Source organism: Companilactobacillus kedongensis (assembly GCF_003946625.1).
Taxonomy (GTDB): domain Bacteria; phylum Bacillota; class Bacilli; order Lactobacillales; family Lactobacillaceae; genus Companilactobacillus; species Companilactobacillus kedongensis.
In genome coordinates, this window is sequence record NZ_RHOR01000018.1 from 1 (window position 1) to 42,077 (window position 42,077).

Consider the following 42,077-nt stretch of genomic DNA (forward strand, 5'->3'; position numbering starts at 1 on the left):
CTTCAGATTCCACCTCGCGGTGAACACCCTTTCCCTCAACTAGTGATTCCGACTACTACGGCTCACAGTGGACTTTCACCACCAAGTTAACACCCATGCCGGGCGCACTGCGAACGTTCCAAGCCTTGGTCTTGGAACTCGATTTTGAGCTTTGCTTTCGCAAATCTCAGAATCGTCGGTGGAGTATGAACGGTTCCACCGTTCGACTCCACTTGCACAACTGGTTCCATTATTCAAACTCTTCAGCTACTATCGTGGACTATAGGAATATATATTCAGCAATATATAATTATATCCAGAAAATATTTCAAATTAAAAGTTTCTAAAGGTATCAGCATGTAAAATCGAGCCGGAGAGCGAGAGTGGGTTGGCCAGTAGTGAAAATTCTGTTAGGGCGACGCAGTCGTTCTTACAGAATGGACGTATTTTGAGATTTGCGAACCTGCAAAGCTCAAAATCGAGACTTCGGACCAAGGCCGAAGTCGTTCCCACTACAGGCCAATCCCCTCTCGCTCGTAGGCGGCAAAAAAAAATACCACTTCCATTTTTCAAAATTTGAGTTACACTAATAATCACTAACGTTTAATTAGAAAAAGATTAAATTTCTAATTAAGCTCAAAGAAAGAGGGATTTTTATGAAGATATATGTATTTGGTCTCCGTGAAGACGAAATTGAACCTTTAAACCAATGGAAAGCTGCTAACCCAGATGTTGACGTCGATTATACAGCCAACATTTTGACTGAGGAAACAGCTAACTTAGCTAAAGGTGCAGATGGTGTTGTGGCGGTACAAACGCAACCCTATAGTCGTCACGCCTTGGAGATCATTCATGACCTCGGTATCAGCAAATTCTCAGTTAGAAACGTGGGATTGGATGGATTCGATTTTAAAGATCTGAACGACTTTGGTTTTACTTTAACTTATGTCCCTGTCTATTCTCCAAACGCTATTGCTGAACACGCCTCTTTCTTAGTTGGACGCTTGCTCCGCCGTGTCCCAGAATTTGATAAGAAATTTCAGAGTGGTAATTTCAAATGGTTCCCTACTATCGGTACTGAAATCAGCGGCAAAACTGTTGGTGTCATTGGTACTGGCCATATCGGCAGTGTCTTTGCCCGTATTATGCAATTTGGCTATGGCGCTAACGTTATTGCTTACGACATTGATCCTAATCCTGCTCTAGAAAACTTAGGTATCTATGTTGATACTCTCGACGAATTACTAGAGAAGTCAGACATTATTTCGATCCATACTCCCCTAGCACCAAAAGATCATCACATGTTAGATGCTGACGCCATCGCTAAAATGAAAGATGGCGTCTATCTGATCAATTGTGCACGTGGTGGCTTATTGGACAATAATGCCTTGATCGATGGTCTGGATAGCGGCAAAATTGCCGGTGCTGGATTGGATGTACTTGAGAATGAAAATGGTATTTTCCAAAACGAATTTGACAGTGTTGAAGCGGTTAACGATCCAGTATTCCAAAACTTAGCCCATCGTGACAATGTTATCATCACGCCACATACAGCCTTCTATACTGAACGTGCTGTTCACAATATGATTTTTGATTCCATGAACGATAACAAGGCTATGATTTCTGGCAAAGAACCAAAAAATGCTGTTGATACTCACAAATAATGTTGACAAGTATTTTATCAAGGTGTAACTTATTCACCAATCAATTAAAACTTATTTAATTTTATTAGACGTTGAAGAGAAGAGTAGATTGAATTAGTAATTTGAATAGTGACCGCTAGATAGTGAAAAGGCGGAACGAACGTCAGTCGAATATGAGCTCAGAGTCTTACTTAGGTGAAAGCCAAAAGTACGCAAGGATGCGATATCATCCCGGACATGTTAGTGTCGTTGAGGTATTTTGTATAAGCAAAATATGAATTAGGGTGGTATCACGGGTGATCGTCCCTACATTACAGAGAAAATCTGTAAATGTAGGGACGATTTTTTTATTGAATAAATTTTAAAAATTATTTTTGGAGGATTTTAAATATGACTATTACAAAACAAAAAATTGGATTTCAACATGTAGGAAGTTTCTTAAGACCAGATGAATTAAAGCAAGCTAGAAAAGAATATCAAGCAGGTAAAATTGATCACGAAGCATTACGAGATGTTGAAGATGCCGCCATTTATCACTTAGTAGAACAACAAAAAGAGGCCGGATTAGATTACGCCACTGATGGTGAGTACCGACGTTCATATTGGCACTTAGATTTCTTCTGGGGCTTTGAAGGTGTCGACCATACACATAACGGCGAAGGTTACGACTTTTCAAAAGGTAGATCACGTGATGATACAGCTGTTCTAACCGATAGGATCAGTTTTGATAAGAACACTCACCCATTCATCGAAGATTTCAAATATCTAAAATCAGTAACTGATGAAGTTGGTGGCATATTACCAAAGCAAACTATCCCAGCTCCTGCTCAACTCTACCGTGAATTGACTCGTGATAAGAACCAAGAAGCCTTAGATCGTATTTATCCTGATAAAGAGCAACTATATGCTGATGTTGAAAAAGCTTATCACGATGCTCTGCTTGCCTTCTATGAAGCTGGTGCACGTGTCATTCAACTTGATGATTGCTCTTGGGGACGTCTACTGGATAGTAAATTTGTTGCCACTCCTGAAGGACAAAAACTTGTCAAAGAACGCGTTCAAGATATCTACTTAAAATTAAATAATGGCGCCGTTGAAGATCTGCCAGACGATTTAGTTATCAACACTCATGTCTGCCGTGGTAACTTCCATTCAGACTTTCTCTTCTCTGGTGGTTACGCCCCTGTTGCCGATAATCTATTCGGTCAAGAAAATGTCGATACATACTTCTTGGAATACGATTCCGATCGTGCCGGCGGCTTTGAACCACTAGCCAAAGTATCTGGTGACAAACGTGTCGTACTCGGTTTGATCACTTCTAAAAAAGGTGAATTAGAAGACCGCCAAGTCATCATCGATCGTATCAAAGAAGCTAGTCAATATTTACCATTAGACAGACTTTGGTTATCAACTCAATGTGGTTTTGCTTCAACTGAAGAAGGAAACCTCATTACACCGGAGCAACAATGGGAAAAGTTAGCACTCGTAAAATCAATTATCGAAGAAGTTTGGGGCTAGGAGGAAAAGTTATGACTATCACAAAACAAAAAATTGGATTTCAACATGTAGGGAGTTTCTTGAGGCCAGATGTTTTAAAGCAAGCTAGAAAGGATTTCTCTGACAAAAAAATCGATCAAACTGCTTTAACAACTGTTGAAAATGAAGCTATTCGTGATTTAGTAAATAAGGAGATCAACGCTGGATTAGACTATGTGACTGACGGGGAATTTCGTCGTTCATACTGGCATCTCGACTTTTTCTGGGGCTTTGAAGGTATCGAACACATCCATTATGGTGAAGGTTATGAATTTGCTCATGAAGAGACACGTGACGATACGGCCATCTTATCTGGAAAAATTAAATTTGATCCGGAAACTCATCCCTTCTTGCAACATTTCAAGTTTCTAAAATTATTAACTGATGAAACTTCTGCTGAAGCTAAACAAACTATTCCTGCCCCTGCTCAACTTTATATTGAGTTGATCCGCGGTACTAACGCTGACAAGATCAAAGAGTTCTATGATACTGATGAAGAATTATTCGCTGACATCGAAGCAGCCTATCACGACGCTATCCTTGCTTTCTATAACGAAGGAGCCCGTGTGATCCAACTGGATGACTGTTCTTGGGGATTATTCCTAGATGATAAGTTCTTAAATACTCCCGATGGCAAGGCCTATGCTGAATCAGGTATCCAAGATATTCTCTTGCAACTAAATAATGGCGCTATCAAAGATTTACCTGACGATTTAACGATTAATACCCATGTCTGTCGTGGTAATTACCATTCAGATTTTGCTTTTGCTGGAGGATATGGACCAGTTGCTGATACACTATTCGCTAACGAAAATGTTTCGACTTATTTTTTGGAATATGACTCTTCACGTGCAGGGAACTTTGAACCTTTAGCAAAAGTATCTGGTGACAAAAATGTTGTCTTAGGTTTGATCACTTCAAAAGACGGTAAATTAGAGGATCGCCAAGTTATCATCGCTCGTATCAAAGAAGCTAGTCAATTTTTACCATTAGATAGACTTTGGCTATCAACCCAATGTGGCTTTGCATCAACTGAAGAAGGCAATACCCTTTCAGAAAATCAAGAATGGGACAAGTTAAAGCTAGTTAAGTCAATTATTGGTGAAGTATGGGGCTAAGATGATTGAAACCGCTTTCAAAAAGTGTTATAAAGGAGTTGTAGAGAGTTTATAAATGTTGGAGGTGTTATTATGTGGAACTTTATTGCACATATATTCAACGGAATTGTAGACTATACCATCAACTTCGACTGGTGGGGACTAAAATAGGGGCTTACAAATCCGTAAGAGTATTGTAAGTAGAACAAATGTCTAAATAATCACAAAAGCTTTAGTATGTTCTCAGGAGGTAAGACAAATGAGAAATCTACTAAAGTTTTTATTTATATCAGTTATTGTCGCTGGAGGTATGTATTTAGCCGTCTGTATCCACGCCAAGGACAGCACCGATCAATTCTCTCAAGCGGTTAATCAATACAATTTTCTAGTTAAACGCGAACCACGTTACATCAAGATCGACAACACCAATGCTAAAGATAAGGATGGTTACGGTAATTACTACTATAACCTCACGAGTTACGACGACAATGGAAACCCGCACGAAGTAGAGTTTATGGGGATGGGAAAGTTGAAACAAAACCATTACTTACAATTAGACACTAAAGGCAGCTATGTATATTCTTATAAAGAAGTTTTCAAAAAAGACATGCCCAGTGACGTTTACACTAAACTTAATACTCAATAAAAAGCTGATAAATCAGCTTTTTTTAATGAATAAAATTAAGTAGACCAATAAATCGATTTTTCCATCAAAATTTTGTTTAATGTAGACAAACTCCTTTGATACTCGCAAAATAAATGTAGAAAGGTCGATCAATTTGGAAAATAATATCTACTTAGACAGATTAGAGGAATTACACATTCCTTATAAAACAATCAAACATCAGGCAGTATTCCATATGGCAGATCTACCTGAAATTCAGAATCAGTGCACTTTAGTAAAAAATCTATTTGTTTTCGATAAGAATAATGAAAAATACTATTTAATTTTACAGACGGCAACTGATAAATTGGATTTTAAAAAATTAGCGCAGCAATTACATACTAGCCGTAGTAGCTTGAAATTCGGTGATCCTAAAGTTTTAGAAACCGTATCAGGGATGGTAAGCCCACTGATATTAGAAGCCGATCTACCCCTTCGCATATTGGCAGATCCTAAGTTAATGAATGCAACAGATCTGGGATTTCATGCTGGAACTAATACGGAAACCATCGTTATCTCTTATCATTGTTTGTTGAATTTGATGAATTCATTGAATTATATGATTGAAGTTTTGGAGTAAAAAAGACTGATCGTTTGATCAGTCTTTTTGATTACTTATATTCTTGAACTTCACTATCTTTTACGAAACCTTCTGTCGATACACGATGATATTTTTCACCATTGATAGTCGTATAACGATCAGTCTTCCATTCGGTTGAAGATTCAAGTGCTCGATCAGTTAATTTACCAGTTGGATTAATTATTCTAGTATCCTTATCTGCATTTACACGAATCTTAGAGTCATTGTAAACATAGACATAAATATCACTAGCTTTGACCCAAGTATCAGTTGATACTCGATAATACGTTACACCATTGAGTACCATCTTCTTGTCGTTTTTCCAATCAGAGCTCGATGCTAGTTGAATATCTGGAATTAACTCACCGTCACTATTGTAGAGATTTACTGATTTATCATTGAACGTGGCCACTGTTTGATTTATATCAGTGACTTTTTTATCCGTTATAACTGTTCCACCATCGCTACCAGTGTCTGTATCTGTTGCCACATATTTACCATAGTGAACTTCAAAACCATCAAGTACCTTACCAGATAGCTCCTCTGATGGATATTGCAAACTTTTCTCGTTAATATAATTCAACAGATCATTAAAGATATTTTTCAAACTATGTGTATCGTAATTATCAACGTGAAAATATCTATTTGGCATAACGGCAAATGGCATTGGACCATCATTATTAACAAGAAAATATTTAGAAAAGTTGTCCATATGGGCAATTGATTTGCTTGGATCTAATGTAGTATTATTCTCAAATTTATCTAGATCCTTTTGACTTATCTCATTAGCAGCATCACTGAGTCCATATGGCACTTTGATCTCCAATATTTCATCTGGATGACCATCACCATATTTAACAATGACTTTAATGATATAAGGATTCAATTTCTTAACCTTAATATCCATTTCTTCCCCATCTTGGTCATCAACTTTATAAACTCGATCGACTGGATCAAGATTCAAATATCCCAAAAGGCTGATGGAACTATTAGGTATTTCATATCCAATATAACCAGAACCCTTTTTTGTAGCTACTGTATTACCCTCATCGTCTTTATAGTTAAGAGTATAGGTATTTTCTGCCAAGTTCCAAGTTGTTACAGGTAAATCAGAATTTTCATTATAATATTCAATTAATTTTGAAACTGGTTTATCGGATAAGTCACTACTCCATGATTTAAAAGAATTGCTGTCCTTACCATCAATCCCTGTTCCGCTTAAGTCTGCATTTGCCGGTAAAGTTATAGATTTTAATTTTGAAAGTTTGACATCGTTATTTCCAGAAAGGTTTAACATTGAAGCCTTATCAGTAGTTTTATTTAATGGAATTGACGAAATATCTAAACTAGAAAGATTAATAGCATTATCGAACATACCATAAGTTTTATTTAGAACGCCTTCTTTAAATTCAGCACCATTAAGCTGAGCATCTTTCAAATTAATGCAATCACTAAACATAAAGCCAATATTGCTTAACCTGTCTGCCTTTACTCCATCCATAGAGACAGATTCCAAACCTGATCTCGCAAACATAGAAGAACTGCTCTCGACATTTTTCCAATTAAACATTTTCATATCAAAACTCTTAAGAGAATCTGCGTTAGAAAACATTCTACTAAAGTCTGTAGTATCTGAAGTATCAAAACTGCCACCTAAGTTTTTGTTCATAGAAATTGATTCTAAGCCTGAAAAACTGGCAAATAATCCTGACAAACTAGGTCCAGCTTTTACTGGACCTTCAAAAACTACTGACGATACCTGGTATCTTAATTGATTATCCCTTCCCAATTGGCTGTCATAGAATACTATATCTCCAAATTTATCTACTGGAGTATTGTCCCAATCACCAGCCTCAATATGAAGAACATTTTCGGTATCTATTCTCCACTCACTACCTGTGTTTTTTTCTCTTGCTCCACCAATCCTGCCCCATTCTTGACTAGTGGCAATATTATCTTGTGCGAGTGCAACATCATTATTGGATATATCCTGAATATCATCAGCCTTTACTATATTGGGACTACTCGCTAGTACTCCAGCAACAAGTACAGCCGGTGTAATTAACAATATTTTATTATTTATGTTAGTGATTACTTTAAACTTAAACCCAGTTTTTTTCATAATTATTTCTCCCCTAATTACAAAATGTGGATATATCATGATTATAACTGGTAATACAAAAAAAGACCACCAAGCATAGGCTTGGTGATCTATTAATTATTTAGCGTCTTTTTCAGCACGGCTCTTCAAAAATTCTTTAACTTCTTGTGTTTTGTTTACGCGTTCAGCACCATTCTTAGCGTTAACGGGACGGCGGTGACCAGTATAACCTTTATGTGTATTTTGTGACATCTAGAATCCCTCCTCCCTTTTTGTATATTTCTAATTCAACCATACCATTATAATGGACGTGGCCTGTAATTTCAAGACTTACTTCATACTAGTATATCATATTCCATGGATGATATTCTCAAATGAAAAACTATCATTTATTATTTTCGCAGTTTGCATAAAATCCCGCGGATTTGATCTCTCAACAAACTGAATATCTCTATCAGAAGAAATAAAATCAATTGTCCTAAATTGTATAGCATTTATTTGCCCTGATATTTTTCTAGCATGTATATCTACATACATTAAAGAATCTCTTATCGTACTAGTTATAGGGCATATAGCAATATATCCGGTTTTACTATTATATTGATCAGAAGACATAACGATAGCCGGCCTTCTTTTCTTAATTTCTCTACCTACTGAAGGATCAAAATTTAAAAAAATTAAGTCGCCTTGATGTGGGGTATATCCATGATATGCATAACTAGACATCACAGACTCTCCCTTCCATAAGAACTATTTCCTAACAGATCTCGTGAAGGTCTTAAGTCCTCACTATCAGAACCTGTAAATATATTTTCAGCCTTAGGGGTAAATATCAAATTACCTTCTGAATCCGCCATTGCCATATATTCACGTCCTGCTGGTATTTTAAATTCAGATGGAATGCTGATAACAATTGAATTACCTTGTTTTCTTGTTTTCATTATTCACTCCTCCATTCTATGTATTCACATAGTAACATCCAGTAATTACACAATCAAATAATAGACCATCAAAAAAAACCAACTAAATTATCTTTAGCTGGTTTCTTTAATATTTAAATTTAATTTTTAGAATGGACTCTGAAAGCCAATAAGAAACCAAGGATAGCTAATACTAAAGTAAAGGCAAATCCATAGTGTGCACCTTGAGTGAAGGCCAAAGCAGTTGAATGTCCGCCATTAGCGAAGAAATTGCTTTGTCCAGTACTCAATAAGATCGTAGCGATACCAGTTGCGACAGCACCGATAACTTGTTGGAACGTATTGATAATAGCAGATCCGTCAGCAGATTGATATTCATCAAGTGAGTTCAATCCATAAGTTTGTGATGGTGACATTGCTAGTGGAACACCGATCATTAAGACGATATGTGCCACAATAATGTAACCTAATGAACTATTTGAGTTACTTAATAGGAACATAACCGCTCCAATTGCTGAAACCAAGAATCCTAAACGTGACATCCATTTAGCACCAATACTATCGTATGCACGTCCAGCCAAGAATGAGACCAAGGCATTGACGATACCACCTGGCAACATAACCATACCTGTTAAGGCAACGGCCACTCCCAGTCCATTTTGTAAGTACATTGGCAAAATATACATAGCTGATAATGTAATACCGAAGTTTAACATAACTAAAATAGAACCAGTAACGAATTCAGGCTTGCTCAAAACAGCGAAGTCTAAAGTTGGTGTTTCTGCGTGTAATTGTTGTCTGATATAAATAACTAAGAAAATAAGGCCAATAACCAACGCAATCAAGGCCACTGGAATACTCTTTGTTAGGAAGCTAACTCCAAAAACAATCAAACCAAAACTGATTGTTGAAAGAAGAATGGCCAACCAGTCGACTTTTGGCTTAGTGACATCAAAGACATTAACCAGATTCTTTTCCATGAAGATCAAACCGATCACTAAGAAAATAATGAATGACCAGAAAATGAATCTCCATGACGATACACCCAAGATGATACCGGAAATTGTAGGTCCAATAGCAGGTGCAAACATGATAACCAATGCAGCTACACCAAGAGCAGCCCCCAATTTATTAGGTGGGAAAATTCTCATAGCGATTGAGAACATCAATGGCAAAATAATCCCAGTTGCGATACCTTGAATCATTCTACCGACCAATAATATAGGAAAGTTCATTGCGACAGCCGCAATAATTGATCCTACGATAAAGTCGATCAAACCGAATCTAACCAATCCCCTAGTTGAAAAATGCTTTGTTAATAAACTTGATAATGGTAAGACGATGGCAATGACCAACATGTAACCCGTGACCAACCATTGAGCCGTACCAGTTTCGATTGAAAAAGCTTTCATGATAGATGGCAAAGCAATGTTTAGTGAAGTTTCGCTGAACATCCCCACGAATCCACCAATTAAGACACCCATTAAAGCAAGATATGGGTGTTCTACTTGTTCACCCATAGTTTGAGTTTTACTCATAAAATACCTCCAAATTTGTTGCAACAGTTGATTAATATACCAGAAAAAAAATGTTTTCGTAAGTTTTTTCTGAAAATAGTTTTGTTTTGGTATGAAACTGATGATATTTAAAGGTATAAATAGGTGATGAAGCCTTAAATTATATAATTAATGTATCCCACATGGTACAATAACAAGTACAAGAAGACGTACAAGGAGGAATGACTATGACTTTTGCAGTAACACAAAGTGATTTTAGAGAACATCTAAAAGAGTATTTGGATAGTGTAAATGATGACGATGAGATTGTTTATATCGCTAGGTCAAAGAGCCGTACAGCAGCCGTTATCTCTCAGGAAAAATTAAATTGGTACGAAAGTATCGCACGGTCCAAAGAAGATTCTCTAGAATATGCAATTGCTAGAGATAAACTCATTCGTCATAATGACATGCAAGATGACAAAGTAGTGGAATCTGATGATAAATATTGGGGACAATTCACTAAATGAAAAAATTAAAATTCAAACCACGTGATACATTTAATATTGATTTAAAAAAATTAGCTAGTTTGGATAGAACAATTATTTCTGAAATAAGATCTGCAATTGATATTCTATTAGAAGACCAGGAATTACCAGAAGAATTTAAAGATCATGAATTGAAAAGACGTATGACAGGTTATCGCGAATTCCATGTACGAGATGCCCCATCTGGAAAAGCCCCCACTGACGTTAACGATATATTGGTTATTTACACGATTGATAAGGATGAATTGATCCTAATTGCAATACGTGCGGGATCACATTCAAGATTGTTTCCAGGATCAAATAGCTCTGAAAAATTTCATAAAAAAATATAAAAACACCGCCAATAGAAGTTTATGATGACTTCTAAGACGGTGTTTTTTTAAAATTATCACGAAAACTGTAAATCAATTAATCAATTCTCAAAAAAGTCTTCATCAATTTCAAACAATTCAAAACTATTTTTAACTTGAACACCTACGTGATATTGAAGCATCAACTCCGTCAACTGAATACCATCAATCAATACAATTGAGAATCCTTTAGCTGTCTCAATAGCATTTCTAGAGAAGCTTGAAGTAGTTATAAAGACACCACGATCAGCATGAATACGTGATAATGATCCGAAAAATGCATCAATCATAGGACGTTGAACGATATTATCTGAATTATATCTTTTAGCTTGAATATAAATTGTATTCGTGCCTAATGCATCTTGATTGATAACACCATCAATTCCACCGTCGTTAGTACTTTGAGTTACTTTAGAATTACCATTTGGACCACGATATCCCATAGCCACTAATAGTTTGACTACTAAATTTTCAAAGAATCTAGGATCTGATGCTTGTATTCTGCTTAATAGATCTGATGCTACTTGATTGTTGTAACTTGTGACGGTATCCGCAACATTTTCCGAGATATTTTCAAAAGTTTCAGAACCACTTTGTTTAACATTAATATTACTTCTCGCATTTCGTTCTTTTAGCTCTTTAACATGTTCTACATATTTAAACTGACTATGAATAACTTCACGATCAACATTGGCTCCTTCATTAAATAACTTTTTACCTAGAGATGTGATTTTATAAACACCTCGTTTAGGTCTATCAAAAAGTCCCGCCGTATATGATTCGCTAAGTCCCCAACCAACTCTATCTTCAATCATATTATCCATATTTGAAATATTATAAGTGACATTACGAAGTTCATCTGGCAAGCCTATTGCATCTGATGCCATTTTCTTCAAATCTCTACCTATATGCTCTTTACCATCCAAAGTTAAATATAGAAGAACTGGAACCATGGCATCCCACGTAGGCATACCATTTTTACCCATTTTCATATTCCTATAATCAAAGTCCATAATAACTTGCCCACTTTATTTTTAACCATAGTATATAAAAGTTACTGTAATTGGATTTTTCTTTAAAAATATATTGATAGTATTTAAATTCACTCTTTAAATCAATAAGTTTTATGAATCAATAACGGTTACGTTTGAAATTAGTAATGTTACTTTGACAACCTCAACCAACCAAACAATTTTAAAAAATAATACCAACAGATAATAAACTGTTCATAAGTGAGTAATTAACAAATATGGCAGAGCTTTTAGTCAAAATATTAAATAAAATTTACTTAAAATTGGGAACAGCATTCGTTAGGCAACATAGTAAAACGCATTACAAGAAAGAATACAAATTTGGATTCAACATTGCCACTTACAATTTCTGCACAAAAAGGATTAATAGATCAAGAAAGCTTTTTTGATAAAAAAATTGCTAGTAAAGATGTCAGTGGATATTATCTGATAAAGAAAGGAGAATTTGCCTACAATAAATCGTATTCAAATGGATATCCATGGGGAACAATTAAACGACTAGACAGATATGATATGGGCGTCCTTTCTACTCTTTATATTGTTTTTGTACCAACAAAAGTAAATAGTAACTTTCTAACAAAGTATTATGACACCACTTACTGGTATCGCGAATTATCCATGAACGCATCTGAAGGAGCTAGGAACCATGGGCTACTTAATATATCACCGTCGGACTTTTTTAACACAAAGCTGACAATCTCTCAAACTCATGAAGAACAAAAAAAATAGGTAATTTCATTTCACGTTTAGATTTGTTAATTGATCTTCAACAACGGGAACTCGACTTATATAAAAAATTAAGAAAAGGTCTTTTACAAAAACTATTCCCTTCAGATGGGGAAAATGTACCAATTGTGAGATTTGCTGATTTTGATGAAAATTGGAAGCAGTATAAGCTACACCAGATATTTCAATATGAACAGCCAAGTAAATACATAGTTACTTCAACTGACTATAATACAAATTATGAAATACCAGTTCTTACAGCTGGAAAAAGTTTCATTTTAGGTTATTCTAATGAACATTATGGTATTAAAAGCGCAAATAAGAATAATCCAATTATTATTTTTGATGATTTTACTGTTGGAATGCACTATGTTGACTTTCCGTTCAAAGTGAAAAGTTCAGCAATGAAACTTATTAGCTTAAAATCTAATGATAATAATTCTATTTTTATGTATTACATCCTAAAGAAAATACATTATGTTCCACAAGGACATGAACGACAATGGATTTCAAAGTTTTCTCAATTTGATACTTTAATTCCTTTTACCTCTGAACAAAATAAAATAGGTGATATACTGAATAATATTGATAAACTTTTAAAGTCACGAAAATACAAACTGAATGAAATTTCTATGTTAAAAAAATACTATCTCCAAAAACTGTTCATCTAAATAAAGCTCACATGACATTCCTTGTCATGTGAGCTTTATTACATTAACTTAGACATTTGAAACATTATCTTTTCACTATCTTGTGTTTCTAATTCCTGAATAATATGAAGGTATGTATTTTGTGTAGTTGTCATATTGGCATGTCCTAATCGACGTGCAACACTTGCAATAGATACTCCAGCAAACAGAAGTAATGATGCATGTGTATGTCTAAGTCCATGTACTGTGATCACTGGAATATTAGCATTTATACAAAGAACTGCCAATCTATTATTAATAGTTGAATTGAATATTCGTTGTTTTACAAAAATAGGCTGATCCTGCGGTAATTCTTTTATCATTTGAGAGAATTGCATCGCCATTTGCCAATCTATTTGCACTTTTCTAACTGATGATGGATTCTTAGTTGGTTGAAACCCACCATTAGTAGCACGATAATTCCAAGTTTTACTTACATTTAAAAGTTGTTTTGTAAAATCAAAATCATTTGGTGTTAATGCCAGGGCTTCTGCAAATCGTAGACCAGTTTTGGCAACTAATAGGATGTACCAATCCCAATTGATTGTATAACCTAAATCCAGTTGTCTAATTAACTGTTGTAATTCGTATTGATTTAGAAATTTAGGTTTCTTAACACTAGGCTTTTTACCTTTAATAATAATTTTGCGAGTGGGATTCTGCGTTATTAATCCTTCGTCAAGAGCATCCATTATCGCACCTTTTACTTGGTGATGAAAATCCTTGGTAGTTTGTTTTTCATGATCCAAAGCATATCCATTAATTAATTCTTGATAACTTCGTCTCGTTAAATCACATAATCGTAGATTGGGCGCTAATTTGGTAACCCATTTTAAACTCATATAATATTTATCCAATGTGACTGATCGAATTGCATTAACCTTGTATAAGTTAATCCACTCTTCGTAATACTTATAGAATAGCTGAGATGATTTAGTTTTACGCACAAAAAAACCTCCAAATAATTTTTGGTATATAGGTACCACTGTTTATTATCCGGAAGTTTTATTTTAATACAGTCATATATCCAAAACGTCAAACAAAAAGTTTTTGAAGATAGTATTTTTTTATTAAATTTAGTTCTCCCATCCTTCCTTTTTGCAAATCAATAATGTTATTAATATTATTCAATAATTCACCTATGTTTCTTTGCTCTTCAATTTTTGTAACCGGAACATTCATGTCCATTACTTTATTCTTTGAAATATTATATCGTGAAATACCTTGTGCCAATATAATAAATTTTTTCCTTATTGATGGTGATCGCAGCATAAAAGCCCAGTAATAGGGAGAAAATGGTATTTCTAGGTTATATCCAAAACAGAAACTATTAAGATAGATATTTTCCGCTTTTTCAAGCCATATGGATGACATTCCCACCTCTTCGGGTGTTTCTGATGAAGTCGTGAATAGTATATTTCCATATTTCAATTGATATTGTTTTGAATCAATTTCAACACTTTCGACCATATTTGGATTTGAAATAGGATTACTAAATACGTTCATATAGGTAACAAATTTAGCATCCCCATGTCCAAAATCTTTTTTTGTTTTCCCACTTAAACCAGCAAATGTTTTGCCTATTTCTCCCAACTTACGCTTCTTCCAATCTTCATCAAAATCAGCAAATCTCACAATTGGTACATTTTCCCCATCTGAAGGGAATAGTTTTTGTAAAAGACCTTTTCTTAATTTTTTATATAAGTCGAGTTCCCGTTGTTGAAGATCAATAAATTTGTCTATTTTTTTGAATAATTTACCAATTGTATTTTGTTCTTCTATTGATGGAAAATCCATTATCATTTTTGATAGTTGTTTTCCAGAAATTTCAAGGAAAGTAGATCCGGCACCGTTAATTTCACCATACCTTTTCAATTCATTAGTACGAGAAAAAATAAAATAAGTGTCTAATGTTCCATCATGAGGGACAATCGACTGAAAACCTTGGTTGGTAGTTCCAGGTTCGGATAAAATAGCGGTATTCCCAATACCTGCACGAGAGGTAAATAAAACAGTATCTCTGGGAAGCATATGTGCGGAGCTTTTTTCTAATCCTAATTTAGTTATCTTTTTTTTACTACTAACCATATATGAGTTTTCACCAATTTCAGCTGGAGAATACCAATTTATATTCCCATTCCAAAATTTTTCATTTGATGTATTCGGAGTTCCTCCTCCGACAATTTTCGCTACATCTCCCAACTTACGCAGTTCCCAATCATCAGTAAATCCCTTAAGCCGTACCTCCGGCACACGTTTATCCATTATGTTTCACCTCATCATCTAGCATAGAAATGAAGTCATTGAGATCATTTTGTATTTTTTCATCAGAAGAAGTGAGTTCTTTCATCATTGAAAGTAACTCCTTTTTATTTTCTTCAATTTTTTTATTATTTTCTTTTATTTCTTTTGTTATCTCTCCTAAATCAATTTCTGGTTCAGGTTCAAAAGTATCTACATATCTTGGTATATTCAAATTGAAATCATTCTCTTCAATTTGATCCATTGCTGCAACATGAGCGTATTTATCAACATCTTTTCGATCATTATATGTATCAACAATCTTGTTAATATCTTCATCACGAAGAAGATTTTGGTTCTTTCCTTTTTCAAAATCACTACTTGCATCAATAAATAGAACATCTCTATTTATTTTATTTTTCTTCAATACCATAACAACAGTTGGAATACCCGTTGAATAGAACAGTCCTGCAGGTAGTCCAATAATTGCGTCAATTTGATTTTTCTCCAATAAAGCACGGCGGATTTTTTCTTCCTTAGCACCACGGAATAAAACACCATGTGGCAAAACGATTGCCATTGTTCCTTTAGAACTTAGATGATATAAGCCATGCAATAAGAATGAATAATCTGCCTTTGTCTTTGGAGCTAGGCCACCATAATCCTTAAAACGTGGATCCTTCATTTTATTATCATTATTATCCCAGTGTGCTGAATAAGGAGGATTTGCGACAACCATATCAAAGCTTCTTGGATGATCAATACCTTGTGAGTCAATTCCATCAGGCCAATCGCTTTCCAATGTATCCGCATTACGTAAATCCATGTTCATGTATGAAACATCATGCATCATCAAATTCATACGAGCCAGGTTATATGTTGTTGTGTTTAGTTCTTGTCCATAATAAAATAGACGACGATTTTTAATTTGTTCCTGAACCGTTAACAATAATGAACCTGAACCACAGGCAAAGTCATAAACACTTGGCTTGGTTTCTTCTGGATCTAACCCTTGAACAACTAATTTAGCTAAAACTTCAGATACTTGGTGAGGCGTATAGAATTCTCCAGCCTTCTTACCTGAATTACCAGCAAATTGAGCAATTAGAAATTCATAAATATCACCTAAAATATCGTGACCATCATCATCTTTATACTGAACTTCATCAACTAAATTAACGATTTCTGTCAGCGCCTTAGCACGTGCAGCAGTCGTTTGACCTAAACGAGAATTACCAAGATTCATGTCAGCAAAGACACCGTGGAAATCTTGCTTAGCATTTGTATTCAAATCAACATTGTGATTAAAGTCATCTAACATATCTTGAAAGTCTGATGGTGCAATGGAATTGTCATTTACTTTATCAACAATCGTTTGCCAAGTATATTGTGGAGCAATTGCATAACCTAAAGAATCAGCAAGATCTTCAAGATAATCAGCTAAGTCATCCCCATTAGCTTGTTCTGCATATGCTTCATTAACACTTTGACCTCCAGCAACATCTAACAAATCATTTTGGACCATTCTCTGTTCCTGATGTTCTGATAAATAACGATAAAACATAAATCCTAAAATATAGTTTCTATATTCGCTGGCATCCATATTGCTACGAAGTCGATTGGCCATTTCCCATATTTGACTGGTAATTTCTTGTGCTTTACTCATAATTTCTCCTAATATTTCTCAACAATTTGATCAGCAAATTTCTTAAAACTTCTTCTCAAATGTGTTCTATATTTAATTTTTGACAAATCTCTAACATGTTCGGCATCAGCATCATCTATATAAACAGTGGATCCTTCTTTAACAATTTGATCTAAAATACCATTTATATTCAAATCATCTGCAGATTTAACGTGGTTTTCAATAATTTTATTAATTGACTGTGAGGAATCAATATCTGCTAATCCCCAAGTCTTTTTATATTCAAAAATATCATTTCTTAAGCGCATATTATTTTGACCTGTAACCAAGTTCTTTATATCTTTTTGATTAACAGGATAATCATAGTCTTTAACATTTCCCTTTAGCACATCATCAGTAAATTGATTAATCTGTTCTGCGTATTTACGATCATCAACTTTATCGGAGATTGTCTTAATCTCCTCGGCAGTTTTATTAGCGGACTCCAAATCGTCCTCGTGATATTGATTCATCAAGTCTGCAATTAACTCTTCCAAATAATCGTAATTCACTTGAATTTCTTTGACATGTTCCATCTTCAAATCAATTTGAGATACATCAACATTGTGATAGATAGCCATTTTTTGTTTAACATCATTAGTTAAGGTAGTTGTTAATACTTCTTCTGTATCAACATCTATCCCTAATTCATCCAAAAGTTTTTCAGGCTTTTTATCATCATACTTGTCATCTTGCTTAATCATAGACATCAAGTGATTATATTGACGTAAACTAGAATACATTTCTTCCACTTTATTTTGACTATCGGGCGTTCTACTAAAGTCATCTGAATAATTTGCTAATTGATCAACAACTTTCTTTAGGTCCTGTTTAATATCCTCATATGGTTTTTCAATTACATCATCAGTAATACCTGGAAGTTCAATCTGAATATTCGCTGAATCTCGATTTGCATATGTAGCTAATGCTTTTTTCATAAGTACTTCTGTATGATGTGGCCAACGATAATTGACTATTCGTCCAAATGGCTTTGTTTGCATATCATAAACTCTATTAGTTCTTGAGTATGCTTGAATCAAAGCTGCTCCTTGCAAGGTTCTATCAACATATAAAGTGTTCATTTGTGGTGCATTGAAACCTGTTAGCAACTGATCGACGACAATAACAATATCAAAATATTTACCATCGCTAATTGTTCTATTTAATCTTGAAACAACTTGAGCTGTATATTCTTTTACTTGAGTATCATCAAAACTAGTTCCAAATTCTTCATTATAATCATTCATGACCTCACGTAAGGAATCATTATTTTTCAATTGTTTATCGCTATTTGAAGTATCCTGACTAAATGTTATTCCAACTTTTAGTGGCTTATCTAATTCAGAATTTCTACGCTTAAATTCATGATAGTATTTCATAGCCATTGGTGTGGATGCTTTTCCACCACCAACATGCGTTGTAAATAAGGCATTATATTCACCATTACGTGACCGCTTATTCCAATTTTTAATAATATCATCTACAACTAACTCGACATGTTTAGGATTATCATCATAAACCGATGGCTTAACCGTATCATCCATATCATCATCGGCCATATTATCAATTTTTGCTTGAACGTCTTCATCAGACATCTTTGGATAACGACTCTTAAAATATTCTGGTAAATATTGTTCACGTAGAACTGAATCAGATAATGTCGTTTCAAAATCAACCTTAAATCCGAGTACATTTCCATCAGCAATCGCATCACGAATTGTATACGCATGAATCAAATCACCAAAAACTTCACTCGTTGTTGGATGGACTTCAAAAACCGGTGTACCTGTATAACCTATCCAAGCAGATTTTCTAAATCCGCCCTTAATACGTTTCAACATATCACCAGAGGTAGAGCGATGAGCTTCATCAACAATGAAGACGATATTTTTATCAATTCGTTTAAAGTTTTTATCACGGACCATTGCATCCATCTTTTGAGTAGAAGTAACTATAATTCCGTTACCATTCTTCTTTAACTTACGTTCCAGTACCCAACGATTTGATGTATCTGTTACTACACCACCATTACTATCATCTGTATTTTCTGGATCATAAGCTTTATATTCATCAACTGTTTGATTAGTTAAAGCAACACGATCAACTAAGAAAATAACTTTATCCACATTAGGTAATCTTGATGCCAACCAAGCAGCTTTAAAGGAACTGATTGTTTTACCAGAACCTGTTGTATGCCATACATAGCCAGCACCCTGTTCATCAATTCCAAAAGTATGCTGACGTAACTTTCTAATTACTCTCTGAGTTGCATAAACCTGATATGGGCGCATAACTTTAATCATTTGGTGTCTAGGTGTTCCATCAAGAATCATATAATTAGTCGCCATTTGATGAGACATAGGAATAGATAGCATATTATTAGCGAATTCTTTCCAATCAAATACCGGTTTATTGTCATCCGCTCTTTGCCAACGAAAAGCAAAGTCAGTATTAAATTTGTCAGCAGTTGAATTTGCCATATATCGACTATCATGCGGAGTAATTGCTACCAATATTTGAAGAGTTGAGAAAATATCAGAATATTGATTTTCTTCAATATACTGATGCATTTGATTTAATGCTTCTTTAGCATCATGACCATCCGCTTTTTCCTCAATTTGAATTATGGGTAATCCATTTATTAATAAAGTAGTATCAAAACGACGATTTTTACGACCAGGAATAATTGCTGGTCGTTCAATTTGATTTACGATTTGGTAAATGGTATCTCCAGCACCGATATTATCTTGATCAAAAATCTTCAAATAAACATGCTGTCCATCGTCACGATCAATTTCTACTTGGGAGATTCCATTCATACCATATAAAAATTGACCAGCTTGATACGGAGTTTCAAGTTGTCCAATAATCATTTGAATCTGCTTAAATTCTGCATCAGAAAGAGGCTTATCTAATCTATCTTGATTGTGTTGTTCAACAATACTTTTAAAGTTTCCCCATAAATCATCAGTCGTTTTAATTTGGTCATTATAGTCCCACTGCTTTGTTCCACCCAAATTAACTAAATAGTCTATTAATTTATTTTCAAATTGTAATTCGTTGACTTCTACACTCATGATATATCCCTCATAAATTCCCTAAATTAAATAAAATTCACATTTTACATAACATTTACCTAAAATTAACCAACTTGATTATATCAAAAAAGACGACCCTCTTTCGAAGATGTCGTCACTTATCTAAAGTATCAATAATAATAGGAAGAAAAATATTATTTTAAATTTTGGCTTTGATCTAGAAATATATCCAGCCGAAGGCGTAGAAGATATCCATAAGCAGTGACAATGGCGTTAGGACAGCGATTTTCTGTCCTTACACCATGAATGATTTCGAGATTTGCAAAGCAAAACTCAAAATCGAGATCCCAGACCAAGGCTGGGATCGGTTCCACAGCGATGGACATCCTCTACACCGTAGGCGACAGTTTTTATTACTATTTAGAGTAAAAAAAGAGACCAGATTATAAAAAATCGAGTCTCTTTTACTACCTATATATAATTATTAATACCAAGCAGGTTTGTCACCGTCAGTATTAGGTTTGTTAACACCTAGTGATTCTCTAACATGCTTGTCAGGTGCTTGAGTAAGATCAACAACCAATTGTGCGATTGACTTTCTTGAAACCTCAGTACCCTTAAATGTTTCACCCTTTTGAGTGAGTTCAAAATCAACTTCGTCTTTGTCTGTTAACCAAGCTGGACGAATGATCGTATAGTCAAGATCTGAATCTTCCAGTACTTTAGCTGCTGCAGCATATGTTGTAATGTAATTTCCAAGTGTACTATTATTCCACTCACCAAACTTACCAGGAACTTCGTCATAAATACCCAAAGTTGAAATCCAAATCAAACGTTTCTTGCCTGCAGCGTGCATTGCTTCAACGACTGCTTTGGCTTGATCCTCAATATTGCCACCCGCTAAGTTAGCATAAACGACATCGACATCTTTCATTGAATCTTCCAGTGTTTTGACATCAGTAACATCCCCGCCAATTATTTCAACTAAATCATTCTTAATATCGCGTAAACGTTCTGGTCTTCTAAGATACAATTTTAAGCTGTTACCAGTTGAATCCAAGAAAATATCCTCTGCCAAACATGCAATCTTTCCATTTGCTCCCAAAATCAATACTTTAGCCATAATATTCCTCCTATATTCCTGTTCATACCTAATATAGTTGAGGTTGGCCTTTAATACAAAAAATGTTTCTCGCAAAATTAGTGATAGACATAAAATTGACAATAATATGTTTATTTTTTAATACATATAATTATTTGTCCCCACTACTTGGTAATATCCTTCAAAACGTTGTCAATCATTTCTGTATAGGCAATTGGGCCTTTATATTGCCAGCTAGAATCATCACCGTACTGGAATAATTTATCATTTTTTACAGCTGAAATATTTTGCCAAATAGGATCTTTAAACATTGAAGCATCTTTGTCGCTATTAACTAAGAAAATATAATCTGCGTCCAATTTAGCTAATTTTTCCAATGAAACAGCTGACCAATCAGCAGTAGCTTTTTTAGAAACTTGTTTGACTAAGTCTGGTTCTTTCAATTTCAAATCACCATATAATAATGACCCACTGGCCGATTTGTCACTAACGATAAAAGCCGAGTTATTCGTTACCCAGAGTACCGCAACAGACTTGTTCGGTGCTGACTCTTCTAGTTCTGAACGTGCCGATTTGACTTTCTTATCGTACTTCTTCAAAACCTTCTTAGCTTTATCAGTCTTATTTACTGCTTTGGCTACATCTAAGAATTGTGCTCGCCAACTGACATCATTCCCATTTTTAACAACATATGTTGGCGCAATTTTCTTATACTGATTGTATTTGCCATTAGCGACAGCACTATCTGTTCCCATCAAGATAAGATCTGGTTTGGCCTTAGTCACGGACTCATATGGTAGAGAATAGTCGATCAAAGGAACTTTCTTCAGATCTTTGTTCAAATATTCTTGAGTTCCGGAGCCATTTTTAACTGACCATTGAACAACTGGCTTAACACCAACAGCTACTAAATAATCTTCCAAATAACTTCCTACAACGCGCTTTGGATGCGCGGGTATACTAACTTTATGATCCATGGAATCGGTCAAAGTTCTAGTTGAACTTTCTTTTGAACTATTGCCACAAGCCGTTAAAAACACCGCCAGTAGTAGTGTCAAATATACCGATACTCTAACAAATTTACTTTTCTTCAAAATTACCTTCCCCCAATTCCAAAATATAATTAGATTATCTGTGAAAAGGTTATCAAATGTCAATGCAATGAGTTAAAATATATAACAATTAGACGTTTAATTTATTCCATACGTATGTAAAAAGGAGCGAAATCCATGGATATTATTGAGACCAAAGATGTCTGCGTCAGTTATGAGAAAAAATTAACCATTCATGACCTATCAATTAAAATCCCTAAAGGACAGATCACAACTTTGATCGGACCAAATGGTTGCGGTAAATCCACTTTGATTCGGACCATCGCCCATCTGCTCAAGCCTTCTAAAGGGACAGTTTTTTTAGATAGCCAAAATATTGCCCAAAAAAAGATCAGTGATATTGCTAAAGAAATGGCGGTACTTCCTCAAACTAACAACTTAGCCAATGATTTGACCGTTCAGGAACTCGTAACTTTTGGTCGCATTCCTTATCGTAAGAGATTTGCCTCTATGTCAAAAATGGATCACGAAAAAATTGACTGGGCCTTAGAAAAAGCTTCCTTACAAGATCTTCGAGATAGACGTCTCAGCACTCTTTCTGGTGGTCAAAGGCAACGTGCTTGGATCGCCATGGCAATTGCCCAAGATACCGACACGATCATCCTTGACGAACCGACAACTTATCTCGATTTAACTCATCAACTTGACGTAATGCTTCTTATTAAAGAGTTGAACGAAAAAGAGCATCGAACTATTATCATGGCTCTACACGATTTAAACCATGCGGCCAGATTTTCTGATCAGCTGATTGCCATCAAAAAAGGGCAATTACAAGTCAGCGGACCCGTTCAAAAAGTTATCACTCAACAAAATCTCAGAAATATCTTCGATATCGACGCCAAAATTATTGAAGACAACTCTAGACCCATGATTTTAACTTATGACCGTTGGCGAGGTGAGACAGTTTGAACCAGCGATTAAAGTTTTCCATTCATCTAATTATCAGTCTTTTACTACTTACAGTCTTAATCATTTTAAGTATCCGTTTTGGCGCCAACAAAAATGGATCTTCAACTGTATTTAATGCTATTTTTCATTTCCAAAAAAATAATATCGATCAACAAATAGTCAGAAATATTCGTATTCCTCGGGTTATCGGTGCAATCTTAATTGGTGCTGCATTAGCCGGAAGTGGTGCCTTGATGCAAAGTATCACCAAAAATCCAATGGCCGATTCAGGAATTTTAGGTATTAATTCTGGAGCTGCCTTAATGCTGACTATTAGTTTTGCTTTTTTCCCACATCTTTCTACTCAAGGAACAACTATCTTCTCAGTTTTTGGAGCGGCTTTCACATCTGTACTAGTTTTTATTATCAGCTCGTTAAAAAAATCACAAACGAGTCCTACAATTTTAGTTCTAGCTGGTATGGCAATCAGTGCCTTTTTTACTGCTATTAGCGAAGGACTGGCACTCTTGTTGCACCTCAAACAGGATTTAGCTTTTTGGCATTTTGGCGGTGTTTCAGCTGTCAGTTGGACGCAGTTAAAAAATCTTGGTCCTTGGATAGCAATTGGAATAGTTATTCTATTATTTCTAGCCCCTAGTTTGAACCTATTACATTTGAGTGATGACTCCATCAAAAGTTTAGGTCGAAATATCAATGTTATCAGGATACTAGCGCTAGTATGTGTGGTTATTCTATCTGGGATCTCGGTCTCATTAGTTGGTACTGTAGCTTTTGTTGGTTTGATCATTCCCCACATTGCTAAATTCTTAATTGGGACCGATTATCGACAGATCATCCCTTTAACATTGATCTTAGGAGCTGATTTAACTGTTTGTGCGGACCTCATTGCTCGAACGATCAATCCACCTAATGAAACACCATTTGGCTTAATAATTTCTTTAGTCGGTGTTCCATTCTTCATTTACCTAGCTAGAAAGGACGGTAATAACGCATGAGAAAAAGCTTAAAACTGTCCTACTGGCTGATAATTTTGATTGTTTTAATGATCATATTAATGATTGTCAATCTCAATACTGGTGAAATGAATGTTTCTTATAATGATATTTTTAATTTAATCATTGGTCGCGGTACCTATACTCAATCTATGGTTGTTTTTGATTTTCGTATGCCTAGGATCATGATCACTTTACTGGTAGGATTTTCGTTGGCCATCGCTGGTAGTGTTATTCAAACTACTACTCAAAATCCGATGGCTGATACCAGTTTTCTAGGTATCAATTCTGGCGCTGGTATTGCCGTAATGCTGTTTATTGCACTAGTCAAAAATCAAGACGCGCATATGTTTTTGTTACCAATATTGGCTTTAGTTGGAGCATTAGTAAGCACCTTTTTAGTTTTCCTATTCGCGTTTAAAAAAAAGGATGGGATAACTCCTAATCGCCTACTACTTACTGGTGTAGCGTTATCTGGTTGTTTTTCATCGATCATGGTCTTGTTGACCTTAAAAATGTCACCGGAAAACTATCAGTTCGTTATGAACTGGCTGACCGGAAGTATTTGGGGTACAAGTTGGGAATTCATTTTGATTGCCTTACCGTGGTTAATAATCTGTACGGTTTTAATCTTCAGTAAATTAACCATTTTAGATTCTTTTAATCTCGGTGATGACGCTGCTCAATCATTAGGCATTTCTCTAAAAAAAGAGCGGATCATTTTGATAAGTTTAGCCGTCATCTTAGCTGGTGTCAGTGTTTCTATCAGTGGTGGAATAGGTTTTATCGGTCTAATAACGCCGAACCTAGCTAGACGTGTTATTGGTTTCAAACACAGCCATCAACTGGTATTGTCAGGAATCTTGGGCAGTTTCTTATTATTAGCAGCTGACACTTTAGGGCAACTTATCAGTGCCTCATCCGAAATTCCCGTCGGTATTATAGTGGCCTTGATCGGCGCTCCATACTTCGTATATATCCTCACAAGATCTAATTAAGAGCTGTTTTCAGAAAAAATGAAAGCAATTCTTATTTTTTTGGCTCTAGATTAGGTTTCTTATATGGCAAGTTATCTGCTTATTGAAAATAGGAATTAGTTAAATCTTATCGAATCCAGTAATGACAAGGAAATTGGTATACTATTGTTTTCATAAATAAAGTTTGTGAAATTACTATCCATCAACCAACAAATATATTTATAATTACAACCCTTGTCGCCCAGTATATTCAGCCTTAAATCAAGCTGAAAACAAAGTATTATTAATTTTCATATTGTGAAATTGTCAAAATCTTGCTATATTAGAGGCGTGATATGAAAGCGATTTCAAATCTTAAGGAGGCACTAAAATGAAAATTGGTATACCTAAGGAAATTAAGAATCAAGAAGAACGTGTTGGTTCAACACCATCTGGAGTAGCAAATTTGGTTCGTGCTGGACACGAAGTAATTGTTGAAACAGGCGCAGGAATCGGTTCAGGATATTCTGACAGTGACTACACCGCAATGGGCGCTTCTATTGGAAGTGCGCAAGATGCTTGGAACTGCGAAATGGTTATCAAAGTTAAAGAACCCCTTAAATCAGAATACAAATATTTCCGCGAAGACTTAATCATCTATACATATCTACACTTAGCAGCTGACAAGGATTTAACAGAAGCACTCTTGAAAGCTAAAACAACTGGTATAGGTTATGAAACAATGGTTGGACCTCGTGGCGGACTTCCTCTACTTGTTCCAATGAGTGAAATTGCTGGACGTATGTCCGTACAAGTTGGTGCTCACTTCTTAGAAGAACCACATCAAGGAAAAGGATTACTACTTGGAGGCGTTCCTGGTGTTAGACGTGGTAACGTAACAGTTATCGGTGCTGGTACAGTTGGTTTCAACGCTGCCAAAATGGCAATCGGGCTTGGTGCAAACGTGACAATTCTAGATATCAATGCACAACGTTTAGCAGAATTAGAAAACATCTTTGACGGAAAGATTCAAACATTAATGTCAAATGAACATAATATTGCTGAATGTGTTAAAAATTCCGACTTAGTTATCGGTGCTGTCTTGATCCCTGGTGCTGTGGCTCCTACATTAGTAACCGAAGAAATGATCAAGAGTATGGAACCAGGATCTGTTATCGTTGATATTCCGATCGATCAAGGTGGAATCTTCGAAACAAGTTCAAAAGCAACAACACATGACGACCCAATCTACATCAAACACGGTGTTATCCACTATACTGTTGCTAACATTCCTGGTGCTGTTCCAAAGACAGCTACAGAGGCTCTTTCAAGTGCAACTATTCCTTATGCTATCCAAATTGCTAACAAAGGACTGGCAAGAGCTTCCGAAAATAACACCATCTTCACCGGAATCAATACTCATGCCGGTAATCTAACAGAAAAAGCAGTGGCTGAAAGTCTAGAAATACCATACAAGAAATATTCAGCTGATGCTAAACTCGTTTAACCATGGGTGATAAGATCGATCTGAAGGCACTGTTGAATGGTAAGTCAGATCGAAAAAAGACGTTGGGATTATTTGACCTTTCCATCTTAGGGATCGGTGCCATCATCGGTACTGGTATCCTTGTTCTAACTGGGATCGTAGCCGCAACTGACGCTGGACCAGGAGTTATTTACTCCTTTCTGATCGCAGCTTTAGCAAGTGGTTTGATCGGGTTATGTTATTCCGAATTAACGACTAGTATCCCCAATTCAGGTAGTGCCTATGTCTATGCCTGGGTAACTATTGGTCAAAAAATGGCCTTCTTTGCCGGTTGGACTCTGCTTGGAGTTTATATAACGACGACTGCTACGGTAGCTAATGGTTGGACAGGTTACGTTCACTCGTTCTTACGAGAATTTGGTATCGTACTCCCGGATGCTTTAATAAAATCACCATTTAATGGTGGTATCGTAAATCTACCCGCAATTATTATGATCTTACTAGTAACGCTTATTTTGACTCGTGGTACTAGCGAGAGTAAGGTTTTAAATAATATCTTAGTAATTGTCAAATTAGCTATTATTCTCTTATTTATCTTTGTTAGTTTGTCAGATGTTCAACCTAAAAACTGGTCTCCATTCTTACCTTACGGAACTACTGGTGTTTTTGCTGGTGCTTCAACTGTTTTCTTCGCCTTTTTAGGATTTGACGCTTTGGCCACCTCAGCCGAAGAAGTAAAAGACGTCCAAAAAACACTCCCACGAGCTATCATCATTTCATTATTAGTATCGACCCTACTCTATGTAATAGTAAGTTTAGTAATGACTGGAGTTATGCATTATAAGAACCTCAATGTTCCAGAAGCTATGTCATTTGTTCTGATCGAAAATGGACACGGCGTAGCTGCGCAAATTGTTTCAGGTGGTGCTATTTTAGGTATTATCGCCGTGGTTCTAGCCTTCATCTATGCTTCATCCAACATCACTATGTCCATGAGCCGTGGTGGATTTTTACCTAATAATTTAGCAACTTTAAACAAGAAAACTGGCAGTCCCAACAAAGCTTTATGGTTGATCGGACTTGTTGCTTCGATCTGTGCTGGACTATTGGATATCAAGAACTTAGCAATTTTTGCAAATGTTGGTTCATTGTGTGTCTTCTTCTTAATTTCCCTGATGGTTCTACTATTAAGAAGACAACATCCAGAATTAAAACGCCCATTTAAAGTTCCCTTTGGAAGGATCATCCCTATCCTTTCAATGCTAGTTTGTGTATTCCTATTAGCCAACCTGCCGCTCAACGCTTGGCTAAATTACTTCGGATGGTTAGTGATCGGCTTAATAATGTACTTCTTCTATTCGAAGAAACATATTAAAATTGAGCTTGAAGATACAAGTACTTCAGGTAAAGGTGGTGATGCGTCTGATATTGATAAAGACGATGACGACGACGCTTTACTGGATTAGCCCTTTCCTAGAATTTACTAGCTCTGCTGACACAAACTCGAAAAGAGTGAAAAATCCATAACATTCCCCTGTTATGGATTTTTTTTGTTGCGAAAATTTACAGATAAGGAATTGAAGATACTTCCATGCTATAATTTGTCTGTAATGCTGAAAGCTTAGGAGGAAATTATGTCGAGTAATGTGGCTCACTTAATTAAAGTCGCATCAAATGAAATATCGCGCAGCGTAAATAAATTTGCGGCTAAATATGATCTTACTGGCACACAAGTTCAGATCATCGACTTTCTCACCCATATCCCTGAGAATAAAGAAACCTTTCAAAAAGATATTGAAACAGAGTTCAATATTCGACGTTCAACAGCTACTAATATTCTAAAAAATATGGAAAAGATCGACTTAATCAAACGCGAGCCGGTCAAAAGTGATTCACGTCTTAAAAAAATCGTTATTTTGCCTAAAGCAAAAGATCTGCAAGATAAAATCGACGACTTTATGAAGGAAAACGACCAAAAGATCCTCTCAACTCTGGGAACCTTTGAACGTCGTGGCTTTCTGCATGCTCTACAAAAACTACCTGAAAAGCTAAAAAACAATTAAAGTGAGGTAATTAAGTAATGACAAAAGTAATTATGGACTGTGATCCTGGTATTGATGACGCCATTGCATTGACCGTTCTATTAGCACACCCCGAAAAGGCCGACCTAATTGGTGTAACTACAGTTGGTGGAAATGTTCAACTCGACTACGTTACAGCGAACGCCAAAAAATTACTAACATTTTTAGGTTCAGATGCTGAACTAGCTTCCGGACAAGCAACTCCACTAGTAAAAGAAATTGAAACTGCCAGTCAAGTTCATGGTAAGACTGGTATGGATGGATACGACTTCCCAGAAGACAGTAAAAATTATCAATTAACAAGTAATAACGCCGTTACATATCTATACGATCGTATTTCAAACTGCGACGAAAAAGTTAATATTGTCGCTACTGCACCACTAACTAACATTGCTTTGTTGTTAAAAGTTTTCCCAGAAGTTAAGAAAAATATCGAACACATCTACGTTATGGGTGGTTCAACCCTCCAAGGAAACATCACTTTAGCTGCTGAATTCAATGCTTACGTTGATCCAGAAGCTGCCAAAATAGTCTTTGAATCCGGTCTTCCAATTACTCTTTCAGGACTTAATTTAACCGAAAACAAAGCCTATATGACAATGAAAGAAATCGACCACATCAAAGATCTTGGACACGTTGGCGTAATGGCAAGTTCCATCATGGAATTCTACTCCGCGGCCGAATTAAGAAATGGTCACACCAAGATACCAGTTCACGATGCCTGCGCCGTTATCAGTCTGATCGCACCTGAATTATTCACCAAAAGTGAAGAATATCCAATCACAGTTTCACTAACAAACGACGAATTTCGTGGCATGACTTATCCCGACCGTCGTGTCTACGCTTCTAAAGAAAACAACATCAAAGTTCTTGAAGATGTTGATCGTGAAGCCTTCGTTAAATATATCTTTGACTCACTTCAAAGCTATGAAAAATAAGAACTAAAGTTAAGAGGAGCCATATTACACTTAATCTCACGTGTAATATGGCTCCTCTTTTTGAATAGAGTAATTATTTTAAAAAACAAATTAGTAGGAAGAACTGAAAATATTCACCAGCTATGAGAGTGGCGTTATTGCTTTAGCAATTACACCACCGGACGAGTTTGAAGACTTACCATAGGTGAGGCTTCAAACCGAAGATCGAGACCAAGGCTCGATCCGGTCCGCATAGCAGGTGAATATTCTCAGTTCTGTAGACGAAAAGACAAAGCTATCCTTCTACATTAACCTTTTTGTTTCGATGTAAATCTTCAATATTATCAATAATATCTTGAACAGTCAGCTTCGACATTTCATCTTCAGCCGCCTGTTGAACCCGTCTGTATGCCGCATCCAATGTTTCCTGAATATTAGCACCAACTGGACAATCCATATTAGTCTTAGGATCAACATGCAATAGATCATGATTAGTTTCAACTGCTCTAAAAACATCTAATAGTGTGATCATATCAGCTGATCTAGCCAATTTTGGTTTAGCAGCACCAACATGACTCTCTAACAGACCGGCATTTTTAAGATTTGCCATCAATTTACGAACCACGCTGGCATTCGCCTCAATACTTTGAGCAATATCATTACTACTGATTCTCTCATCAGAAATAATATCGATATAAGCCAAAATATGAATTGCGTCGCTCAATTTATAAGAATATTTAATGATGGTCACTTCCTCTCTAAATCGATACTCATACTATTATACTCAAAAGACTAACGATTCAAAATTTCTTTGACTGCATCTGGAAGTATTGCTAAGTTATGTCCCAATACATCAGGAAGATCAGTAGAATCAACGTTTAACTCATTGTCACGCATCATTTCTTGCATACCAACAAAAACATCGGCTGTACCTTCATCAAATCCTGCCTTGATCATACTTTGACGATATTCATCATCTGAAACACTCTTGAATTCAAAACTTTTACCGGTAACTTCTTTAACAGCTTGACCAAGTTCTGCATAGGTTACTGGTTTACCAGCAAATTCATAAATGTCTTTAGGGGTATCAAGTTCCATAACTTTAGCGGCAGCAACAGCATATTCACGTTCCAAAGCAAAACCGATCTTACCTTCTCCAGCAGCATAAACGGCGTCCTGTCCAGCAGCTCCAGCCTTAAGATAGCTCATTTCATTTTCCAAATACCAAGCATTACGCAAGAATGAATACTTTAGACCGCTCTCCTTGATCATTTTTTCTGTAGCCTTATGATCTGATGATAAAGCAGATTTAGCGTCGTCGGCCTTGGCAAAACTAGTATAAGCAATGTAACTTACGCCAGATTCTTTAGCGGCTTCGACAACATTTCTATGTTGAGTTTCACGGGAAATATCTCCACCGGGAACTGAAGAAATGAACAATAACTTGTCGATTCCCTTCAATGCTTCTACTAGAGCTTTTTTATCAGTATAGTCAGCTCGTGCAATATTGATTCCTGCTGGCAAAACCTTCTTAGCTTTATCAACATTACGAACTACAGCAGTAATGTCACTAGCACTGATTTCCTTTAATAGTTCATTAATAGCAAGTTGTCCAAAATGTCCTGTTGCAGCTGAGATTGCGTATTTCATATTTAATTACCTTCTTTTTTAAGATTATCTGTTGTTTTATTAATTACAGGTATTATCTTAACAGGGTGTTATTTTATTGTCAACAGGTAAGGATATATTTTTTAGTTTGGTGTATATTGAAAATAACTAATCTCTACAATTGGGTGTCAGCGTATGAATGGTAGAAAAGAACTTTTGATTAAGTCATCACTCAAAATATAGTGGATTCTTATCAATTCCAACTTTTAATACAACTAATATAGAAACTTTAAAAAGTGAACTGAAAGATTATCTATCCATAGCAACTTGGATCAATTTTGAATATTTCGACTTTTTCATTCTCATGCTTATTAAAAATAAGTTCCAAACATGGTGTCTCTTTTCAAATTGATGATCTCTATTCAATTTTTACTGGTGCAACTCAAGGTATGATTTTTTACCAAATTAGAAAATCACATACCAGAAAAAAAGTAGAAGTTCATGGACTCGATGACAAAACTAATCAAGTTTTTCGAAAACTATACTCAACAAGTATTATTTCTAGTTACAAGAACGAGGATCAAACTTTATCGGTCTATATCTCAGAATCAGCAATAAGACTGTTGGATTTGTATTCAAATATTTACTTACAGCGATTCATAGATGATTTAGACAATTTAGACTGGAATAACATTCATTTACCCGAAGAAACGGACATCAATAACGTTATCAAACCAGACAACGAATAATTGCCAAATCGTCAACAAAATAATCTGTTTTAAGCAATTGTTTCACATGGAACATATTGTATAGTTATCAATTTTGCAATACTAGATATAGTATTTAGCTAAAATATACCTAATCGAATTTATCTAATATGGTTTATATTTGAATTGAATAATAATCTCATATAGGATGACAATTCCACTACATTTAAAAAGCTTCACCGATCCCATTTTCCTTATATCAAACAAACCTTAACGAACAACTAGTCGTAAGGCATGAGAATATTTACCGACTATGGCAGTGGCGTTATTGCTTTAGAAATTACACCACCGGGCAAGTTTGGAGACTTACCGGTTTATGGTAAGGTTTCAAGCCGAGGTACCAGGTCAAGGCTAGGACCGTTCCGCATAGCAGGTGAATATTCTCATATCTGGAGACGGAAATTTTAACCATATTAAAATATCACTTGACTGTAACGTTACCGTACAGTTTAAACTAAAGAAACATTAAACCAAAAAATGTGAAAGAAGGATTTTTAAATGTCACATCCAAATAAAAAATTTAATAACGTTCAAGAATGGCTCGGTGTCGCTTATGGTACTGCTGACCGATTCCAAAAAGCTCAAATCGTACCATTTGAACCCAACCATGAATACAGCCAAAGCGGACCAGCATCAGTTCAACTAACCGATCCTGCCTTTTTAAATTCTGACAAAGGTGAAGATGAAGATTGCTTAAACCTTAATATCTGGGCTCCAGATAATGTTCAAGAAAAACTACCTGTTGTTGTTTACATCCACGGTGGCGGTTGGACTTATGGCGCTAATTCTCAAGATACATCAGATTTATCTGGATTAGTCGCTAGTGGTAAAGTCATTGGTGTTTCACTTAATTATCGTTTAGGACCACTCGGTTGGCTTGAGTTATCACAATATGGTGGAAAATTTAAAGATGCCAGTAATTTAGGATTGCAAGATATGGTCTTAGCATTAAAGTGGATTCACCAATATATTGAATTATTTGGTGGTGACCCTAACCAAGTTACCCTTACGGGTCATAGCGCCGGTTCATTTTCACTATTAACACTCTTAGCTGTACCTGAAGCTGACGGATTATATAACAAATTGGCAGCCTTTTCCGGCTATGCCGCACGATATATCCCAGCTTGGTGGGCTGAAGAATTAGCAGATAAAGTTTTAAAAAAACTAGATTTAACTTCACCTGAGCAGTTATTAACGGTTGATTCCAAATCACTAATTAATGCAACCAACGAATCTTTACCAACTGACGTTTTGAAACGCGGTAATATAAACACACTTTCAATTGGAATTGTTGAGGATGAATTTTTACCAAATGGTATTTTAAAAGCTAATCCTGCTGATGTTATTAAAAGTGGAGAACATAAAGATATTGACTTAATAATAACTTCAACAACCGCTGAAGCAAGCTGGTATGCAGCTAACATTCCAGATAATGTTGATCCAAAAACAATCGAGGCCGTGATTGATGAAATGGTTTATGATTGCCACATCCCACGCAAACAGGCCGAAACCATTGCTTTACATTGTGGAGCTGGTAAAGACTCACCTCTTAATGTCAGAACCCAATTCTTTACAGACTATAACTTCACTTTACCAGCTATTCGGGAAGCACATGATCATGCTCAAGCTGGTGGACGTGTTTATCAACTAAGTGTTGGTCCAGCTGAAGGTTCCCCCGCTTATCATGGTACTGATATGTATGGTATTGTCGGTCAAACCGCACCTAATGCTAGTCAAGAACAACTCGACCTCGATAAATTTATTAGTCAAACATTACTCAACTTTGCTACTGATCAGCATGAAAAATTATGGTCACCAGCTGAGCCAGACAAATTAAATATCAAAGATATTGGTCAGAGACCATATAACGGAATTGAACATGCCAAAACTGTTCTACAACTATTTAAAGGAATTGCCCGTCCATAATTGTTTTTTATAAGAAGGTGGTTATAACCGCCTTTTTTATTTGGTTCAAATAGATTTCAAAGGAGAAAAACAAGTTTTGGCAAAGAAATTTTCGTTCTTTTCAAAAGATATTATTTGCGTCATGCTAGCGACTTTTTTTTATCAATTTAGTATTCAAGCAGTTAACCCACTAATGAATGGATATGCCCGTAATTTAGGGGTAAATAGCACTTTTGCCGGTATTATTGTTGGCGTTATGAGCATCACTTCAATGTTACTAAGACCCTTTGCTGGAAATTTAACTGATCGAATTTCCAAATATCGATTAGCACCAATCGGTGGTAGTTTGTGTGCAATCAGCGATTCTGGATATCTTTTTGCTTTCAACACAACTTGGCTATTATTTTTTAGAATCATAAATGGTGCAGGTTTCGTCCTATGTACCGTTTGTCTGGCAACTTGGATGGCCTATTTGGTCCCACGCCAACATCTTGGAGCAGCGATGGGATATTACGGATTATTAAACGCTCTTGCAATGGCAATTGCTCCTGCACTAGCAATCAGTATCTATCAGCTTCTAGGATATAAATTCATCATAGCTCTAGCTGCCTTGGGTGCTGTGGCCATGGTTGTCGTAATACAATTAATCAATGATCATGCAAAACCCGCAGTTAAGTCAAAAGACCAACACTTTAAAATAATTCAGAGAGATGCATTACCAGTAGCGATAATTTTTTCATTATTGTCCATTCCCTACTTCGTTACCCAAGCCGATATTGTCATGTACGTTCAGGAACGCCATTTGAACATTACCGTAAGTTTGTTCTCTTTATGTTATTCACTAGTATTGATTGTTATTCGGATTCTATTAAAAAATTATTTTGATACCATTTCATTTGGTATTTGGTTTTCTATCTGCATAATTGCAACAATCGGTTACATCATCCTATTGACAATAATGAAAAACAACTTTGAAATGATCTTGGCAGCTGGATTAATGGCAGTTGGTTTTGGGATTATGGTTTCCGTATCCCAATCAACATCCCTCTTACTAGCTCCCTTAGAAGAACAGGGTCTTGCCAACGCGACTTATTATTTAGGAAGCGATGTTGGTATGTCAGTTGGACCCATCATTGGTGGATTCTTACCAACAATTTTTCCACTAAAATTCTTTTACCCAGTGATGTTACTAATCGTCCCTTTGACAGCAATTATCTATTTACTTAATCGTACTAAGCTTAATGCAGCAGTACAGTAGACACTATTCTAAAATGAATTATCCTGCAATATTAAAAACCTCCACTATCTAGATTTAGAATCTAATAGTAGAGGTTTTTTAATTTATAAATTTTACATAGCTAATCAAAACGAATCTTATATGGCAGGCGTTGCTCTAAAAGCGTTTTGAGACTTGTCCATAATAACTTGTTCATCCGTACCTGAATCAAGAATAGTATTCAATTTTGACTCATCTTCAACTACAACAGTCTTTACGTCCAACACCTTAGACTCCCCAGTAGTTAACAAGGCATCCACTTGAGAATTAAACGCTGAATCACCACTGCCAGAACTCGTTTCGGTTGCAACAACATTGTTATTTGAAATATAGTTATGAGCTCCTGACATTAAATGCATAATAGTTGGTACCACATTCAAAGGTTTCAAGAAATTCTTATCCATTATTTCTGAGAAATGATTCCCAATGACAGAGTTATTATTACCATTAATAGACAATAATCCATAGCTATCTTCCAGCCCATTATCATGCATTTGCATAGGGATCCATGGTTCCCGGTCATGTAAGAAATGATTCGATGAAATTAGGTTTTCCGAACTATTTTTATTTAAAATTACCATTCCAGGATAAAAGGCATGCAAAATATTGTTTGAAACTAACGATCTCGTTACGCCTTCAAACTCGATCGTACTTTTACCTCTTGGAAAAATATTATTTGCGGTGATCAATAGTTGGGCAAAATTTTGAGCGTAGATTGAATATCCTTTAAAACCTGCTCCCATCAAATTATCAGTAACTTTAGAAGCTTGGCCCCAACCACGTAATTCAATACAGTTTCCGCACTCGGCAATGAAATTGTTGTGAATCGTCAAAGCATCAGCGTGATAAATCGTAATCCCGTGTTCCAGGTATACAAAGCCCATACCTGAAATTCTAAATGAATCTTGTGCACTAGCTACATAGATCCCTGTTTTACCATTAACATAAGTATTTTCTGGATTTTGTTCTCCAGTGCCATCATCTACAAAGTGAACTCCGTCAATACAGAAGTTAGAAAACTCAACTGAACTTATTCGTGGATCTCCATCTCTAGATACAAGAAATGCCGCAGCTTTTGTTTCGTCATTTTTATCAGGATCGATATCTACAAGCACTCTACTACCACCAGGCCATAGTTCATGTAAATCAGACCACTGATCCTTTGGTACATTATATCTGATACTTGATGAAGTAAAACCGTGACCAGATCCAACGATCTTTAGAAAACTGATATCGATCACGACTTGTGTCTTCAAATGATAATCTGCTGGTGGCAAATAAATTACAGCACCAGGTTTTCCGCCTTCATTGATGTTACTGTCACTTTGTTTACTTTTAATATCAGCAATAATACTATTGATCACTTCACCGATATCTTTATAGGGATCACCAACAGACCATTTAGTTACATCATAATAATTTGTATTATTCATAATTACTCCCTCAGATAAATTTTATTGTTGAACCGCTATTTCAGCTCTAACTTTAGCTTCATTATTTTCATATTTTGCATAGAAGAACATTGGGACCGCAGCGATAATAAATAATGCTGCTGGAATCCAAACAAAGCTTATATTGATACCAAGTAATGATTGTTGAGTCTGAATATGGTTAGGAATATAACCAAAATATTCCATAACCTTTGATGGAATGAAACCACCGATACCACTTCCGGCTTTAACACAAAAGGCACTACCGATAGCTGTTAAGAAACCACTAGCTCTGATTCCGTTCTTCCATTGACCAAAGTCAACCGCATCAGCCAACATCAAGAATGGCATACCTGCTGCGACACCAGTACCGATTGATCCGATACAATATAATGCAACAACAGCAATTTGATTACTACCAACAAATTGGAACGACATATTAGCAATTGCGGCAACAAATAATGAAATAATAAATACGGTTCTCTTATTAGTCTTTTTAACGAAGAAAGGTGTCAAAATCATTCCGACAACAGCTACAGCTGACAGACCTCCAGCAATTGGGATCAAAGATTTTGAATGAATATTGTACTGAAAATAATAGATCATTCCAGAACTTCTAACGGTTGTACCGATCCAATAAAATAAGTTCGTAACTACGATCAAGATCCAAGGCCAGTTACTCTTAGTTGCTTTGACACTTTGTTTAATTGAGACTGACTTGGTACTAACGGCATTAACTTCACGTAAATTAAAGAAAGCAATTAAGAATGAAATGATTGAGAAGACACCCATAAGTAAAATAGTATATGAGAATCCTTTACGATCATTACCTTGTCCTAAAATTTGTACCAACGGTAAAACTACGGCATTAGCAACTAATAAACCGATATTTCCACCGACCATTCTAAATGAATTCAAAGCAGTTCTTTGATCAGGATCATTACTCAAATTGGGTAAGATCGAAGTCATCGGTGTACTGATACCAGTATATAAAATACCCGAAGTAACATAAGTAAGTGCAGCATATATAACCTTACTTGAGCCTGACATATTAGGAGTTGTAAATGTTAACCATGTAAAAACTGCAAATGGCACACACAACCATAGAAAGTATGGTCGGCTTTGACCCCAGCGAGTATGTGTATGATCGATCAAGAATCCCCAAATTGGAGCATCGACCATATCCAAAAGTCTAGTGATCAATAAAATAGTTCCAGCAATCCCGATTCCTAAGCCGAAAACATCTGTATAAAAATACAGTAAATAGGTACTAATACTTACAAATAAAAGGTTCCCACCAAAATCTGTAAGTGAATAACTTAGCTTCCGAAAAAGTGGAATACGTTCTTCATTCTGAACCTGTACTGGTTCTTCATAAGCTTCAGCTTTCATTGTATCTGCTCCATTCTATTGAACTAATTTTTAATATTTAACGGCATTCTTCTCTAATTGATAAATATCGTATGAAACTTTACCTTGCGACAATAGATTTAAGCTTACTTTGTCCTCAGTATAAAGTCTTTCGGTAAATGTTGCTTCACCGTCATTGACGAATAATTCTACTGAACTAGTATCGACTAACAAGTGAAACTTTAAAGTTTTTGCTGGCATGATAACTGCTTCTCTTATTCCATCTTTACCAGGACGTTTGAGAACTACGTGACTGTTATCCTTCGAATAAGTGATTTTTAGTAATTCTTCATTATCAGTTGTTAACGTGATACCTGATTTATCAGCATTGTCAAAATTGATTTCTGCTTCATAATGATTTCCGTTATAATCTAATTTCTTGAAACCATTGATTTCAAAGCTATCTGAAATTACTTCTCCTGTTCGTAACTTTTTTAATTCGGAAACAGGATTCATATATAACTTATCGTTCTTTAATGTTAATTCACGAGGAAATGTTAAGGCTCCTGCCCAACCGTCTTCTTGTTCTGGCATGACACTGCCCCACATATCCATCCAACCGATAACTAATCTGCGACCATCTGGTGCCAATGTTGTTTGAGTAGCATAAAAATCATGTCCACTATCCAATTCTTGAAAATTTGAATGATCGAATCTATTAGAATCATAACTAAAGTTTCCAGTCATATATCCAGTTTCATTTTCATTACGGAAACGAAATTCATCCTCTTCAATTCCTTCAGGCGACATCAACAATACATCTTTATCACCTAGTCTAAAGAAATCAGGACACTCCCACATAAATCCTTCAGTTTTTAGATCATTGGATTTTGTGATCGGACCTAAGTAATCCCAATCGATCAAATTTTTAGATTTATAAGTGAGAACTCGACCTAGTTCATCAACTGACGATTGGCTTCCCAAGATCATGTACCAACTACCGTTGTTATACCAAACTTTAGGATCACGGAAGTGCTGGGTATTGTCTTCAGGAGCTGAAGCAATTATTGGATTATTTTCGTATTTCTCAAAATGAATTCCATCTTCACTGATAGCTAAATTCTGATTTTGCCAAAAATGTTCAGGATCACTATCGCCTTCGTAATAATGATGACCCGTATAAATCAAATACATTTTTCCGTCTTTAATAACAGCACTACCTGAAAAACAACCATCTTTATCTTCCGTATCTCCAGGAGTTAAAGCTATCGGTAACGTTTCCCAATGTACTAGATCCTTACTACGGGCATGCCCCCAGTGCATTGGTCCCCACTCAGCTGAATATGGGTGATGTTGATAAAAAATATGATAATAGCCTTTGAAAAAAATGAATCCATTAGGATCATTGATCCAGCCTGACTTGGCTGACACATGATATCCAAGTCGGTAACGCATATTTGATAGTTCTATTGGTTTTAATTTTGTTTGCATGTCTATCTCCTATCGAAGTTTCGTTTATTTTTATATGTTAACCGGTTGTCATATTGCTTTACGAGAATTATTGTAATCGCTAACATTCTTTATGTCAACCGGTTGTCATAAAAACATAAAAAAATAATTAGAACCTAAATTCTAATTATCGTCGTTATATTGATTGGCCTTGCCAAACCTTTACCGGAATAGTCTGCTCTAGGTCTGTTTTTTTACCGTCAATTCTTTGAATCAGCGTTTTTACAGCCGCCGTAGCCATCTCTTCTACCGGTTGTTGAATAGTTGTTAGTTCTGGAAGCAACATTCTAGTCGTATTTGATCCGTCATATCCTACAATTTTCAGATCATCAGGTATTTTATAGCCCAGTTTAGTGGCTGTTTGCCAAATCAGCGCTGCATCAATGTCATTCGTGGCAAATATTCCATCAACTTCTGGATATTCAGTAAATATCTCCTGAACTGCTTTGGCTTTTTGGTCCATATCCCAGTTAAAATCGATTAAACAAGTATGAGGATCCAATCCATGATCTTTCATAACATCTTCATATGCATCACGTCTTCTATGTGCTGGTGTTTCCAAATTACGCGGACCATCAGTATTGATAATGTGCTTGGCACCACTATTTATCAGTAATTCCGTTGCCAATTTGCCCCCCATGTAGTTATCTGAAGAAATCACTGGAATGTCTTCATTCATGACTCGATCGATAGCAACAACTGGAAGATTAGCATTGTGATATTCATCGATCCCTATATTTTGAGCTCCAACGATCAACCCATCGACCTGATTAGAGATCAATTCTTTTAGATATGTCTCTTCTTTTTCAGGATCATTCATCGAATTGCCGATCAAAACTTTGAACCCAGCATCAAAGAGCCGTTTCTCTAGTTCCGCAACTAATTCGCCGAAGAATGGATTATCAACCGTTGGAAAAATAAGACCGACTAACTTGGTTTCTTTTTTGTAAAGTTGGCGTGCTACAGCATTCGGCTGATAATTTAAATAGTCTATGGCATCGTGAACTTTTTTTATTGTTTTTTCACTCAAGTATCCACGATTATTCAGCACTCGTGAAACTGTGGTTTTGGAAACTCCCGCAACCTTTGCTACATCATCTATTTTGACTACCATTCAAATTCACCTATATCCTTGATTCTGATAAATCCATTATACAGTAATCATATATTTTTTAACTCAATCTAAAATAATTGCAATTGACGACCAGTTTTCAGAATGGTATCTTAAATCATCGAAAGCGATTGCAGAAATTTTTAGTCTGGGAGGAATTTAAATTGTTAGTTGGAAGTATTGAAGCAGGTGGAACAAAATTTGTCTGTGCCGTAGGTGATGAAGACTATCGCATCAAGGATAGTATCCATTTCCCAACGACAACACCAAAAGAAACCTTACAAAAATCGATCGAGTATTTTAAACAATTTGATATTAAAGCATTAAGTATTGCCTCTTTTGGTCCCATAGAATTACGTAAAAATTCACCAAAATATGGCTATATCACCTCGACACCAAAACCAGGTTGGCAAGATACCGACTTCATTGGTGCCCTCAAAAAAGAACTCGATGTCCCAATGTTTTGGACAACAGATGTTAACGGATCAGCTTATGGCGAATACGTTATGTCGAGCCTTTCAAATGAAAAAATCAACTCACTAGTTTATTACACGATCGGTACTGGCGTTGGTGCCGGTGCAATCTTTGATGGCAAATTTGTTGGTGGTATGGGACATCCAGAAATGGGACATACCTTACTTAAACGCCATCCTGATGATCTTGATTTTAAAGGAATCTGCCCATTTCACGGTGACTGTTTAGAAGGATTGGTAGCTGGACCAACCTTTGATGCACGTTTAGGCAAACCAGGTAAAGACGTACCGATTACAGATCATACTTGGGATATTATGGCCTACTATGTAGCCCAAGCGGCGATCCAATCAACACTGATTTTGCGTCCTGAGAAAATTATCTTCGGTGGCGGAGTAGTTAGTGAACAATTTCTAGTCAAAGTACGCGAACAATTCAAAACACTCTTGAACGATTACGTTGAAGTACCAGACCTAGAAAAATATATCACAATGCCTATCGTTAAAAACAACGGCTCCGCAACACTCGGAGACTTTGCATTAGCAATTCGTGAATTACATGAATAGTTAGGTTTATTCGTTTAGGTTTTTTATTCGTCTCCAGATCTGAGAATATTCACCTGCTAATCGAGTAGGAGGTAAATTAATTACCGACCTCTCACACCACCGTACGTACGGTTCCGTATACGGCGGTTCATTAATTTAAGCATTCTTAATAGACTGGAGTTTCTTGGACATATTCATTAGTCCTAGAGACTCCAGCTTTTTATTTT

General features: G+C 35.9%; 38 protein-coding genes. 20 read left to right on the plus strand and 18 right to left on the minus strand.

All coding sequences use genetic code 11. The features are described 5' to 3' along the window. The first annotated feature begins 635 nt into the window (after window positions 1–635). The 5 genes from EKM60_RS09455 (at window position 636) to EKM60_RS09475 (ending at window position 5,499) form a co-directional block, all read left to right on the plus strand. Window positions 636–1,643, plus strand: a complete 1,008-nt coding sequence (locus EKM60_RS09455; RefSeq protein WP_125714841.1) for a D-2-hydroxyacid dehydrogenase — start codon at window positions 636–638, stop codon at window positions 1,641–1,643. 369 nt (window positions 1,644–2,012) lie between these two features. Further along, complete coding sequence (locus EKM60_RS09460; protein WP_125714843.1) at window positions 2,013–3,140, plus strand: 5-methyltetrahydropteroyltriglutamate--homocysteine S-methyltransferase; 1,128 nt, start codon at window positions 2,013–2,015, stop codon at window positions 3,138–3,140. Between the two features lie 11 nt (window positions 3,141–3,151). Beyond that, window positions 3,152–4,276 carry a 5-methyltetrahydropteroyltriglutamate--homocysteine S-methyltransferase gene (locus EKM60_RS09465; RefSeq protein ID WP_125714845.1) on the plus strand — a complete coding sequence of 375 codons (1,125 nt, stop codon included), beginning with the start codon at window positions 3,152–3,154 and terminating at the stop codon, window positions 4,274–4,276. Between the two features lie 238 nt (window positions 4,277–4,514). After that, entirely contained in the window at window positions 4,515–4,901 is a 387-nt protein-coding gene (locus EKM60_RS09470; protein WP_125714847.1) for a YxeA family protein, read from the plus strand. Between the two features lie 133 nt (window positions 4,902–5,034). Beyond that, window positions 5,035–5,499: a YbaK/EbsC family protein gene (locus EKM60_RS09475; protein WP_125714850.1), complete on the plus strand. Its 465-nt coding sequence runs from the start codon at window positions 5,035–5,037 to the stop codon at window positions 5,497–5,499. A gap of 31 nt (window positions 5,500–5,530) precedes the next feature. Here the strand turns inward: EKM60_RS09475 and EKM60_RS09480 are convergent, their stop codons facing one another. From EKM60_RS09480 to EKM60_RS09495, 5 genes are all read right to left on the minus strand, one after another. After that, window positions 5,531–7,621 (minus strand): SLAP domain-containing protein, encoded by a 2,091-nt coding sequence (locus EKM60_RS09480; protein ID WP_164508382.1) that lies wholly within the window; start codon window positions 7,619–7,621, stop codon window positions 5,531–5,533. Between the two features lie 96 nt (window positions 7,622–7,717). Then, window positions 7,718–7,852, minus strand: coding sequence for a hypothetical protein (locus EKM60_RS11300; protein WP_263852824.1), 135 nt, complete (start codon window positions 7,850–7,852; stop codon window positions 7,718–7,720). 96 nt (window positions 7,853–7,948) lie between these two features. Continuing rightward, window positions 7,949–8,326, minus strand: coding sequence for a type II toxin-antitoxin system PemK/MazF family toxin (locus EKM60_RS09485; RefSeq protein WP_125714854.1), 378 nt, complete (start codon window positions 8,324–8,326; stop codon window positions 7,949–7,951). Further along, window positions 8,326–8,541, minus strand: coding sequence for a type II toxin-antitoxin system PemI/MazE family antitoxin (gene mazE, locus EKM60_RS09490; protein WP_125714856.1), 216 nt, complete (start codon window positions 8,539–8,541; stop codon window positions 8,326–8,328). The genes EKM60_RS09485 and mazE overlap by 1 nt, the downstream gene beginning before the upstream one ends. Before the next feature lie 119 nt (window positions 8,542–8,660). Next, entirely contained in the window at window positions 8,661–10,058 is a 1,398-nt protein-coding gene (locus EKM60_RS09495) for an MFS transporter (RefSeq protein WP_125714858.1), read from the minus strand. 206 nt (window positions 10,059–10,264) lie between these two features. Here EKM60_RS09495 and EKM60_RS09500 point away from each other — a divergent pair, with 206 nt between their 5' ends. Together EKM60_RS09500 and EKM60_RS09505 are read left to right on the plus strand one after the other, a co-directional pair. Beyond that, window positions 10,265–10,546, plus strand: coding sequence for a type II toxin-antitoxin system prevent-host-death family antitoxin (locus EKM60_RS09500; protein WP_125714860.1), 282 nt, complete (start codon window positions 10,265–10,267; stop codon window positions 10,544–10,546). Next, the gene (locus EKM60_RS09505) at window positions 10,543–10,896 is read left to right on the plus strand and encodes a type II toxin-antitoxin system YafQ family toxin (RefSeq protein ID WP_125714862.1); all 354 of its coding nucleotides are present in this window, start codon (window positions 10,543–10,545) and stop codon (window positions 10,894–10,896) included. Before EKM60_RS09500 ends, EKM60_RS09505 begins: the two co-directional genes overlap by 4 nt. 80 nt (window positions 10,897–10,976) lie before the next feature. On the opposite strand, the gene EKM60_RS09510 is transcribed toward EKM60_RS09505, so the two are convergent. Beyond that, on the minus strand, window positions 10,977–11,906 hold the full coding sequence (locus EKM60_RS09510; protein ID WP_225427041.1) for a restriction endonuclease: 930 nt from the start codon (window positions 11,904–11,906) through the stop codon (window positions 10,977–10,979). 360 nt (window positions 11,907–12,266) lie between these two features. On the opposite strand from EKM60_RS09510, the gene EKM60_RS09515 reads away from it, so the two are divergent. Both EKM60_RS09515 and EKM60_RS09520 read left to right on the plus strand, forming a co-directional pair. Continuing rightward, entirely contained in the window at window positions 12,267–12,674 is a 408-nt protein-coding gene (locus EKM60_RS09515; RefSeq protein ID WP_225427042.1) for a restriction endonuclease subunit S, read from the plus strand. 23 nt (window positions 12,675–12,697) lie between these two features. Next, window positions 12,698–13,342, plus strand: a complete 645-nt coding sequence (locus EKM60_RS09520) for a restriction endonuclease subunit S (protein WP_225427043.1) — start codon at window positions 12,698–12,700, stop codon at window positions 13,340–13,342. 38 nt (window positions 13,343–13,380) lie between these two features. Here the strand turns inward: EKM60_RS09520 and EKM60_RS09525 are convergent, their stop codons facing one another. From EKM60_RS09525 to EKM60_RS09550, 6 genes are all read right to left on the minus strand, one after another. After that, the gene (locus EKM60_RS09525) at window positions 13,381–14,307 is read right to left on the minus strand and encodes a site-specific integrase (RefSeq protein ID WP_125714866.1); all 927 of its coding nucleotides are present in this window, start codon (window positions 14,305–14,307) and stop codon (window positions 13,381–13,383) included. 88 nt (window positions 14,308–14,395) lie between these two features. Continuing rightward, window positions 14,396–15,625: a restriction endonuclease subunit S gene (locus tag EKM60_RS09530; protein WP_125714868.1), complete on the minus strand. Its 1,230-nt coding sequence runs from the start codon at window positions 15,623–15,625 to the stop codon at window positions 14,396–14,398. Then, window positions 15,618–17,267 carry a type I restriction-modification system subunit M gene (locus EKM60_RS09535; protein ID WP_125714870.1) on the minus strand — a complete coding sequence of 550 codons (1,650 nt, stop codon included), beginning with the start codon at window positions 17,265–17,267 and terminating at the stop codon, window positions 15,618–15,620. Before EKM60_RS09535 ends, EKM60_RS09530 begins: the two co-directional genes overlap by 8 nt. Window positions 17,268–17,275: 8 nt before the next feature. Further along, window positions 17,276–20,362, minus strand: coding sequence for a type I restriction endonuclease subunit R (locus tag EKM60_RS09540; protein WP_125714872.1), 3,087 nt, complete (start codon window positions 20,360–20,362; stop codon window positions 17,276–17,278). Window positions 20,363–20,807: 445 nt separating this feature from the next. Next, window positions 20,808–21,446 carry an SDR family oxidoreductase gene (locus EKM60_RS09545; protein ID WP_125714874.1) on the minus strand — a complete coding sequence of 213 codons (639 nt, stop codon included), beginning with the start codon at window positions 21,444–21,446 and terminating at the stop codon, window positions 20,808–20,810. Window positions 21,447–21,589: 143 nt separating this feature from the next. Further along, a complete protein-coding gene (locus EKM60_RS09550) occupies window positions 21,590–22,522 on the minus strand; it encodes an ABC transporter substrate-binding protein (protein ID WP_125714911.1) in 933 nt (310 codons plus the stop codon). Window positions 22,523–22,654: 132 nt separating this feature from the next. On the opposite strand from EKM60_RS09550, the gene EKM60_RS09555 reads away from it, so the two are divergent. The 7 genes from EKM60_RS09555 to EKM60_RS09585 all read left to right on the plus strand — a co-directional run bounded on the left by EKM60_RS09555 (window position 22,655) and on the right by EKM60_RS09585 (window position 29,899). Further along, a complete protein-coding gene (locus EKM60_RS09555; protein WP_125714877.1) occupies window positions 22,655–23,446 on the plus strand; it encodes an ABC transporter ATP-binding protein in 792 nt (263 codons plus the stop codon). Continuing rightward, window positions 23,443–24,441 carry a FecCD family ABC transporter permease gene (locus EKM60_RS09560; RefSeq protein ID WP_125714879.1) on the plus strand — a complete coding sequence of 333 codons (999 nt, stop codon included), beginning with the start codon at window positions 23,443–23,445 and terminating at the stop codon, window positions 24,439–24,441. The genes EKM60_RS09555 and EKM60_RS09560 overlap by 4 nt, the downstream gene beginning before the upstream one ends. Continuing rightward, the gene (locus EKM60_RS09565; protein WP_125714881.1) at window positions 24,438–25,436 is read left to right on the plus strand and encodes a FecCD family ABC transporter permease; all 999 of its coding nucleotides are present in this window, start codon (window positions 24,438–24,440) and stop codon (window positions 25,434–25,436) included. Before EKM60_RS09560 ends, EKM60_RS09565 begins: the two co-directional genes overlap by 4 nt. A 349-nt stretch (window positions 25,437–25,785) precedes the next feature. Beyond that, window positions 25,786–26,901, plus strand: a complete 1,116-nt coding sequence (gene ald / locus EKM60_RS09570) for an alanine dehydrogenase (protein WP_125714883.1) — start codon at window positions 25,786–25,788, stop codon at window positions 26,899–26,901. Window positions 26,902–26,903: 2 nt separating this feature from the next. Beyond that, the gene (locus EKM60_RS09575; protein ID WP_125714885.1) at window positions 26,904–28,346 is read left to right on the plus strand and encodes an APC family permease; all 1,443 of its coding nucleotides are present in this window, start codon (window positions 26,904–26,906) and stop codon (window positions 28,344–28,346) included. A 168-nt stretch (window positions 28,347–28,514) separates the two neighbouring features. Beyond that, entirely contained in the window at window positions 28,515–28,943 is a 429-nt protein-coding gene (locus EKM60_RS09580) for a MarR family winged helix-turn-helix transcriptional regulator (RefSeq protein WP_125714887.1), read from the plus strand. Window positions 28,944–28,960: 17 nt separating this feature from the next. Beyond that, window positions 28,961–29,899: a nucleoside hydrolase gene (locus tag EKM60_RS09585; protein ID WP_125714889.1), complete on the plus strand. Its 939-nt coding sequence runs from the start codon at window positions 28,961–28,963 to the stop codon at window positions 29,897–29,899. A gap of 274 nt (window positions 29,900–30,173) precedes the next feature. Here the strand turns inward: EKM60_RS09585 and EKM60_RS09590 are convergent, their stop codons facing one another. Together EKM60_RS09590 and EKM60_RS09595 are read right to left on the minus strand one after the other, a co-directional pair. Beyond that, window positions 30,174–30,620 (minus strand): Rrf2 family transcriptional regulator, encoded by a 447-nt coding sequence (locus EKM60_RS09590; RefSeq protein WP_125714914.1) that lies wholly within the window; start codon window positions 30,618–30,620, stop codon window positions 30,174–30,176. 50 nt (window positions 30,621–30,670) lie between these two features. Then, the gene (locus EKM60_RS09595; protein ID WP_125714891.1) at window positions 30,671–31,528 is read right to left on the minus strand and encodes an SDR family oxidoreductase; all 858 of its coding nucleotides are present in this window, start codon (window positions 31,526–31,528) and stop codon (window positions 30,671–30,673) included. Window positions 31,529–31,824: 296 nt separating this feature from the next. Here EKM60_RS09595 and EKM60_RS09600 point away from each other — a divergent pair, with 296 nt between their 5' ends. The 3 genes from EKM60_RS09600 to EKM60_RS09610 all read left to right on the plus strand — a co-directional run bounded on the left by EKM60_RS09600 (window position 31,825) and on the right by EKM60_RS09610 (window position 35,416). After that, a complete protein-coding gene (locus EKM60_RS09600; RefSeq protein WP_125714893.1) occupies window positions 31,825–32,235 on the plus strand; it encodes a hypothetical protein in 411 nt (136 codons plus the stop codon). A gap of 516 nt (window positions 32,236–32,751) precedes the next feature. Next, window positions 32,752–34,179 carry a carboxylesterase family protein gene (locus tag EKM60_RS09605; RefSeq protein WP_125714895.1) on the plus strand — a complete coding sequence of 476 codons (1,428 nt, stop codon included), beginning with the start codon at window positions 32,752–32,754 and terminating at the stop codon, window positions 34,177–34,179. A gap of 76 nt (window positions 34,180–34,255) precedes the next feature. Then, window positions 34,256–35,416, plus strand: a complete 1,161-nt coding sequence (locus EKM60_RS09610; RefSeq protein WP_125714897.1) for an MFS transporter — start codon at window positions 34,256–34,258, stop codon at window positions 35,414–35,416. 116 nt (window positions 35,417–35,532) lie between these two features. Here the strand turns inward: EKM60_RS09610 and EKM60_RS09615 are convergent, their stop codons facing one another. The 4 genes from EKM60_RS09615 to EKM60_RS09630 all read right to left on the minus strand — a co-directional run bounded on the left by EKM60_RS09615 (window position 35,533) and on the right by EKM60_RS09630 (window position 40,837). Continuing rightward, window positions 35,533–36,867, minus strand: coding sequence for a NosD domain-containing protein (locus EKM60_RS09615; protein ID WP_125714899.1), 1,335 nt, complete (start codon window positions 36,865–36,867; stop codon window positions 35,533–35,535). Between the two features lie 21 nt (window positions 36,868–36,888). Beyond that, complete coding sequence (locus EKM60_RS09620) at window positions 36,889–38,256, minus strand: MFS transporter (protein WP_125714901.1); 1,368 nt, start codon at window positions 38,254–38,256, stop codon at window positions 36,889–36,891. Window positions 38,257–38,286: 30 nt separating this feature from the next. Then, window positions 38,287–39,705: a glycoside hydrolase family 32 protein gene (locus EKM60_RS09625; RefSeq protein WP_125714903.1), complete on the minus strand. Its 1,419-nt coding sequence runs from the start codon at window positions 39,703–39,705 to the stop codon at window positions 38,287–38,289. 154 nt (window positions 39,706–39,859) lie between these two features. After that, window positions 39,860–40,837, minus strand: a complete 978-nt coding sequence (locus tag EKM60_RS09630; RefSeq protein ID WP_125714905.1) for a LacI family DNA-binding transcriptional regulator — start codon at window positions 40,835–40,837, stop codon at window positions 39,860–39,862. Window positions 40,838–40,998: 161 nt separating this feature from the next. On the opposite strand from EKM60_RS09630, the gene scrK reads away from it, so the two are divergent. Next, window positions 40,999–41,871 carry a fructokinase ScrK gene (gene scrK / locus EKM60_RS09635; RefSeq protein WP_125714907.1) on the plus strand — a complete coding sequence of 291 codons (873 nt, stop codon included), beginning with the start codon at window positions 40,999–41,001 and terminating at the stop codon, window positions 41,869–41,871. Window positions 41,872–42,077 lie beyond the last annotated feature (206 nt).

What these genes read in the sequence shown, in the direction of transcription:
- EKM60_RS09535 (WP_125714870.1), bottom strand. Translation starts at nt 17,267, where the DNA reads ATGAGTAAAGCACAAGAAATTACCAGTCAAATATGGGAAATGGCCAAT.
- EKM60_RS09510 (WP_225427041.1), bottom strand. Translation starts at nt 11,906, where the DNA reads ATGAAAATGGGTAAAAATGGTATGCCTACGTGGGATGCCATGGTTCCA.
- EKM60_RS09455 (WP_125714841.1), top strand. Translation starts at nt 636, where the DNA reads ATGAAGATATATGTATTTGGTCTCCGTGAAGACGAAATTGAACCTTTA.
- EKM60_RS09460 (WP_125714843.1), top strand. Translation starts at nt 2,013, where the DNA reads ATGACTATTACAAAACAAAAAATTGGATTTCAACATGTAGGAAGTTTC.
- EKM60_RS09555 (WP_125714877.1), top strand. Translation starts at nt 22,655, where the DNA reads ATGGATATTATTGAGACCAAAGATGTCTGCGTCAGTTATGAGAAAAAA.
- EKM60_RS09485 (WP_125714854.1), bottom strand. Translation starts at nt 8,326, where the DNA reads ATGTCTAGTTATGCATATCATGGATATACCCCACATCAAGGCGACTTA.
- EKM60_RS11300 (WP_263852824.1), bottom strand. Translation starts at nt 7,852, where the DNA reads ATGTCACAAAATACACATAAAGGTTATACTGGTCACCGCCGTCCCGTT.
- EKM60_RS09495 (WP_125714858.1), bottom strand. Translation starts at nt 10,058, where the DNA reads ATGAGTAAAACTCAAACTATGGGTGAACAAGTAGAACACCCATATCTT.
- EKM60_RS09575 (WP_125714885.1), top strand. Translation starts at nt 26,904, where the DNA reads ATGGGTGATAAGATCGATCTGAAGGCACTGTTGAATGGTAAGTCAGAT.
- EKM60_RS09620 (WP_125714901.1), bottom strand. Translation starts at nt 38,256, where the DNA reads ATGAAAGCTGAAGCTTATGAAGAACCAGTACAGGTTCAGAATGAAGAA.
- EKM60_RS09470 (WP_125714847.1), top strand. Translation starts at nt 4,515, where the DNA reads ATGAGAAATCTACTAAAGTTTTTATTTATATCAGTTATTGTCGCTGGA.
- EKM60_RS09595 (WP_125714891.1), bottom strand. Translation starts at nt 31,528, where the DNA reads ATGAAATACGCAATCTCAGCTGCAACAGGACATTTTGGACAACTTGCT.
- EKM60_RS09530 (WP_125714868.1), bottom strand. Translation starts at nt 15,625, where the DNA reads ATGGATAAACGTGTGCCGGAGGTACGGCTTAAGGGATTTACTGATGAT.
- EKM60_RS09605 (WP_125714895.1), top strand. Translation starts at nt 32,752, where the DNA reads ATGTCACATCCAAATAAAAAATTTAATAACGTTCAAGAATGGCTCGGT.
- EKM60_RS09465 (WP_125714845.1), top strand. Translation starts at nt 3,152, where the DNA reads ATGACTATCACAAAACAAAAAATTGGATTTCAACATGTAGGGAGTTTC.
- EKM60_RS09565 (WP_125714881.1), top strand. Translation starts at nt 24,438, where the DNA reads ATGAGAAAAAGCTTAAAACTGTCCTACTGGCTGATAATTTTGATTGTT.
- EKM60_RS09580 (WP_125714887.1), top strand. Translation starts at nt 28,515, where the DNA reads ATGTCGAGTAATGTGGCTCACTTAATTAAAGTCGCATCAAATGAAATA.
- EKM60_RS09615 (WP_125714899.1), bottom strand. Translation starts at nt 36,867, where the DNA reads ATGAATAATACAAATTATTATGATGTAACTAAATGGTCTGTTGGTGAT.
- EKM60_RS09500 (WP_125714860.1), top strand. Translation starts at nt 10,265, where the DNA reads ATGACTTTTGCAGTAACACAAAGTGATTTTAGAGAACATCTAAAAGAG.
- EKM60_RS09625 (WP_125714903.1), bottom strand. Translation starts at nt 39,705, where the DNA reads ATGCAAACAAAATTAAAACCAATAGAACTATCAAATATGCGTTACCGA.
- EKM60_RS09585 (WP_125714889.1), top strand. Translation starts at nt 28,961, where the DNA reads ATGACAAAAGTAATTATGGACTGTGATCCTGGTATTGATGACGCCATT.
- EKM60_RS09540 (WP_125714872.1), bottom strand. Translation starts at nt 20,362, where the DNA reads ATGAGTGTAGAAGTCAACGAATTACAATTTGAAAATAAATTAATAGAC.
- mazE (WP_125714856.1), bottom strand. Translation starts at nt 8,541, where the DNA reads ATGAAAACAAGAAAACAAGGTAATTCAATTGTTATCAGCATTCCATCT.
- ald (WP_125714883.1), top strand. Translation starts at nt 25,786, where the DNA reads ATGAAAATTGGTATACCTAAGGAAATTAAGAATCAAGAAGAACGTGTT.
- EKM60_RS09630 (WP_125714905.1), bottom strand. Translation starts at nt 40,837, where the DNA reads ATGGTAGTCAAAATAGATGATGTAGCAAAGGTTGCGGGAGTTTCCAAA.
- EKM60_RS09480 (WP_164508382.1), bottom strand. Translation starts at nt 7,621, where the DNA reads ATGAAAAAAACTGGGTTTAAGTTTAAAGTAATCACTAACATAAATAAT.
- EKM60_RS09505 (WP_125714862.1), top strand. Translation starts at nt 10,543, where the DNA reads ATGAAAAAATTAAAATTCAAACCACGTGATACATTTAATATTGATTTA.
- EKM60_RS09545 (WP_125714874.1), bottom strand. Translation starts at nt 21,446, where the DNA reads ATGGCTAAAGTATTGATTTTGGGAGCAAATGGAAAGATTGCATGTTTG.